Raw genomic sequence first — 56811 nt, 5'->3', positions numbered from 1 at the left:
CCCGCCAGAGCAACCGCCCATAGGCCGTCCGCTGTCTCATGTCCTGTGTCCACTGCCAGAACCATGCCCGCTCAGGCCTCGTCCGACCGCTTCAGGCGCAGGCGAGACCGCCGGCGCAGCCGGGGCTGAAAATAGACGCATTCGCCAAAAGTTCCCGGCTCATAGGCGTTTTCGTTGTCCGGCATGTCCGCCACATTGCGTTGGCTGGGGTACTTCTCGATTTCTTCTTCGACCAGTTCCACGCCAAGACCCGGTGCATCCGGCACCGGCAAGGCGCCATTCTCAGCCTTGAGCACCGGTGTTACAACCTCGTAGCGGCCCTGCCAATCGATCTCGACCCGTTCCAGCATCAGCACATTCGGGATCGTCGCCATGACATGCAGCGCGGCAAACTCTGCCACGGGACCAAGCGAACCGGAGTGCGGCGCCATCGTGATGTAATGGGACTCGGCCATTGCCGCCATCTTGCGCATCTGGGTTAAACCCCCGGCCCGGCCGGTGTCGGGTTGGATGACGTCCACAAGGTCGCGTTCGACATAAGGACGGATGCCCCAGATCGTGCTGACACGTTCGCCCGCAGCTAGTGGGATGTCTACAGCATCGCGCACCCTCTCCAGCGCGTCGAGGTTTTCCGGCGCAACTGGGTCCTCGTAGAAAAGCAGGTCCAGTTTTTCCAGTTCGCGCCCGACCGCTATCGCGTCGGCGGGGGTCATCCAGGACGGCCCGTGCGCGTCGACCATCACGTCGGCCTCCGAACCCACCGTCTCGCGGATCGCCGCCACGAGATCGAGATCCACGCCGCCGGTGAAACCGACCTTCACCGCGCTGTAGCCGCGCTCCATCAGCTCGCGCGCGCGCTCGGGCGACTTCGCGTGGCCGTAGACAGGGATCGTGTCGCGGAACTTGCCACCCAGAAGGTTCCAGACGGGCTGGCCCAGCACCTTGCCCTTGATGTCCCAAAGCGCCATCTCGATGCCCGTCAGGGCGCCGCCGCCGACGGTTCCGGTAATGCCGTGGCCCATCGTCCCGACATAGAGACGGTGCCACAACCGGTCGATGTCACGCGGATCCTCACCGATCAGGATGGAGGCAAGATCCTGCACCGCCCGCTCGATGACCCTTGGCCACCCCGAGCATTCGCCAATGCCGTAGACGCCCTCGTCGGTTTCAACCTTTAGGAAGAGCCAGTTTCGCGAACCGCGGAATGAACCGGCCCCGGCCGGCATGCCCGGCCGCGAGCCGACCTGCATCAGAAAGGTCTTGATGTCTGTTATCTTCATGAAAGGAACCTCAGATGGCTTCGCGGTAACGAACACGCTGCTTCTGTCCGCGCGCCCGCGGATCCGCCACCGGGACGGCCGAAAGCAAGGACTGGGTGTATTCGTGCTGTGGAGTGTTGCAAACCGTCTCGGTATCGCCGGTTTCGACGATCCGGCCGCGATACATGACCGCGATGCGGTCGCAGAAATAGCGGATGACGGCGATGTCGTGGCTGATCAGGATGAAGCTCAGATCCAGCCGCTCCTGAAGATCCAGTAGCAGGTCGAGGATCTGCGTCCGCAAGCTGACATCCAGCGCCGAGGTCGCCTCGTCCGCGATAATGATGCGCGGGTTGGGCGCGATCGCACGGGCGATGGAGACACGCTGACGCTGGCCGCCCGAGAAAGCGTGCGGATAGCGCATATATGCCGACACCGGAAGCCCCACCAGTTCGAGCAACTCGTAGACTCGTTCACGGATCTGCGGGCCGGTCAACTTGCCTTCGACGACAAGCGGCTCGGCGATGATCTGGCCTATCGTCATGCGCGGATTGAGCGACGAGAACGGGTCCTGAAACACGGTGCGAATGTCGCGCCAAGGTTGCTCCAGCTGGTTTTCCGTGAGCGGCGCGAGATCGCGCTCCAGTCCGGAGCTGTCGGTGTAGAGGATCCTCCCGGCAGTGACATCGTGCACGCGCTGCAGACAGCGTCCAAGCGTGGTCTTGCCCGAACCGCTTTCGCCGACGATGCCCAGGTTCTCGCCAGAACGAAGCTCGAGCTCAGCGTCGTTGACGGCGACCAGGCCTTCGACCTCCGTTCCGAACCAACTCTTGCTACCACCGAACACCTTGCGGACGTTGTCCGACACCAAACATGGCGCGCCCACCGGACGTTCCTTGCGCATGGCAAGCCGCCGTTCCGACGGGTGATCGAGTTCGCGAACTGAATTAAGTAGGCGTTGCGTGTAGTAGTGCTGAGGTCTCTCGAAAATGTCGTAGACATCACCGGTCTCGACCACCTTGCCGAACCGCATGACCGCGATCTCGTCCGCGATTTCCGCCACCACGCCCATGTCGTGCGTGATGAACAGGACCGCCATGTCGCTGTCGTCCTGGATCGAGCGGATCAGGTCGAGGATCTCGGCCTGGATGGTCACGTCAAGCGCCGTCGTCGGTTCGTCCGCGATGAGCACCGTGGGATTGCAGGCCAGCGCCATGGCGATCATCGCCCGTTGCCGCATGCCCCCCGAAAACTCGAAAGGGAACTGGTCGATAGCCTTGCCCGGGTTCGGGATCTCGACCTTGCGCAGCAACTCGAACGTCCTTTCGCGCGCGTCCTTCTTCGAGACCGGCTCGTGCAGACGGATCGCCTCGCCGACCTGATCGCCGATCCGGTGGACCGGTGACAAGGAACTCATCGGCTCCTGGAAGATCATGGCGACGTCGCGCCCACGCAGGCTGCGGATCGCCCTGGACTTTGGGTTGAGTTTCAGCAGGTCGACAGTCTCTTCCCCTGCACCGGCACGCGCAGTGCGGTGCCGGTGCAGGAGCGCCTGCCCCCCGGCCACCCGGCCCGGCGGATCGACGATCTGCAGAATCGAACGCGACATCACGCTCTTGCCAGAGCCGCTTTCACCGACGACGCACAGGGTCTTGCCGGCGTGAAGTTCAAGCGAGACGTCATCAACCGCGCGGAAGGCTCCGCGCTTGGTCACGAATTCGGTCGTTAGGTTCTTGAGTTCCAGAACCGGCGTGTTCCACTCGGAAGTCATTGTTTCACCATCCATCAGTGACTGTCCTGCACATAGGGGTCGGCCGCGTCACGCAGACCATCGCCTAGGAAATTCAGAGCCAGCACCGCAAGGCAGACTGCGCCACCGGGTGCGAAAAGCCAGGGGGCCTGGGCGATAGAGCGGATGTTCTGCGCCTCCTTCAGCAGCACGCCCCAAGAGATGATCGGCGGCGTCAGCCCGAGCCCGAGAAACGACAGCGACGTCTCGGCAATGATCATCACGGGGATCGCCAGCGTAACCGAGGCGATGATGTGGCTCACCATCGAGGGCATCATGTGCCGGAAGATCACCCTGCCACGCTTGCAGCCATCAAGCCGGGCCGCGGTCACGAAGTCCTCGGTCCTCAGAGCCAGGAACCTACCACGGACGACACGGGCGAGTTCAGTCCAGGCCACCAGTGACAGGATGATGGTGATCGCGAAGTATCGCGCCAGAGGAGACCAGTCCTGCGGCAGTGCCGCGCTCAGGCCCAGCCAGATCGGAATCGTCGGCAACGAGATCACCAGCTCGACGATACGCTGGATGAACATGTCGACCTTGCCACCGTAGTAGCCGGAGACCCCGCCAAGGATCAGCCCCAGCAGCAGGCTGAGCCCCACGCCGATCAGGCCGATGGACATGGAGACCCTGGTTCCGTAGATCGTCCGGCTGAGCATGTCACGCCCCAGGCGATCGGCGCCCAGGAGGAAGAACCTCTCATCGGAGTTCTCGGTCGTGAGGAAATGGCGCTCCATCGGGATGAGGCCCCAGAGCTTGTAGGGCTCTCCCTTGCCGAAGAAGTCGAGGTAGATCTTATCCTCTGGGTTCTCGGTATAGGTGGTCTTGAGCGTAAACTTGTCCCGCTCCATCGTCATCCCGATCACGTGCGGGCTAAAGGACCAGCCGCCGTCGGCGTCGTGGTCGATGAAACGAACCATCTGCGGCGGGTGGTAGATGTTTGCCGACGAACTCTCGTTCGGGTCGAATGGAGCGAGGATTTCGGCAAAGGCACCCACGAGGTAAAACATCAGTACGATGATCGCGCCAGTCATGGCCAGCCGATGCCTGCGGAAGGCGATCCAGATCAAGCGCCACTGAGACGCGAAATCTTCCGGTTTCTGTTCAAGGGCTCGGGGGTCGGTTTCGGTATTGGCAGTCATGTGTGTCACCGGAAGCGAATGCGCGGGTCGATCACCGCGAGCAGGATGTCGGAAACGAGCATCCCGACGATGGAAAGACAGCAGAGCAGAAGGATGAAGGCGCCCGCGAGATACATGTCCTGTGCCAGAAGCGCCTGCAGCATGAGCGGTCCCGATGTCGGCAGCGAGAGCACGAAGGCCGTGATGACGGCGCCCGAGATCAGTTGCGGAAAGGCCCAGCCGATCGTCGAGATGAACGGATTGATCGCGATGCGCACGGGATATTTCATGATGAGCCGGAACTCGGACAGACCCTTGGCCCGTGCGGTCGTCACGTACGGGCGGTACAGCTCATCCAGAAGGTTGGCGCGCATGATGCGCACGAGGCTTGCGGTCGCGCTGGTGCCGAGGATGATGACGGGAATCCAGATGTGCGACAGGAGGTCGCCGACCTTCGCCAGGGACCACGGTGCGTCCTGATACTCGGAGGAAAAGAGGCCGGAGACGTCCGAACCGAAGTGGACCACAGCGACGTACATGAGGACGAGCGCAAAGAGAAAGTTCGGGGTGGCGAGGCCGATGAACCCGATCGTCGTGAAAAAGTAATCGCCGATCGAGTACTTGCGTACAGCCGAGTAGATCCCGATGGGCAGGGCGACGGCCCAGGTAAACATCAGGGTCGCCAGCGCCAGGGTGACCGACAGCGCCATGCGCTCCCAGATCAGTTGCCCTACCGGCTGCTGCCATTCAAAGGAAATTCCGAAATCACCCTGAAGAACGCCGCCGATCCAGCGGAGGTACTGGACGATGAACGGCTGGTCGAAGCCATAGCGTTCACGCAGCGCATCAAGCCTTGCCTCATCCACCACGTCGCCAGATTGCGCCAGCGTCGCGGCGAAGGTCGTAAGATAATCCCCGGGCGGTGCGGAGATCAGCGCGAAGGCAATGAGCGACACCGCGAACATGAACGGGATGGCCCAAAGGACGCGGCGTCCGATGTAGAAAAGTAGCATCAGAAAGCCCCAGTGTGCTGTTTGCTTCGTCCGGAGCAGGCCCGCCTTGCTCTATTGTCTGCCGAACAAGGGAGCGCATGGTCCACGCATGAACTGTCCGGGGCGAGTCCGGGCTGGAGTTGTTTCGTCATCGGTCCATTCTTTCGGAAAGCTGTCTTAGGAGCGGTGACACGAGCGTGTTGCCACACGCGGCGGGTCTAGCTCGGGGTGGCTGCGCCGCCCTGCGGGTGGCGCAGCCTGGAGAGGTTCACTCGTCCTGCCAGAACCAGGTCTGCGGCAGGGTCGGCGACGGCGTCGGATAGTACCAGGAACTCGGCATGCTATCCGGCACGTTCTTCAGGTCGTTCTTGACGATGCCGTAGGTCGGGACCGCTGTGGAAACGCCGATCACCTCGAACTCTTCCGCCGCGATGTCGGCGATCTTGTGGAAGGTCTCGATGCGTTCCTGCGGATCGGTCAGACCGCGCGCCTTTTCGTAGAGTTCCAGCCGCGTCTTGATGGTCTCAGGCGGCTCTTCGCCTTCGGCACCACCGCTCAGATACCAGTCCCGCCATGCGATGCCGTAGCGGCTGTCATGGTGCACCGGGACGAGCATCTGCGGGATCTGGCCGGGAACCCAGCTTTGCGTCGCCCGCCAGACTGCGGCGTCATGGTCATTGCTGTTGGAGGTCCGCTCGTAGAAGAACGTGCGCTCCATCGGGTTGATCTCCATGTCGACGCCCAGTTCGGCCCACTGCTGCTCGATCAGTTGCAGCGAGTCGACCCAGGTGGGATCAAAGGTTGGGATCACATCGACCTGGAAGGTGACCGGCTCGCCGTTGTCCATACGCCGGATGCCGTCTTCGCCCCGCTCCAGTCCGAGACCATCCAGCAGTTCGTTCGCCCTTTCCGGATCGTGCTCGAGATACTGCGTGGCAATCTGCTCATGGTAATAGGGATGATCCTCGAACGGCCCTTGTTGCCACGGCTCACCCTCGCCCAGCATCACCGTATCGATGATCTCCTGGCGATCCATGCCGAGCGAGAGCGCGACGCGGAAGTCCTCCTCGTTGAACAGTTCACGCAGATCGGGATCCTTGTGCGTCAGGTTTAGGCTGATCGACATGTCCGTGCCGCCGGTCGACTTGGCCTCGAAGAAGCGGTAATCGCCTTTCTCCCGATTTTCGGCCAGAACCGGCCGGTTCGACGGCGGGTCGATGTGGCGCAGACCGAAATCGACATTGCCGCCGATGACCGACAGGATCAGGCTTTCGACGTCCTGATCCACCGGCGCGACAACCTGGTCAATGTAGGGAAGCTGTTTGCCCTCGGTGTCGATCTGCCAGAAGTACGGGTTGCGCTCGAGGACGACGCGTGTCGTACCGCCGACGTAGGGCTCCTTGATGACCCAGGGGTCCAGCGTCGGCCGCTCGGGATTGCCCCAGCGGGCAGGGATCTCGAGGTCGCCGCACTTCTGCAGGAACAGATTCTGCCAATCCGAGGCATCGTTCGCTTCGATCAGCTTATCCAGACTGTCGTTGTAGCTTGGCAGAAACTGCGAGCAGTAGTGCTTGGCGTAGAGAACCGGGTGCTGACCCAGAGGGCTGGCAAGCTCTGCGAGAAAGTCGCCATAAGGCTCCTTGAAGGTGAAGCGCACCGTGTAGTCGTCGACCTTCTCGACCTTCATGGGCTCGCCACCGGACATGTAGCGCGGCGGGGTCGGCGCGAAGTCCTCGTTCATGACGAGGTCCTCGATGTTGAACATGATGTCGTCTGCCGTGAACGGCTCGCCGTCCGACCACTTCATCCCGTCCCGGAGATGGAACGTGAACACGCGACCGCCTTCGGTGACCTCGAAGCTCTCGGCCACGTTGGGAACGATCTCGGTGTAATCGGGATCCCAGCGCACGAGCCCCTGGGGGCCGACGACACGCAAGATATGATTGTGGTCGGAACTTCCCCGCAGGTAGATCCGAAGATCGCCGCCGTAGTCGCCGACGGCATTCAGAGGCTCCACGACCTCTGGCTCGTCGCTGACGCGCTCGACCACCGGCGGCAGCTCCCCGGCCTCGACCATCTGCGCCAGCCCGGGCGCCTGTCCCGTCGCGGTCTGCGCGACTGCTGGAATCGCGAGCATCGGAAGTACCGCAGCGCTCAGCATCAGGTGAGCCATCGAGCGCCTCGCGGGCCCGGATGCGCCCGAAGCAATATCTCGTTTCATTTCCATCCTCCCTTTTCGGGCGCGCTCACCTCCGGCCCTGGTCTCCATCCCTGACCGACGGTAGCGCGCAACAATGTTGGTAATGCACCAATTTACACTAATCAACCTTTATTATACATTATTTATGGCGTAGAATGCAGTTGAGGATCTGATCCGCTCTGCCTCCGTCCGCCAGGAGGCGGTAAATGACCGTAAAATAGAGAGGAAACGCATGCCACCAGCCCATGGACAGCAGTAGAAGTGAACTTAAAATTGTACATTCTCTTGACCACAGCGCCGAAAGCACGGCATCTCTGCAAGCGGTCCGGGGCGTTTTCCGCCTGGCCTCGCAAACTGAAAAGAACAGTCCCATCGCCTGCGCTGCGTGAGCCATACGAGCGCTTTCGCAACCGTGCGGGGATCGTCCCGCCCGGGCCTGAACACACGCTGCACCGGCGACTTCCCGAGGGCATCTGACACATGTCGAACAACACCCAATCGACCACCGATCGAAGGCTGCACACCCCAGAGTCGCCCCTGCGCCACTCGACCAGCCGCATCGCCCTGACCGGCGGAGCCGGCCGTGTCGGCACGGCGCTTCGTCGCGCCCTTGCGGGCAGAACTGGGGGAATCAAGATCGTCGATACTGCCGATCCCGGCCCCCTCGCAGCGGATGAGACCTGGGACCGGGTCGACATATCCGACGGCGAGGCCCTGACGGCATGCGTTGCAGATACAGACGCCGTGGTGCACCTTGCCGGGTACCCTAACGAGCGCGGCATCGAAGAGATCCTTCACATCAACGTCCTGGGAACGCACAACGTGCTCGAGGCGGCGCGCCGCAACGGGATCGAGCGCGTGGTCTTCGGCTCCTCGAACCACGCGGTTGGCTTCTACCCGCGCGAGACCCTGGTCTCCAACACGGACCCGATGCGTCCCGATACCCTCTACGGGCTGAGCAAATGCTGGGGCGAGCTCGAAGCGGGCCTCTACTTCGACAAGTTCGGGATCCGGACGCTGAACATCCGAATCGGCAATGCCGGCGACCGCCCTACCGATGCGCGGGCGCTCAACATGTGGGTCAGCGCGCGCGATCTCGCGCAGCTTGTCCTGATAGGGCTGGAGCACCCCGACATCACCTGCACGACGGTGTTCGGCGTCTCCCGCGTGCCTTCCGGCTGGTGGGACAACAGCGCCGCGACACGGCTCGGCTACGTGCCGGCGGATACCTCCGAAGCGCTGGCCGGCCCGGAGACGCGCCACGAGCGGCCGTCGCCCCTGCCACAAGTCGCCGGGTATTTCCAAGGCGGGCGATTCTGCGTCATCGACCATGATGGCGAGATCCGTCAGCGGCTGCCATGACCGCGCCCGGGACATTCTTGGCGCGGGAGCGCGAGACCTACGACATTCGCAACGCCCGCCTCGCGGCGCGCTTCGCGCCCTCGGCCGGCGGGCGAATACTGTCGCTGACCCACGTCGAGCACGGCGATATCCTGGTGCCGTTGCGGGACACATCTTTCGACCCGGCGAACTGGCCTAAAGCGGGGGCTTTTCCGCTGTTCCCGTTCCACAACCGGTTGCGCGATGCCGCCTTCCGCCTCGCAGGACAGCAGGTCAGGCTGCGCCCCAACACGGCAAACGGCAAGGACGTCATGCACGGCCCGGCCCACCGCCGCCCTTGGCGCCTGGCCCTGCGAGAGGCAGACCTTCTCGAGATGGTTCTGGATTATCGCTCCGACGAGGACTGGCCATTCGACTTCACAGCCAGGCAGCGTTTCGAGCTGAAGGAGGACGGCCTTGCCATCCGGCTGGAGCTGACGAACACGGGCCGGTTCGATATGCCCGGCGGCATCGGCTGGCACCCGTATTTCATGCACTCCGGGGAAATCCGCGTCAGGGTCACTGCGGCGCGGCAATGGACCCCCTTCGGCCCAGCGGGACTGTCCGCATCGGTCGCATGGAACAACGCCGCCTCGTGCGACCCCGGGCCGGCAACGGGCGTGACCCGGCACTACTCGGGCTGGAGGACCGCGACGGCCCAGGTCGACGATGGCATCGCTATCAGCCTGTCGGGCGACGCCGCGCTCTCGCATCTCGCAGTACTGCAAAAAACCGACTACCTCTGCATTGAACCCGCTTCGCATGTCGCCGGCGCGCTCGAAACTCTGCCGAACGCTTGTGCCGAGACCGGCTTGCGACTCCTCCGTCCAGGGGAGCGCCTGTCCGGCACTACCCTGTTGCGCGTCAACTGAACTGCCCATGGTGGGGGCGCCCGGTCGGACAAGAGGCGCCACCCAGCCCCGATCATCGCCTGTTGAGGCTGACCATGCGCCAAGCCAGCGGCGTGACGCAGGTGGCGAGGCACAGTTTCAGAACGTCCCCGACGAGGAATGGCTCTACGCCCCACGCGAGGAGAGGCCTGTCCCAACCAAAGAGAACGCCCAGCCATGCAAGCCCCGGCAGATAGATGACGACATTGCCCGCCAGTAATGATAGGGCCATCCGCGGGACAGACCGATCCCACCCGGCCCGCGCCGCCAACCCGATAACCAAAACCGCGAAAACGTAGCCTGCCAAGTAGCCGCCGGTAGGGCCCACCATGTAGGCAAGTCCGGTTTCGGAAGACGCCGTTCCGGAGAAGACATCCAGGCCGAGCGCTCCGCAGGCGAGGTAGGCCATCACGGTGATCAGCCCAAGACGCGGCCCGTAGACCGCGCCCAGGGTCAGCACGGCGAAAGTGCCCATGGTCATCGGCACCGGCCACATCGGCACCACCGTTTTGGCAGCCAGCGTCAGCGCGAAGACGCCCACCAGCACCAAGCCGAACGGACGAAACCCCGTCCATGCCGCCCGACCGGGCATCACCATTTCGACCAAAACGGCCTGTCTGTGTACTGTCAGCATCGCTAATCTCCTCAAGCTCTCTGCCGCCACGACGGGGTTTTCTTGGCAAAGAAGGCAGCGATGCCTTCCTGCGCTTCCTCTGTCTCCCAGCGATCGGCCAGGGCGTTGGCGGTCATGTCTCCCGCCTCCATCGGCTCCGGCCCAGACAGGTCGCGGCACAAGGACTTGGCCGCCGAGACCGCGCCGGGCGCGCAGTCGAGCACGGCGGAGACTTCGTCCTCCACGGCCTCGGCAAGTCCGTCGGCCGGGCAGATACGGGCCACCATTCCCGCACGCATGAGGAAGGCCGCGTCGAAGGGACGCGCGGTGAAAAAGACCTGCCGGGCAAAGGCCTCGCCCATGCGCGAAACGACGAAGGGCCCGATGGTTGCCGGGATCAGGCCCAGGCGTGTCTCGGTAAGCGCAAAGCGGGTGTTTTCTTCGGCAACGACGATATCGCAGACCGCGATCAGCCCGATCCCGCCGCCATATGCCGCGCCGTGGACCTGCCCGATCACCGGCTTCGGCATGCGGTTCCAGAGGCCCAGCATCCGCGCCAAGCCCTGCGCCTCCTGTACCTTGCCCGCACGGTCCTTTTCGGCTTGCGCGCGCATCCAGCCCAGGTCGCCCCCGGCGCAGAAACTCCGTCCTCGGCGGTAAGGATCACGGCCCGGACGCTGTCGTCGGCGGCAAGTGCGTTCCGCGGCCTCGCTGAGCTCGGCGATCATCGCGGCGTTCATGGCGTTGTGTTTTTCCGGCCGCGCAAGCGTTACGGTGGCAAGCCCTCGCGCGTCGCGGGTCACGCGAATGGAATCGTGGCTCATTGTTCGATCTCCTTTTCCTGAGCGAGCTCCGCGACCAGCCGTTCGGCCTCGGTCAGCCGGGAACGGTTGAGGCCGGTGGCGAAACCGCGATCTTCCAGCATCGAGACAAGCGCGGTCGTGGACAGGTTGCCCTTGGCACCCGGCGCATACGGACACCCTCCCAGGCCACCTATGGCGCTGTCGAAAACTCGCAGCCCCATCTCCAGCGCTACCTCGACATTCGCCAGCGCCTGCCCTGAGGTGTCGTGAAAATGTCCGGCCAGACGCGCGGCAGGGATTACGCCCAGAACGGCCGCGAGCATTGCCCGTGTCGCCTCAGGCGGAGCGCGGCCGATGGTGTCAGCGAGGGAGATCTCGTAGCAGCCCATCTCTTGAAGAGCGCCTGCCACGTCACGAACCGCACTCGGATAGACCGCCCCGGAATAGGGGCATTCCAGCGCGCAAGAGACGTAGCCCCGCACAGGGATACCAGCCCGCCGTGCCGCGGCCATGAGCGGGTTGAAACGGGCCAGGCTCTCCTCGACCGAGCAATTTATGTTTTTCAAGCTGAAGGCCTCGGACGCCGAGGCAAAGACGGCGACTTCGTCCGCCCCCGCGGCGAGCGCACGTTCAAAGCCTTTCAGGTTGGGTGTCAACACGGCGTAGCCGACGCTTGGAACGCGGGTGATCCCGGCCATGACCTCGGCCGCGTCGGCCAGTTGCGGCACCCATCTCGGCGACACGAAACTTGTTGCCTCGATCCGGTCGAACCCCGCCACAGAAAGAAGGTCGATCAGGGCGATCTTGTCCCGCGTCGCAATATGCGCCTTCTCGTTTTGCAAACCGTCGCGCGGGCCGACCTCGAATATCCGGACAGGATCGGCCATCACGACGCCTCCGCTTCGAGATTGACCAGGATCGCTCCACCTTCGACGGCATCTCCCGCGGCGCAGAGAACCTCGGACACGGTGCCGATGCGCGGCGAGACTAGGGCGGTTTCCATCTTCATGGCTTCCATTACGCCCAGACGCGAGCCTTCCTGGACCTGATCGCCGACGACGACATCCAGCGCGACGATTACGCCCGTCATGGGCGCCACCACGCTGTCGCTCGCATCGACCAGCGCAGCGCTGCCCGCCCTGGCGTCGGGAAGGAGAAGTGTCCGCGCGATTCCCCCCGTCAGCACCGAGATCAGAAGTCCGGTGTCCCGCCGCGCAGTACGAACGGTCGCTTCGATCTTCTCATTCGTGCTACCAGTCCGCGCATGGACCGTGGCTTCGTTGATAGACAGCCCCGTGAGGGCGAGAGCCTCGGCCCCTTCACGATAGAGGCACACATGGCCACCGGATTGTAACGCCAGTCGGCAAGAGAACGGCGCACCGTCTATCACGAAGGTAAGATCGTGCACGGCATCGCCCCAGAGCCGCCAGCCCAGGCGCGGGGTTCCGGGGTCGACCCCCAGCGCGGCAAGCGCCGCGATCGCCACGTGAACGTCGCTTGGCGGCGTTTCGGCGATCAAGCTCTCGAGATCGCGCCCGATCAGCCCGGTGTCGAAAGTACCGCCGGCGAAGCCGGGGTGATCGGCCAGCGCGGCCAGGAATTCGGCATTCGTCGCAGTGCCCACCACGTGTGTCTCGCGCAGGGCGCGCAGCAGCGCACGGCGTGCGCTCTCCCGGTCAGGCGCGTGGCTGATAATCTTGGCAATCATTGGATCGTAGAAGGGGCTGATCGCATCGCCGCTACGCACGCCGGTGTCGTTCCGGGCCGCGTCGCTGAACGACAGGTGCTCCAGCGTGCCGGTGGCGGGCAGGAAACCGTTGACCGGGTCCTCTGCGTAAAGCCGTGCCTCAAAGGCGTGGCCGGTGATGGCGAGCTGGTCCTGCGCCAGCGGAAGCCGCAGACCCGCTGCCACCCGGATCTGCCATTCGACAAGATCGACGCCGGTGACGGCCTCCGTCACAGGATGTTCGACCTGCAGGCGGGTATTCATCTCCATGAACCAGAACCCGTCCTCTCGCAGCGGGCCGGATCCGTCGGCGATAAACTCGATGGTGCCGGCTCCGGAGTAGTCGATGGCCTCCGCCGCTTTAACCGCAGCCTCTGTCATCACGCGGCGCACCGCGTCGGTCATGCCCGGAGCGGGCGCTTCCTCGATCACTTTCTGGTGGCGGCGTTGCAGCGAACAATCGCGTTCGAACAGGTGCACGACCTGGCCGTGATTGTCGCCAAAGACCTGCACCTCGATATGGCGCGGTGCAGTGACATATTTCTCGATAAGTACATGCGGATCACCAAAAGACGCCTGCCCTTCCCGCCGGGCCGATTCCAAGGCCTCGGCGAATTCCTGCGGCGCGTCCACCTTGCGCATCCCCTTGCCGCCGCCCCCGGCACGGGCCTTGATGAGGACCGGGTAGCCGATGCGCTGCGCCTCCGCAGCCAGGAAATCCGGGTCCTGGCTTTCGCCCTGGTATCCGGGCACGATCGGAACGCCGGCCCGCGCCATCAGGTCCTTAGCTGCATCCTTGAGGCCCATAGCCCGGATTGCGCCCGACGAGGGACCGATGAATGTCAGGCCCGCCGCCTCGACCGCATCAACGAAGTCCGGGTTCTCGGACAGGAAGCCGTACCCGGGATGGATCGCCTGCGCCCCAGTCGCACGCGCCGCGTCGATGATGCGCTCTACCATCAGGTAGCTTTCGGAGGCCGGAGACGGGCCGATATGCACCGCCTCGTCGGCCAATGCCACATGCAGCGCCTGGGCATCGGCATCCGAATACACGGCCACAGTGGCAATTCCCATGCGATGTGCGGTACGTATCACACGGGCCGCGATCTCGCCCCGGTTGGCGATCAGTATCTTGGAGAAGGTCTGGGTCATTGTCACATCCTGAACAGGCCGAATTTCGTATCCTCGACGGGAGCGTTTAGCGCCGCGCGCAGCGACAGAGCCACCACGTCACGCGTCTTGCGCGGATCGATGATCCCATCGTCCCACAGCCGCGCCGAACCATAGATCGGCTTGGACTGGTGCTCGAACATGTCCAGCGTGGGCTGCTTGAAGTCGGTCTCATCCTCGGCCGACCAGGTGCCGCCCTTCGCCTCGATCGCGGCGCGGCGTACATCCGCGAGTACGCCCGCGGCCTGCGCCCCGCCCATCACCGCGATCCGCGCATTCGGCCACATCCAGACGAAGCGTGGCCCAAAGGCGCGCCCGCACATGCCGTAGTTGCCCGCCCCATAGGAGCCGCCAACGATCACCGTGACTTTGGGCACCGAGGCCGTCGACACCGCCGTCACCAACTTGGCGCCGTCCTTGGCGATACCGCCCGCCTCATATTTCGAGCCCACCATGAAACCGGTGATGTTCTGCAGGAACAGCAGCGGAATCTTGCGCTGACAGCACAGCTCGATGAAATGCGCCCCCTTCGCTGAGCTTTCCGAGAAAAGCACGCCGTTGTTGGCAATGATTCCCACTGGCACTCCGTCGATATGCGCGAAACCGGTGACAAGAGAGGTGCCGTAACGCGGCTTGAACTCGGCAAAGTCCGACCCGTCCACCAGCCGCGCGATCAGCTCACGCGCGTCGTAGGGTGTTTTCTCGCTGGCAGGCACGATGCCCATGATGTCGTCGGCGGGATGAAGTGGCTCCCTAGGTTCCTTGAAGTCGACATCGGGCCGGGGTGCGGGACCCAGGTGGCTGACGATCTCGCGCGCTAGCGCCAGCGCGTGCCGGTCGTCGTCGGCAAGATAGTCGGCCACGCCCGACAGCCGCGTGTGCGTGTCGCCGCCTCCAAGAGTCTCGGCGTCGACGATCTCGCCCGTCGCCACCTTCACCAGCGGGGGGCCAGCCAGGAAGATGGTCCCCTGCTCACGGACGATGATGGTCTGATCGCTCATCGCCGGCACATATGCGCCGCCAGCGGTACAGGACCCCATCACCACCGCGATCTGGGCAATCCCCTTGGCCGACATCCGCGCCTGGTTGAAGAAGATCCGCCCGAAATGGTCGCGGTCGGGAAAAACCTCGTCCTGATTGTTCAGGTTCGCGCCGCCACTGTCCACGAGGTAGATGCAGGGCAAATGGTTTTCCTCTGCGATTTCCTGCGCGCGCAGGTGCTTCTTCACCGTCATCGGGAAATAGGTGCCGCCTTTGACCGTCGCGTCATTGCACAGGATCATGCAGTCCCGGCCTTCGACACGGCCGATTCCGGCGATGGCCCCGGCCGAGGGCACCTCGTCGCCGTACATACCCGAGGCGGCGAACAACCCGACCTCGAGAAACGACGACCCCGCGTCCAGAAGGCCGGAGATCCGGTCACGCGGAAGGAGCTTGCCACGCGAGACATGCCGCTCACGCGACGCTTCGGAGCCGCCCCGCATGATGTGCGCCGCCTTTTCTCCAACCTCGGCGTATTGCGATTCCATCGCCGCGGCGTTCTCGGCGAAACTCGGGGAATTGGGGCCAAGGCTGCTCTGCAATATGCTCATTCGTTTTCGGTCTCCGTATGTTTGGCGCACAGTTCTCCTGTCCCCTCGCGAGAGGGCAGTCGTCTGGCGCAATGCGGGGTGGTGCGGCCGGGCCGGCGTTAGCGCGTCATGAGGTCCGGCAGGAAAAGCGTGATCTCCGGGAAGGACAGCAGCAGGATCAACACAACGATCTCCATACCCAGGAAGGGCAGGATCCCGCGGAAGATCGTGCCCAGGGGAACGCGGGTCTGGGCGGCCGCCACATAGGCATTCAGGCCCAGGGGCGGCGTCAGCAACCCGATCTCGACCGTCTTAGTCACGACAATTCCGAACCAGACCGCATCGTAGTCGAGCGCCATCGCCGTCGGGAAAGCCAATGGCATGGCAAGCGACAGGATCGCGAGCTGGTCCATGAACATGCCCATCACGAGAAGCACGAGAATGATGATGCCCATTATGACCTCGCGCGGCATTTCCGTCGTCGCAACGAATTCCAACATGGCATGGGTGATGCGCGTGAAGGCCAGGTAATTCGAGAAGATCGCCGAACAGGCCACGATGGCCACGATCATCACCGTCGCACGGATCGCTCCACTGACCGATTTGTTGAACTGCACGAAGCTCAGCGTGCGTTGCGCCAGCACGATCACCAGCGAGCCCATGACCCCCAGTGCCGCCGCCTCGGAGGGAGAGGCGATGCCGCCGTAGATCGCCCCGATCACGGCCACCATCAGCAGCACCATTGGAACGACGTGACGGCTTTCGCTTACGGCTTTCTTCAGGACGAAAGGCTCTCCCTTGGGAGCCTGATCCGTGGTTTGGGCAATGATCTTGATGACTACGGCCAAACCGGTGGCCGTCAACAGCCCGGGGATGATGCCCGCGATGAAGAGCTTGCCGATCGAGGTTTCCGTCAGCACGCCGTAAACGACCAGCACGATCGAGGGCGGCACCACCACGGCAAGCGTTCCGCCGACGCTGACCACCGCTGCGGAAAGCCGGTCAGAGTACCGGTGCGCGCGCATTTCAGGAAAGGCCGAAGCCGACATCGCCGCAGTCGAGGCGGTCGAGCTTCCGACCAGGGCCGCAAGGATCACCGAGGCGGCGACCGTCGCCATGGCAAGCCCGCCTTTGACATGGCCGATCCAGGACTGACACGCGATGATCGCGCGGCGCGTCACGTCACCCGCGGTCAGCAGTTCCGCCATCAGAATGAACAGCGGAATGGCCACGAGAATGAAAGAGGCGGAGGTATCGAAGAATGTCCGCTCAAGAACCGCCAGCGATGGGCGTACGCCGAGTTGCGCCGCAAGGCCCAAGGTCCCCGCGATCCCCATGGCGAATGCGATGGGCACCCTGAATGCCATCAGGACGGCCAACAGAACGAGTATGGCAAGAAAGGTCAGCATCTTTGGCCCGCGCGCGTTATGTGAGCAAGACAGCCGCCCGTCGCGGCGGCTGTCTCGGATGAAGTGTTCATGGCAGTCTTATTGGCTGATTGCCGCGCGATAGGCCTCGAGCACCGCCTGGGCCTGGTCATTGTCGATCCGCTCCGCCCAGTCGAGGCCGACGGCCTTCAGTTCCTCGCTTACAGTTGCCAGCTCCTCGTCGGTGAAGCTGTAGGTGTCGATGCCCTGAGCCTGCCATTCCTCGATCAGCCCCTCGACGGACTCGTCTTGGGCCCGTGCCACGTGCAGCGCGGTCTCGTCGCCAAGGCGAAGCAGCTCGGCCCGGACTTCCTCCGACAGGCCGTCGAACAGGTCGCTGCGGATCACCATGACAAAGCTGTACCCGCCGAAGGAGCCATTGGTCGAGATGTGACTGACCACCTCGTTCAGCTTGTAGCCAGGCACCGAGGCCAACGGGAACAGCACCGCGTCAAGACGTCCGCGCTCAACTGCAGTATAGACTTCTGGGCCGGGGATCGAGATGCCGACACCGCCCAGGGCGCGCGCCGTCATGGCCTGGGTGGAACCGGAGGTGCGGATGTCCATTGCATCCCAGTCGGCCGGACCTCCCAGCCGCTTCTTGGCAAGCACCTGATAGGGCGGCAGCACGAAACCGAAGATCGGGGTGACGCCCGTCGCCAAGATCTCCTCCCGCAGCGGGCCCTCCTTCAGCATGCCCTGCAGCGCCTTTGTCCCCTGCTCGGCCGAGCTGTAGAAACCCGGCAGGGCGACCACCGAGTTCAGCGGCAGAACGTCGGCGTGATAGGGCGTGCCCAGAAGCGCCGCATCGAGGATACCGTTGTTCACCGCGTCCAGCTGGGCCTTGGACTTGGCGGCCTGTTGTGAGGGAAAGTGCTGGAACGAGATCTCTCCGTCGGTGGCTTCCTCAACGGCGTCCATCCATTTGGTGGTGCCCTCGGCGGACACGATATGGCTGGTCGACTGGAAATCGCCGAGACGCAGAGTCTCAGCCTGGACCACGGACGGTCCGAACGTCAGTACAGCGGCTAGGGCTGCAAGGCATGTGCTCTTGGTATTCATCGTTTGTCTCCTCCCATTCGACAAAGTTTTTAGGTCTCTGACGCGCCGCCATTCAAAAAGGCGTCGTGCAGAAGCCGCAGGACCAGCACGCCGCACCCTAGGGGAATGACGGCATAGGCCCATCCGAGCGGCCAATCGATCACCCCGTATTCCACATCCCCGTGGGAAATGGCTTCGAAGGCGAATTTGCCGGACATCGCCGTCACGGCGACAAAGAATGCCGCCGGCAGCAGAAGGCGCAGCTTGACGATCACCGCTCCGAACACGCCCGGCAGGCGTTCGGGTGTGAATTCCAGCGCCAGGTGGCCGCCGTCGCGGAAAACCCGCGACAACGACAGGGTGGCCAAGGCCGGCATCAGATACAGCTCCGTCAGTTCGAACTGGATCTGCACCGGCCGGCTTGCGAACAATCTCAGTAGAATGTCCGCGTTGACCAGTAGGGCCACTGCGAGAAGGCAGAGACAGCCCGCCAAGTGAAGGGCGTCCTCAACCTTGCTCAGGACCTTTTCAAGCATCGGCATTGCCTCCCTTGCCGTTGCGTTTCCCGGTCTTAGCGCTTCGGCAGCTCGACGATGGCCGAACCCATGGCCGACAGTTCGCCGTCTTGCTGCTCAGCGCGCTGCTGGATTTCCAGAAGATAACGGCCGCCCTCCTCGAATTTCCGGACCACCGTTCCGTGGATCAGGATGATGTCGCCTTCGGGATTGTGCCGGCGGACCTGACACTTGGCCTGGCGCAGGAAGCCGTCATCGCCCATCCAGTTGGTGATCTGGTGCGTCAGCCACGAGGTGCGCTCGGGACCATAGTCATAGGCGCCCGGCGCGCCGACCTCGAGTGCGAATTCTTCTTCCCAGTGCACACGCTCGGGGCAATCCGGGATCCCATAGCGGTTCTTGGGACCGGCACTTGGGTGCTTCTGCTGCAGCTGCCAAGCCAGCTTGTTGGCGCGGATATAGAGACCGCCCCAGCCCTGCGCGTAGGCGATGAAGCCAGTCGCGGTCATCGGGCCCTTGACCATGGTGGGCAGTTCTTCTCCTTCAACGACATCGTCCCAGTAGCGGGGCTTGGCGCCGCGGATCTCTTCCTGTTCGTAGTATTTGTAGTATTCCTGCAGCTCCTCTTCCGTCCAGACGCGACGGCCCTTCTCCTTGGCATCGGTGTACTTGGTGCCGTTTTCACGCGCCTGGTCCCGGTCAGTCCGGAAGCACCAACTGTCGGCATCGGCCACGAGGTCACCCGTCATATTGTCATAGAAGTCCACGTGGTAGATCTGCTGCACCGCACGACCAGCAAAGCGCGTGTCGTGCTCGACCAAGTCCTTGAGGTATGCCTCGGTGCGGAATTCCATGTTGCGGGTGATCGTCTTGTGCCAGTTCCAGTTGGCACCTGACCACATGGCGTGGACGCCCGGAAGGCCACCGACATAGCCCGAGATGATCCGGTTCGTCGCGAACAGGAAGCTGGGCAGCGCGATGACGTCACCGTATTTCGTAGTCTGCGCGTAGGCAGGATCGCACCACAGCGGATTGTCGTCACCGATGCCGTGTGCATAGTGGCGAATGTTGTCGCGGGTGGCCTCATAGCACCAGGGCTCAACCGTCTTCTCGATCTTCACGCCGATCCGAGCACGTAGGTCGTCGAGTCCCTCCTGGGTAATCTTCGGGAATTTTCTTTGCGTCATCTCGTTCATAGTCTTCTCCTCGGAACGGTATGTTGGTGCGCGGATCACTCCGCGACGGAAAATTTCTCGGCTTCGCGGTCGCGCAGGATCTTGCGGTTGACCTTACCGGCGGGTGTTTTCGGAAGCTCGGTGACGAATTCGATCTGGCGTGGGTATTCGTGCCGCGCGAGGCGGGCACGCACATGATCCTGGATGGCTTCTACCAGACCCTCGGTCTCGGGCTGCTTGAGAATGACGAAGGCCTTGACGACAAGGCCGCGCACCGAGTCAGGCGCACCGATCACACCGCATTCCGCGACCGCCGGATGGCTGAGCACGGCGTCTTCCACCTCGACCGCGCCGATGGTCCAGCCGGCCGAGATGATGACGTCATCCGCGCGACCGCCGTGGTAGAAATACCCGTCCTCGTCAACGCGCCCCAGATCCTTGGTCGGGAACCATTCGCCCCGTTTTTTCACCATCAGCTCGCCCGTCTCGCCGGGGTCGGCGGGGCTGCCGTCGGGACGCTGAACCTCGACCTCGACGCCCGGAACCGCCTTGCCCATCGCGCCGTCGCGCACTTCGAGGTCGTTGGCGCCGGGATAGTTCGCGATGATCACGCCGATCTCGGTCGTGCCATACATCGAGCGGACCTTGGTACCGAAAATCCGTTCAACATAGGCGGCGGTCTCGGAATCGATCGGCTCTCCGGTAAAGGACAGCTTGTTGAAGCAGTAGGTGAAACGCTCGGCTTCGCCCGAATTCCGCATCATCCGGTAATGCGTGGCCGCAGCGGTAAGATTGGTAATCCGGAAGTCCTGCAAAGCCTTCAGCAACCGGACCGGGTCGAACTTGCCACTGAAGGTGCCGGTCGAGACACCCATCGCCAGCGGGGCAAACGTGCCATGCCACAGCCCGTGACCCCAGGCCGGCGAGGACGGACAGAAGAACCTGTCACCCGGACGGATACCGGTGGCGTACAGCGCCGCCACCATCAGCGTCACGATCGACTGGTGGCTGTGCTGCACCGCGGCCGGCAAGGCCCGGGTCGTGCCGGAGGTATATTGCAGAACCGCCAGATCCCGGCCCGTGGTCTCCCAATCGAATGTTTCAGGAAGATCATCCAACCCGTCCAGGAAATCCCGATCGACTACGATGACGTCCTTTGCACCGCCCTCGATGGCCTCCGGCGCCTTGTCGGAATTCGTGAAAAAGACTTCGGGCTTGCAGTCGTCTACACGCAGCCGGATGCCATCGGGACCGAAGAGCGAGAACATCGGCACCGCCACGGCGCCGGCCTTGATGACTCCGAAAAGCGCACAGTAAAAGGCCAGCGATGGGTCGATCATGACCGCGACACGGTCACCCTTGCCGACCCCCCTGCCCTTCAGGAAATGCGCGATCTGCGATGATCGACGCGAGAGCTCCGCAAAGGAGACAACCTCGTCGGAACCATCCGAATGCGCGATCCGCAACGCAACGTTGTCGCCCTCCACGTGCCGATCGATGCATTCATGGGCGATGTTGAACCGCTCCCGTGTTCCATCGAAGAGCGCCCAAAGACCCTCTTTCGAATAATGCTTCTGAGCATCTGCATAGGACGTGAAATCCGTCAGGCGGGTCATTCCGGTCTGTCTCCCAAGTCTCGTCTCCGGTGCACCGCAAGCGGGTCATCCGGCTCGTTGACAACCGTACGGATCACAGCCAATTATTGTCAATACGCTATCTTCATTGTATATACGCAATGCATGACCATCCAGCCAAGGCCGAAAGATGACAGAAAACCAGATCAACCCTTCGACCAAACGACAGGTGCCCGCTGTCTCCAGGGCCTTGGCAATATTGAGGTTTCTTGCTCGTTCACCCGAACCTGTCGGCGTCAACCCGATGGCGCGCGAGTTGGATCTGGTGCCAAGCACCTGCCTCCACATTCTCCGCGTTCTACAGGACGAGGGCCTCGTGGATTTCGATTCGAACACCAAGCGCTATATGATCGGAATCGGAATCCTGCCGCTGGCCAGATCGGCACTTCAGCGCAACGCCTTCTCGTCCCTCATACAGCCGCGACTCTCGAAACTGTCGGAAACCTTCGGCGTCACCAGCATTGCCACGCAATTGGCCGAACCCAACCAGATGATCGTCGTAGCCCTTTCACAATCCAATCTCCCCTTCCGCCTTCAGGTCGATCTCGGCAGCCGCTTCCCGACACTCATCAGCGCCACCGGCCGCCTGTTCGCAGCCTTCAACGTCAGCGACGAGACCACGCTGAGACAGAGGTTCGACAAGCTGGTCTGGGATCACCCGCCCGCCTTCGAGACATGGCTCGACGAAGTGCGGGAAGCGCGTGAACGCGGCTATTCTGTCGACCAGGGGACCTACATTTCGGGCGTAACGGTCGTGGCGGTACCAGTCTTCGGCATAGGCGGCATGATGTCGCGATCGATCGTCGCCATCGGCATTTCAGAGCGCCTGCAAGACACGGAAATTCCGAAACTCGCGAAAGCCATGCAATCGGTCCGGGATGAGATCCAGGACCTTCAGATCGAAACAGGAGGCTGAGACGTGACTAGCCAAGGAACAGTATCGGACGAGTGGAAAGCTGTCCGAATCGATGGATTCATGGAGACGATAGGACCGTTGCTTCGATCCACCGAAAGCGAAGACGGGCAGAAGTACGGCTTGCAGACCACTGACCGTCACAGGAACCATATTGGCCTTGTGCACGGCGGGGTTCTCACCAGCCTCATGGATCAAGTGGTGGCCCTCGTCGCCTGGAACGCAGCGGATCGCCAGCCCGTCGTCACCATCCAAATGGAAACGCGTTTTCTGGGTGCCGCCAAGGTGGGCGACTTCCTGGAAGTGCGCGCCTCGATCCGCCAATCCACACGCTCGCTGATCTTCCTGGACAGCGATGTCACCTGCTCAACCGGGCAGGTCGCAAGCGCGACGGCCATCATGAAAATCTCAGCCAAGGCAGTGCAAACGAAATGAACGACACCGTGACGCCCAAAGAAGCAGCCCCGCTGGCCGGAGTGAAAGTGCTGGATTTCTCGCGGATTCTGTCAGGTCCCTACGCGAGCATGGTCCTCGCCGACCTCGGCGCTGAGGTCATCAAGGTGGAACCGATCGAAAGAGGTGACGAGACTAGGAATTTTCCACCGTTTCAAGGCAAACTCAGCCACTATTACATCGCGCTCAATCGCAGTAAGAAAAGCATCTCGTTGAATCTGAAATCGCCCGAAGGCCTTCAGGTCGCAAAGGACCTCGCCCGGCAGAGTGACATCGTGCTGGAGAACTTCCGCCCAGGGGTCATGGAGCGCCTCGGACTGGACTACGAGACGCTACTGCAAGAGAACAGACGGTTGATCTACGGGTCGATCACCGGATTCGGACAGGACAGCCCACTTGGCGACAAACCCGCTTTCGACATAGTGGCACAAGCTCTCTCCGGCGTGATGAGCGTGAATTGCGAGCCTGGCATGGCCCCGAACAAGCTGGGGATACCCATGGGCGACATGGCCGGCAGCATCTTTTCGGTATTCGGCCTTCTGGCTGCTTTGCACCAACGCAATGCCACCGGGGAAGGGCAGCATGTCGAGGTCGCCATGCTGGACAGCTTGATCGCCCTGCAAGGTTACCTTTCGCAGATTTATTTCGTGAGCAAGAAAAGCCCTCAGCCGGTCGGAACGGAGCACCCGAGTATCGTCCCATACGGCTCGTACCCGACATCCGACGGTCATGTGATCGTGGCATGCCTGACAGAACAGTTCTGGCAAAATTTCGCTCGCTGCCTCGGCTGTGAAGATTTGATCCATGATCCGCGTTTCGCAGCCTACGAGCAGAGACTGCAAAACCGTGACGCCCTGCAGGATATTGTCCGCGATCGAATGATAAAGGACTCGACAGCCTATTGGCTCGATCGCCTGAGCGAATTCGATGTCCCCAACGCCCCTATTCTTTCAATTGGAGACGCGTTGGAGCAGCCGCATGTCCGCGCACGCGGGCTCGTGGAAACGGCCGAACACCCAAGTGAGGGCAAGCTGCGGCTGGTCCGCGGACCGATCCGTTTCGATGGAAAAGGTCCTTCGGCCGCCAGGGCACCAAGCCTGCTTGGTGAGGACACTGGTGGCGTCCTGAAAGACTTGCTTGGCTATGGCGATGAAGAAATCGACCATCTGGCGGCAAGCGGCGTAATCCCAATCAAAGAGTGAGCATGGCACTACGCCCGTGAACTGGCCTCACCTTCGACCGGACACCTTGGCCTGAACCAGGAGCCTCAGCAGGCAGGCCAAGACGTCGAGCTATGGCAGAATTTGGGTGAGCGGCCGGAGAAGCCAGCGTATCGTGGCGGGTGTCCCGGCAGCGCCCCAACACGGCAGGGACGTCATGCCGGGCCCACCGCCGGCCTTGGCGCCCGGCACTGCCAGAGACAGATCTTCTCGAAATGATTCTTGACTGTCTGCATCGATCACATGGAACGATGCCGCTTCAGTTGACCTCGAGCCGGCAACAGGCGTGATCCGGTACTATTCGGGATCGGTCGCCGCGCCCGCGAGAGCGGCGACCGATCCCGGCGCCTGATGATGATCAGCGGACCAATGCCGGGGATCATCATCAGGCGCCGGGCAACCACATTCTCTCTGGCACCCCGGTCGATCTCCGCATCTAGGATCTCGATATGTCGAACGAGCTGCGCGAGCGTCGCAGTCAAGACCTGCAATGAGACTCGTGCCGGTTTCGGCAGGCCCACCTCTTCGTCGGCGACTGCCGCGACCAACCGCCGGACATTCGTCGCTCCCTGCGGCACTACCCATCCGTATTCGCTCAAGTGCCCGCGGAGGGCATTGATCGTCTGGCTGCGCTGCCGGATCAGCAGTTCCCGGACACGGAAGTTGCTGGCAGTGCCTTGCGTTTCTTCGCTTTCCACCGGGACGAAGCGCATGTTTAACCGAAGGGCTGCCTTGCAGATTGCTTCCGCGTCAGCCGCATCATTTTTTTCCGCTTCACGAAAGGCTTCACGTAGGCGGGCGGGATGATCCTAATCTCGTGGCCCAGCTTTGCCAGTTCCCGTCCCCAGAAATGCGCGCCGCCGCAGGCCTCCATCGCCAACAGGCAGGGCGGCAGCTCGGCGAAAAACTCCGGCACCTCGGCCCTTCGGAGCTTCTTGCGAAGGACTACCGCGCCACTGTCATCCGCGCCATGGACATGAAACACGTTCTTCGCCAGGTTGAGCCCGACCGTGATAATCTCCGACATGACCACCTCCGTATTTGGATTCTCGCGATCCTACCTCGGCACATCAATGCCGTCTGGCGCGGCTACATCATCATCATCGCCGGTTGGTGTCACTGCTCCTTCAGGAAGTTTTCCGCCAGGCGTCGGGCCGATCGAAAGAAAAGGTCGTTTCGCCCGCGTCCGCGCGCCATCTAATTTTGAAGAAGCGCAGACAGCCCCGAATCGAAATCCGGACCTCTATCGATCCACGCAGTGCCAGCTGCCACGACGCAGGCCGTGCCGTCAGGACGGAGCATGAGTATGGTCCAGTTTCCGTTTTCCGCGGAACGCCATATTTCAAAAAGTCGTGTCGGGGTCTCGAGACCCTGGCCGATCACACTTTCCTGGTAAGCTTCGAGCCGCTCGGATATCACCGTGTGCGGTCCGCAAAGTGTTTGCGCAAGCGCGGGTGGCGCGGTGCTTGCAAGCCCGAAAGTCAGTGTCATTGCTATAAGTCGCTTCCACATCGGTATCTCCTTTCCGTTTCGCGGGGTCGGCAACGTTCAAGACACCGCCCCTTGCTGCAAGAGGTACGTATAGCCAATATATGGGGATTTCCGGGACCGATTGCTCGGATTGTTACGCAGGTTTGAAAGCCTTTGACAGGCGCTCCCGCGCTCGCCATCAGCTGCCGGCGTTCCGAAAACCCTCACGAGCGCCAGTCTTGCGCGCGTCGGAAAGGATCCGCGCCACCATATGATCAGCGACTTCGTGGCACGGAACAGCGTGCCGCCGCGCCTCTGACGGCAATGACAAGAAAGTCATCTCGGCTTCGTCCAATTCACGGTGTGTCCAGGCCCGGTCAAAGATCGGTAACGCTTCGCGCGCGGCGCTGATCCCCCGCCCGAATTCACCATGTAATCCGGACAATATGTGATGCCGCGGCCATGCGATTACCAAACTATTTTCCGGACGCTACCTCAGGGCGCTATAAGCTGGTCCCGGGACAGTTCTTTACACAGTTCAACATACGGCCCGCTCCCGCAAAGGGAGTCTTGACCTGCCACATTCGTCAACGATCCAACAATATTTCAAGGAACGTCTGATCTACCGCTTCGGCTGCGCCGATTACCGGGCCCTCGCGTTTTGAAAGCGGCAGATGCGCTGCGGACCGGGCTTGTTGCACCTGATCTGTGGATCTCGAGCGCCCAATACCGCGTCTGAGGACAGACTCCGCCTCACGCCATCAACCTCCGTCGCACGAGAAAGAGGTTGCCGAGGGCGAACAGCGTGAAGAGCTGCGCGCGGTTCTTCGCGAGGCCACGGTAGCGGGTCTTCAGATACCCGAATTGGCGCTTGAGCACGCGGAATGGATGCTCCACCCGCGCCCGCACCATCGCGATAATCCGATTGATGTGCTCGTCGATGGGGTCCAGCGCAGCGCCCTTCGGCGCCTTCCGCATGACGCCCCAGAACTTGTCCGGGCCGGAGAAATGGGCCTCGCGCGCAGCGCTGACATAGCCCTTGTCCGCCCACACCGACGTCTCCTCGCCATGGAGGAGCTCATCCCAGACCTGGCTGTCATGCACCTTCGCCGTGGTGGTCTCGAGGCTATGCACGATGCCGCTCTCGGCATCGACGCCAACGTGCGCCTTCATCCCGAAGAACCAGTCATTGCCCTTCTTCGTTGACGACATCTCCGGATCGCGCGCCCCGGCTTCGTTCTTGGTCGAGGACGGCGCGTCGATGATCGTCGCATCGACCAGTGTGCCCGAGCGCAGCGTGATGCCCTGATCGGCCAGATGTTTGTTCACTTCAACGAACAAACGCTCCGTCAGCGCGTGCTTCTCCAGCAGGTGTCTGAAGTTCAGGATCGTCGTCTCATCCGGGACACGATCATCACCGAGTTCGATGCCTGCGAACCGGCGCATGGACTCGCTGTCGTAGAGCATCTCCTCAGCCATGGGATCGCTCAGCGCATACCATTGCTGCAGGAAATACACCCGCAGCATCGTCTCCAGTGGCATCGGCGGCCGACCACCCTTCGGCCCAACCTTCGGATAATGCGGCTCAATCAGCGCCAGAAGGCGCGTCCAGGGCACCACCGAGTCCATCTCCGCGAGAAACTTCTCACGCCGGGTCTGCTTCTTCTTCATCGCGTGGCGGAGACCGGGAAACGCAGGTTGCTTGGGCATTGGTGGGCATCCTTCTTCGTCTCGCCCAGTTTATCTCAACCCGGCCAAAGCGCGAGGTTTTTCAGACTCTCCTCAAGCAAATCAACATACGCCTCTCTCACGCATAGGTTGCCTTGACCTGCCACATGCGCCTAGGGTTGAAGTAACCTGTTATTGGTCAAAGGATTCTGCTCGATGGCGCCTTTCACGCCCGCTTTCTCCCGCTCGGCTTTTGCCCTGTCACTCGCCATGGGCACACTTTCCACCGGCGCCTCGCTCGCTCAGGAATCCGCGGCGGATCTTGCCTTTCGAGATGCGGTCAATACGCCCCCAGTCGACTACAGCGGGCCGGTGTTCGAGCTAAGCCACGACTACCCTAAACAGGACCCCGGAGAATGCGGCAAGCAGGAGTGTCCGTGGCTGTTCATCGACGTGGATTTCTCCTCGGAAGCTCCGCTCGATTGGCAAAGCGGCCCTTGGAAAGACTACATCGCTGCGATCATGGAAGTCGTGCTGCGCGGCCAGGACCCGAACCTGTCCAATGAGCTGGGCTTCCAGACGAACGTGAACGGCGAGACAGCTTGGTTTCACATGCCCTGGATGGCCTATGATCCAACGATGGGCCGCGAGTTCGCTCATGGAACCACCAATGAGCGCACCGCGCATCTATCCGATTTCCTTGGAAGCCCGATGCCCAACGCGACCCCGATCTCGGGGATGACCGAGGCCTGCCAGGCCCGCTTTGCCCATGGTTTCGAAAGCTGGGCGGTCGGAGTCTACAACAAATGGGGCGCCTATGCCCTGGGTCAGGCCTTCCCGGAGGACGGCGCACCGGCGCTAGTCGAGCAAAACGGGAAAACGGTTCCCGCCGGCCTCCCCTTTTCCGAAGGCACGCTGGTCGCCAAGTTCCTGACTACGAACGCGACGCCGGACTGTGTGCCCTATCTCGCGGACTCCGCAGTCTGGCAGGTGAACCGCCACCAAGTATCCTCGGACGAGGAATATACCTGCCAGCGCGGCCTGCAGACCACGCGCCTCACCCAGGTCGATGTGGCCGTCGTCGATCATCGCTCCCCGACCCGCTGGGTATACGGCACCTTCGGCTATTCCGCCAATGCGCCGGGCGACACCGTGCTCGAGCGGCTGGTGCCGCTGGGGCTGCAATGGGGATCTGATCCGGACACCTTTCCGGCCGTGCCCCGTGCCGACAGCGTCCCGGCGTCGCAAAGCGTGCTCAATACCAAGATCGACACCTACGAGCATTGGGGCTGCGCGGGCCGCCTGGCCGGCCCCGTAGACAACCCCAAGTCGTCCTGCGTGTCGTGCCACACCGCTGCCTTCGCCGCCGCCGACCAGACCAGCGCGGACACCGGTCAGGACATCCCCCCGGTCTTCGGCTTTCCGGGCATCTGCGCCGATGGCGGCAGCCCGCAGAACGCCGCCTATTTCTCCAACTACCAGTTCCCGGACCTCTACCCCAGCGGCGCATTTCCCGGAGCGATCCCGCTGGATTCCTCGCTTCAGATGGCCGTGGCCTTCGAACAGCATTCGGTTTTCGCTAACAAGGGCACCCCGAACGCCTGTACCGATCCCAACCAGTTCTGAACCGCCAGGAGCAGCTTCATGGTGAAAGTGACACGCCGGGGTTTTCTATCCCGTTCTGGCGGCGTGCTGGCCGCGGCCGGTATGCCGGTCCAGGCCGGCAGTCAGACCGCGCCGCCTTCGTCGCCGAAGACCGGTCCGCAGCGCAACTACCAACTGACGGCACAATGGCTGAGTAAGACGTTGGACGGCACGCCGGTCAAACTGCGTTCTTGGAATGGCACGGTTCCCGGCCCCCTGCTGGAGGCCCGCCCGGGCGAGACCTTGAATGTCGATATCGTCAACGACCTCACGGCCTATGATTCCTCCGAATGGGACGGCAACCACAATGTCCCCCACGATCTGAATTCCACCAACCTGCATATGCACGGGCTGGAAATCGCGCCGCATATCTTCGAGCCGCTCGGCACCTCCGACCCTCTGGCACCCATGATTTCGGTTCCGCCCGAAGGCGGGCAGAAATCCTACAGTGTCATCATCCCCGAGGACCAGCCTCCCGGCCTGTTCTGGTACCACCCGCACAAGCACGGCTCGACGGCGGTGCAGGCGGTCAGCGGCATGGCCGGCGCTATCCTGATCCGCGGCGATCTCGACGAGGTGCCGGAACTCAAGGCCGCGCAGGAGCATATCCTCGTGGTGCAGGACATCGGCCTGTTTCCGACCGACAACCCGGACAAGGATGGCGCGGGCACCTATATCTACGAGCCCCGCCAAAACGCGATCTGGCAGACCTTCGGCAGCAACGTCACCATTCATGGCGAGGTACAACCGGACCTCAAGGGTGGCTTCACCACGGGGGACTACCGGCTGCGGTATTTCCTGCTCAATGGTGAGCCGATTTTCAAGGAGGTGCACAACCCCAACGATCCGGCGCACCCGCATGGCACGCAGATCGATACCGGCATTCCGACCTATACCCTGGCGCAGGGCGAGGTTGCGCGGTTCCGCATGCTCAATGCCAATTCAGACGATGTCATGCCGATCTATCTGCAGGGCCATGATCTGCACCTGATCGGCATGGACGGGGTCAACCTGCCCCGGCTGCGCCGCCTGCCAGCCCTGCCACCCGGGGCCCCCGCGACCGACAGCCAGTTGCTTCTTGCGCCCGCGAACCGCGGCGAGTTCCTGGTCAAGGCCGCTGCGAAGCCGGGCATCTACGAACTGCGCCAAGCGCCGCAATCGCTGCAATTCCTCAAAAGTGACGGGCGGCTTCTGGCCCGCATCGTGGTGACCGAGGATCGCAAGGACATGGCACTGCCCGCCAAGCTTCCGGTGCAGACGCGTCATTTCCCCCTGCCCTCGGATTCGCAGGTCTCCAAGACTCGTTATATTACCTTCGGCATGCAGTTTCCCGCGAAGGCAAACCCGGTTGTCGGCATTGATTTCTTTATCAACAACCAGCAATACGAGGAGCTCAGCGTCTCTCAGGTGGTCATGCTGGACACGGTGGAGGACTGGATCATCGGCTCTCCGGGACACCCCCAAATGACCCGACAAAAATGCCTCGCCCGGCCATCAGAACAATTCCGAAGGACACCCCTTCCACATCCACGCCAATTCCTTTGCTGTGATCGGCATTGCAGATCTGGCCCCCGACGGGACGGTCACGAACGAGATCCGCTACGACGATGACGAGATCCTCATTCAGGACACGGTTTGGGTGCCGATGGGCAAGCAGGTGACAATCCGCCAGACCTATCGGCAATGGACCGGGAAAATCGTCTATCACTGTCATATCCTGCCGCATGAGGACACCGGCATGATGCAAAACATGCTGATCCTGGATCCGGCCCAGGCGCGTGGCCATGGCACACACGAAAAGGGCTGATCGAGGCTGCCCGGCTGGCGCCCGAAGCACGCGGCGCTTCGGGATCATGACGAAAGGAACATCCACATGAATCACGCTCCTGCCGCCAATACGCCGTCCCTGACGCGCCGAAAATTTCTCTCTACCATGACGGCAGTTTCCGCGCTGTCGGCCCTGCAGTTTCCGGCAGGAGCCTTTGCCGCCGGGATGGAGCCCCCCGACTTCCTCGCGTTTTCGGAGAAGCTGACCAGGCAGGAGGGGCTTGATCAGGATATTGCCTCAGTCATGCTCAAGGCCTTTTCCGGCCTCGGGCGTGGCGATGACATCGCCGCCATGGTCGCTGGCGATACAGATGACGATGACCTGGCCAATGCTATCGTATCGGCCTGGTATACCGGAGAATCCCCCGATCCCGAAGATCTGGACGTGTTGACCTATACGGATGCTCTGGTGTGGCAGGCGGTGGATTTCAGCAAGCCAATGGCATCCTGCGGGGGCGGCATGGGGTATTGGTCGGACCCGCCAGAAGGCTGACGTCCTGATCGGCGCCCCATCTCCCACCCTCTTCCAGCAAGGACGGCTTGCCATGGCTTCTGATATCACCGCAGACATTCTCATCATCGGCACCGGGGTCGCTGGCGCCCTGGCCGGCGCCAAACTGGCGCAAAAGGGCCTGACGGTCGCATTTCTGGAAAGCGGAAAGAAGATCGACCGCTTCGATGCCGTCGATAGATTCTGGAAAGCCAAAATCAAGGTGCCGGAATCGCCCTATCCGAACGACGATACCGCCCCGCATCCGCTAAGCCACAAGATCGAGGAGTATTATCAGCAGGCCGGCCCAGAGAATTTCAAATCCACCTATGTGAAAGTGGTCGGCGGCACGACCTGGCACTGGCTGGGAACGACCCTTCGCAACCTGCCCACCGATTTCAACTTGAAGTCGACCTACGGCCATGCGGTGGACTGGCCCTTTGACTATGATGCGCTTGAGCCTTTCTACCTGGCCGCCGAACAGGAAATCGGCGTCGCCGGGGACAGCACAGAGGATCTGGGATCGCCCCGGTCGGGCGACTTCCCGATGCCGGGGATTCCGATGACCTATTCGGATAAGCAGATGTTCAATGCGCTGGAGGGCACAAAATACAAAGTGCGCTCAACCCCGCAGGGACGCAACTCGGAGTTTCATGCGGAGCGGCCAGAATGTTGCGGCAACGGATCGTGCATCCCGATCTGCCCGATCCAGGCCAAATACGATGCCACCGTGCACGTCGCCCAGGCCGAAGCCAACGGCGCGACCGTTCACGATCAGACCACCGCCACGCGCCTCAACCTCGGGCCTGACGGCAAGATCTCCTCGGTCGATTTCCGCCGCGCCGATGGCAGCACCGGCACCGCCACCGGCAAGGTCGTCGTCCTCGCGGCCCATGGCATCGAGACCCCGCGGCTGTTGCTCAACTCCGCCCAGGAGGGGGCCGAGGCCGGCATCTCCAACAGTTCCGACCAGGTCGGGCGCAACCTGATGGACCATCCCTCCAAGCTTAGCTGGGCCATGGCACCAGATCCGGTCTGGCCCTTCCGGGGCCCGCTCTCCACCTCGGGAATCGAAAGCCTACGCGACGGCGCATTTCGAAAGGACCGCGCGGCCTTTCGGATCGAGATCGGCAACGACGGCCACAACTGGCCCACCGGTGCGCCCCTCTCGACCGCTGCCACGCTGGCGAAGACCGGATTACGCGGGACCGAGCTAGACGCCGCAATCAAGGATGCGACCTCGCGCCAGATCCGCCTGACCTCATTGGTCGAGCAATCGCCGGACCCGGAAAACCGGGTGACGCTGGACCCCGACAAGCGCGACGCCAACGGCATGCCCCTGCCCCGCATCCATTATGCCTATTCCGACTATACGCGCGCCGGGCTGCAGGCCGCCCAAGACGCCCATGCCGAGATCTTCGCCGCCCTGGGTGCCACCGACATCAACCATGCCCCGGACGCCAAGGGCGCCGGCCATATCATCGGCACGGTGCGCATGGGCTCTGACGCGGCAAACGCAGTGGTCGATGGCGACCTGCGCAGCTTCGATCACCGCAACTTGTTCCTGCTGGGCTCGGGCACCTTTCCAACATCGGCCACGGCGAACCCAACGCTCACCATCGCAGCCCTGTCTCTGCGCGCCGTGGATACCATTGCCGCCAGCGCCGCGGACAATTGACGAAGCGGGGGATCGGGGCCCGTCGCCCATGATATCGGCGACGGGATGCATTCACATGGGCGCAACTGACCCTAGGTATTCTGGACGCCCAACCAGACCAACGCATGACACCCGCTCCCACACCCACCGCACCGCAGCCCACGACGCGCAGACGGATCATCCACATCGACATGGATGCCTTCTTCGCTTCGGTCGAACAGCGAGATCGCCCCGAGTTGCGCGGCGTCCCGGTGGCCGTGGGCCGTGCGAAGGCGCGTGGCGTCGTGGCAGCCGCCAGCTACGAGGCCCGGACATTCGGCGTGAAGTCGGCCATGCCCTCCACGAGCGCCGCCCGGGCGTGCCCGGACCTTGTGTTCGTGGCCCCGAGGTTCGATGTGTACCGGGCCGTCTCCGCGCAAATTCACGAGATCTTCCTTCGCTACACGGACCTCATCGAACCACTCTCTCTCGACGAGGCCTACCTGGACGTCACCGAGGCGTGCGATGCTGGCGCAACGGCCACCGACATCGCCACGGAAATCCGTGCGGCAATCCGAGCCGAAACCGAGCTGACTGCGTCCGCCGGCGTCAGCTTCAACAAGTTTCTCGCTAAGCTCGCGTCCGACCAGGACAAGCCCGATGGCCTCACGGTCATCCGCCCATCGCGCGCGCTGGACTTCGTGGCCGCCCTGCCCGTCGGCCGTTTCCACGGGATCGGGCCGGTCACCGAGGAGAAGATGCATGGACTTGGGATCGAGACCGGTGCCGATCTCAGGAACCGTGATATCACGTTCCTGCTCGAGCACTTCGGCTCCTCGGCCGAGCACTACCACGCCATCTCGCGTGGCATCGACGACCGCCCGGTGCAACCCCATCGCGAACGCAAGTCCGTCGGCGCCGAAGAGACCTTCGAGACCGACCTGACGGATCTCGAGCCTGCCGTCCACGAGCTCGGCAACATCGCGCAGAAGGTCGAAACCCGCGCCCGTGAAAAAGGCGTCGTCGGACGGACGGTCACCGTGAAGGTGAAGTACGTGGACTTCGAGCAGATCACGCGGCAACGCACGCTGAGCACGTCAGTCCGTGATGCCCCGGATGTCTCACGGATCGCCGCCTCGATCCTTGGCGAAGTGCATCCCTTCGAGAAGCCGATCCGTCTCCTGGGAGTGAGCTTGTCGTCACTGGAGGACGACACCGTGTCCGCGGCTCAGCCGTCGTTTTTCGATCTTCTGGATGCCAGGTGACCTCATCCGAAGCCGGATAGGCACCCTCCCCGATTGCCCGAGGTTGCCTTACCTGGCAACATGAAGTATCCTTGACAACACACCATGAATAATGAACAAATCATCTTCTATGGAGACCCGCACGGCCGCTGGGACCCGCTGTTCGAAGCGCTGAAAACGCAGCCGCGCGCCGTGATCGTCCTGGGCGATCTTGCCGAGGGGAAACTGGACCCGAACGGCACGGAAAAGGCCCGCCGTGCCTTCGATGCAGTCCTGGAGCGTGGCATCGGCCTGCACTTCATCACCGGCAACCACGACAACTCCTGCGACAGTCTTTGGGAACTCGTGGAGGAGTACGATGCCCACCGCATCGACGGCCGAGTCATCGAAATCGACGGCATTCGGATCGGCGGTCTCGGAGGTGTCATTCGCGGAAAACTCTGGCGTGGAGATGGCGAGGCCCGGTTCGACACCGAGGAAGAGCTCATCGCGAGGACGCCGCGGCAGGAGAGATGGAAAGGCACCCTGCCCCGAAAACACCTGACGACGATCATGCCGTGGACCGTCGAGGATCTCCGGCAGCACCAGGTGGATGTCCTCGTGACTCACGAGGCGCCTTCGAACCATGATTTCGGGTCGAGTTCCTGGACCGCCTGGCAGCAGATATGCAGGCGCGCCTGGTCGTCCACGGACATCATCACCGAACCTACACGGGCGAGATCGCCGGTGGAATCCGCGTCCAGGGCGTGGGCCTCGCGAAGGTCTGGGATCTATGTGCGGATTTCAGGTCAGTGACGGCTTGAGCCTCCAAGTGCGCCGATGTTGCGTCGGCACACACCTCGAGCAGGTCCACTAGATCTTCTGCCACTTTGTATCAGCTGGCAGACCTCCAAGAGCGCGGTATTCTTCCTCGGTTTGAGCACCCTCCATGGGGGCGCCGTGGACATTCCAGAAAACCCGCATGTCCTCTGCACCAACCTATCCGCATCTGGAGCATCTTGCCCGAGGCAGAATCTCGGTGCGCAATGTCGTGTTCTCCATCGACCATGGCACGGTGCTTTGGTTCCCGCACCGGCACAGGATCCAGAGATAGCGCTGCCCTTCGCTCATGTCGCCCTCGCCAAGCCGCGGCCGTGTCGAGCGGCGCCCTCCTCAGCTATGCGCCTCCACGGTCCCCGACAAGGAACAAGTCACTTCCGCAGGCGCCGCCGCTTGAACGCCCGGATGCGTTGCCCGCCCCACCTGCGCGCTCGAATGAAGCTTCCGGACATGGGCTTGCGCAGGATCGGCACATCGAAGGCCAGGAACAGCAAGCCCAAGGGCAGCATCCAGATCCCGAGAACCGGAAGGAACGACAACAGCCCGCCGACGATCATCAAGGCAGAGAACGGCAGACGCACGGCTCCCCAGCCCCGGCGCATCAACGCCTGTGACGGCCGTTTCAGGATCGGCATCTTTCGACCGAGCGCATCGATCTGCCGTGTCAGTCTGCGATGTTCCTTGTCGTGCATGTTCGTATCCACCCGAGCACTGGCAGTATGTGCCGCTCACATGTGAATTTGACCCTGCGTCCGGATTAACGTCGTTTAGAAGACGGTTTCTTTCCCAGTCGATAGCAAGTCTATGTGATGGAGAGGAATTAATCGCTTTGCCGACACCCATTCCGCGGCCATGACCACGGCGCGGCGCGGACTGGGTGTCGGCGCTCGTCCCAACGTCACCTTTACCATCAGGCGCCGCCTACGCCTCAACCCGCAGCCTTGCCTGCCGAACGCGTCCAACGCTGCCGAGAATAGCCACGTAAAAGACCGGCACCAGGAATATCCCGATGAACGCCGCGGCGGTCATGCCGCCTAGAACGCCGATGCCGATCGACTGCTGTGCGGCGGCGCCAGCTCCCGAAGCGATCGCCAGGGGCAGCACGCCGAACATGAACGCTAGCGTCGTCATCAGGATCGGACGAAGGCGCATCCGGCAGGAAGTGATCGCAGCCTCCACGAGGCCCTTGCCTTCGCGCCGCTGCTCCTCGGCGAATTCCACGATCAGGATCGCGTTCCTTGCGGCCAGGCCGATCGTCGTCAGAAGTCCGACCTTGAAGTACACGTCGTTCAGCTGGCCGAAGAACAGCGCCGCGCCGATGGCTCCGAAAATGCCGACAGGGACCGTCATCATCACCGCCAGCGGCAGGGCCCAGCTTTCGTAGAGCGCGGCGAGGGCGAGGAAGACGACGAGCGCGGACAACGCGTAAAGGAGCGGCGCCTGATTGCCCGACAGGCGCTCCTGATACGACAGTCCGGTCCATTCGACGCCGAAACCTTCGCCGAGGTCGGAGACGAACTCCTCCATCAGCAGCATCGCGTCGCCGGAGGATACGCCCTCGGCGGCGGTGCCGGTCAGCTCGATCCCCCGAGTGGCAGCGAAGCGGTTGATGGATTGAGGCTGCTCGTCCCAGACAAGCGAGGTGAAGGCATCGAGCGAGACCATCTCGCCAGAGTCGTTGCGGGCATACCAGCGCCCGATATCCTCGGGCTGCGAGCGGGCCTCGGCCTGTCCTTGCACGATCACCGGGCGCAGGTCGTCGGCCATCGGGAAATCGCCCACCTCGCGCCCGCTGAAGATCACCGAGAGCATCGCATTGACCTCACTGACGGACAGGCCGAGGGCGGCCGCCTTCTGCTGGTCGATATCGATGCGGAGCGAGGACTGGATCGGGTTGTCGTTGCCGCGCAGGTTGGTCACGCGCCCGTCTTGCTGCGCTGTCGCCACGACCTCGTCGGCCGCCTGCGCCGTGCGCTCCGCGCCTTGGCCGCCCCGGTCAACGAGGTACATCGAAAAGCCCGAGGCTGCCCCCATGCCCTGGATCGCCGGCGGCTGCAAAGCGTAGACGGTGCCCGCCCGACTGTTGAGGTAGAAGTGCTGGTTGATCCGCCCGGAAATATCAGCGGCGCTCGTGCCCTTGCGCTCTTCGTAGTCGGCCAGCTTGACAAACAGCATGGCCGCCGTTTGCCCCGAGCCGCTGAAGCTGAAGCCCATCACGCCGAAGACAGATTCGACCGCCTCGCCCTGCGTATTCAGAAGATAGTCCTCGACCTCTGCGACGCGCGCTTCGGTCTTGGGGGTCGTGGACCCGTCGGGAGTCGAGACCATGACGAGCAGGACGCCCTGATCCTCCTGCGGGATGAACGAACTGGGCAGGCGGTCGTAGAAGTAAAGCGCACCCCCGGTGATCGCGGCCAGCACCACCAGCATGGCAAAGGGCCGCCGGATCAGATCGCCGACCGCGCGGCCATAGCCGGACGTGGTGCGCTCGAGGGAGGTGTTGAACCAGCGCGCCGGCGCAAAGCCGGATCGGCGGATACTCTGCTTGAGCAAGGTTGCGCACATGGCCGGTGTCAGGATGACCGCGACACCCAGCGACAGGACCATGGCGGTGATGATCGTGATCGAGAACTGGCGGTAGATCGCCCCGGTGGAGCCTGTCATGAAGGCCATCGGCAGGAAGACCGCACAGAGGACGAGGACAATCCCGATCAGCGCCGAGGTGATCTCCCTCATGCTCTTTTCGGTCGCCGCGACGGGGCCCAGCCCTTCCTCGTCCATAACCCGTTCGACATTCTCGACGACCACGATGGCGTCGTCGACCAGAAGGCCGATGGCGAGAACCAGCGCGAACATCGTCAGGGTGTTGATCGTGTAGCCGAAGAGCAGCAGCACGCCGAAGGTCCCGAGAAGCACCACGGGCACAGCGACCATGGGGATCAACGTCGCCCGCCAGCTTTGCAGGAAAACGAAGATCACGAGGAAGACGAGGACCACCGCTTCGATCAGTGTGTGGTAGACTTGGGTGATGGATTCCTCGATGAAGGGCGAGGTGTCGTAGGGGTAGACGACCTCGACGCCCTCGGGCAGCGCCGCCCCCAGGGTGGCTAGCGTCTCGCGGACGAGATCGGCGGTGGCGACGGCGTTCGCGCCCGGTGCCAGCGACACCGAAAAGCCTGCCGCGGGCTGGCCGTTGTAGCGCCCGCCGGTGCCGTAGGATTCCTGCCCGATGGCAATGTCGGCGACGTCGCCGAGGAAGACAGTCGATCCGTCCCGAGAGGTCTTGAGCAGGATGCGTTCGAACTCTTCGGCGGTGCTGAGCTGCGACTGCACCGACAGGGCCACCGTGATCTGCTGGCCCTTGGCGATGGGCTCGCTGCCGAGTTCGCCCACCGTGACGTTGGAATTCTGATCGGAGATCGCGGCGGTCACGTCGGCGGGGGTCACGCCGTACTGGTTCATCCGCAACGGGTCCATCCAGATCCGCATGGCGTAGCCGGTTCCGAAAAGCCGGGCCGAACCGACGCCGTCGAGGCGCTGCACCGGGCCCACGATCCGGCCCGTCACCAGATCACCCAGCTCCAGCGAGGTGCTGTTGCCGGCGCGGTCGACCAATGCGGCGACCAGCAGCGTCGAGCTGGTCGAGCGCCGCACGGAAACGCCGTTCTGCTGCACGATCGACGGAAGCTGTGCCGTGACGCGCTGCATCGCGTTCTGCACCTGCACCTGCGCGATGTCCGGATCGACACCGTCCTCGAAGGTCAGAACGACGCTGCCACTCCCCGCCGAGGATGACGAGGTCATGTAGATCACGCCCTCGATCCCGGTCAGCGCATCCTCGATCACCGTGGTGACCGAGTTGGCGACGACCTCGGCGTTGGCGCCGCCGTAATTGGCGCTGATGTTGATCGTCGTCGGGGCGATCTGCGGATACTGCTCGATCGGCAAGCGCCACAGGCTGATCGCCCCCATGAGCATCACGAGAACGGCGATGACCCATGCGAAGACGGGCCGGTGGATGAAGAACTGAGCCATGATGTACCGTTATTCCGCTTCGGCGTCGTTGGACGCGTTGGGGCCCTCGAGATCGCGGACCACGCCGTCCTCGTCCAGCATCGCCGGAACGGTCCGGACCTCGGCGCCAGGTGTGAGGTTCGCCAGTCCGTCGATGGCCAGAAGCTCTCCGGCCGCGACGCCATCGGTCACGATCCAGCCGTGTTCATGCGTGCCGATTTCCTGCAGACTGCGCTGCTCGGCCGTTTCGTCCACGACGACCCAGGCTGTCAGCTCTCCGGTTGGCGCGCGCTCGGTGGCCGATTGCGGCACGAGGATCGCCCGCGTCGATCCCAGCATGACTTCCGACCGAACGAACATGCCGGGGAGAAGCACATGGCGGGGATTCTCGAAGCGGAAGCGGGTCGCGCGGGAGCCGGTCGTCTCGGATACGTTCTGACCGGTCGCGACCATCTGCCCGTCCGCATCGAAGGCGCGGCCCGTCTCGAGCGTCAGCGTTGCCGTGATCGACTCCGCGATCTCCACCCGGTCGCTCGACACATCCTCGATCAGTGACAGGATCCGTGCCGAGGGGGCCCAGATCTCCACGTCGATCGGGTCGAGTTGCGTGACGGTCGCAAGGGCATCCGCCTGGTTGGCCGAGACCAGATCGCCAACCGAAACGGTCGCGAAACCAGCAACCCCCGTGATGGGGCTCGTGACTGTCGTGCGGTCCAGGTCCGTCCGCGCCAGGTCGCGGGTCACGGTTGCCGATTGCAGCGTCGCCCTTGCCTGTTCGAGCGTGCTGCGGGCTGTATCGACCTGCGCCTGCGACGTCCCGGTCCCGAGCAATTGCTCCGACCGATGCAGGGCCGCCTCGGCTTCCGCTACCGACGCCTGTGCCGCGGCGAGGTCGGCTTCTGCCGCACGCAAATCGGCCTCGTATGTCGAAGGATCAATCTGGAAGAGCACATCGCCAGCCTCGACCGGCCGCCCGGCTTGGTAGACAATCTCCATTATGGTGCCTTCGACGCGCGGGCGGATATCCACCTCGGCCGAAGCAATCGCGCGCCCGGGCTCGACAATGGTGCGCGGAATAGCTTGGGTTTCGAGTTCTATCACACCAACGGTCGACGGCGGCATCTGGGCATTCGCGGCGCTTGCAAGAAAAACGACGGCGAGTAGGTGCGTTAAGCGAAAGGTCATTTGTATTCCTCGTGCGGGCCGGTGCAGCGCGCCCGGCTTTGCCAACTCACTTCCACAAAATTGCACTCTGTGCAATAATCTGAACCAAACGTGATGGAGTGTCGCGATGGGCGCCCAAAAAACACCGGCCACTTCCAGAAAGCGGACAAAGACAGCGCGCGCGATCCAACGCGCGACCCTGCAGCTTGCGGTGGACCATGGATACAAGGCCGTAACCATCGACATGATCGCTGAGCATGCCGGGATTAGCCGGCGCACATTCTTCAACCATTACAAAAACAAGCAGGACGCCATCGTCGGGCCGAAAACCGAACGGTTTGGTCATGCCTACGACTGGCTCGAGATCTCGGAAAAGCCGCTCCTGCAGGATCTGCAATGCCTGGTAAGACAGGTCGCTACCGATGCGGCGCCTGACCGCTCCGTCATCCGGAACATCGGCAAGATCTTAGGTGAATCGCCCGACCTTCAGCCAGTATTCAGTGCCATTATCACGAACTTCACTCGGGAGCTGACTCCTCTCCTGTCGCGGCGCTTGGGGCGCGGACAGGAACCCGCGGCGCACTTAATCTCTCACCTCGTCTCGCAAGCGATCGCGCTTTCTTTCAAGGACTGGACTGCAGGAAACGACATCGCCCTCGACCAGATCGTCGATCAGGCCAACAGAAGTATCGCCTCCGTGGTGCAGGCACTCGACCCCAAGTAGGCGGCGCCTGACTTCTAATGACGCTGCCACCCGTTTTCGGAGCCGCTGGACAGATCTCGAGACCTTCCAGTTCTGTGGTCTTCGGGATCAGCCGGAAGGCGTTCACCTCGGCTCCCTCGCCCAGGCCAGGATGCGCGCCGGCCGCGGCAGCGTTCTCGAGGTCACTGTCCACGGCGAGCGTTTCGATCTTCCCGAGGTGAAGCGTGTCAAAGACCGGTCCGGCTCCTGGAAGAGCACTAACCAACGAGCCCGCCGCGCAGGCGCATCCGCCCTCGTCTATCTGAACCGCTACGAAGGCGTCACCACCACGGCCCTGGAACGGATCCTGGAAATCGGCAGTGACAAGGTGGACCGCATGAGCGACGCGAAGCTCAGGAAACTCGTTCCCGAGCTGGAAGACAGCTGGGTCATCCTCGATCCGGCGGTGATTACGATTGAGCGGGTACTGACACCCGATGATCCATCACCGGAATGCCCTGACGCGCGCCAGCTGCCCAAGCCGCCAGGGATGTGAGGCACCGTCACGCCTGGTGCGGCAGAACCATCGCCTCGTCGCGAGCCCGTGCAAGAGACGCATAGGCCGCTCTCGTTCCCTCCAGCGTGTACAGGGTACCGAAACGGGTTTCGGTCGTCCGGATCCGGTACCCGTTCACCGTGTCGACCACGCAGGCCTCTTCATGCGCACGCAGGAGTGCCCCGAATTTTTCCGGGCCGACCTCCTCGATCAGTGAGAGCCTGGCTTTTGGATCGCTCCAGTCCATGCCGCTTCCTTTCCGTCCTGGCCACAGGGTGCCGTCTTCGCAGGTGGTTCCGCAAGTCTTCCAAACATCTGCGATCCTGAAAATTGCACGGGATCGCGCAGATCACGATCATGAGCACACCGAATTTCAACGACGCGCTGGGCGTTCGTGATCTCAATCTCGCGCAACACGGGCGCAAGATTCACAAGGGTCGGATGATCGATTAGCGGCATGCGCTGGTGGTCTTCCCGGGCCAGCGGCAATCCTCGGTCCACCTCTGGGATACGATCACGGCCAGCTCCGTCGAGTCGCGGGCCCTGCCCTTCACCCTGAAGGACCCGTTCTTCATCGACGACAAGGAAGCTGCGGTGATCATCGACGCCTTCCGCGAGCTGGCACCCCGCCTCTCGTTCGAACTCAACGAAGGCGAGCCTGCGGCGGACGCGCGGACAACGATCTATGTTCCCGACCTGTCGCCGATGCCATCTTTCGCTCCCTCGGACATCCGACCTGACGAAGACGAAACCTCCAGGCTCGGCTACGCCAACCCAGTCAAGGCACTCCAGGTGACGAAGGCCTGCGAGGCACAGCTCCCGGGCAAAGGTCTGACCGGTCGCGTCCTCCAGGCCAGGGTCGCCGGCGTCTTCTTTGACGCGACCGATGTCGATGACCTGGACGCCATTGAGGACGAACTTGCGGCCGAGGGGTTCGTCGGCGCGACTTACGAGGTCGATGCCGCTCGTCACTGCCTTGTCTTCGACGCTGCGGATCTCGACTACGCCGGGCACGTGCCCGAAACGGTCTGCCATGCCCGCAACAAGAAGACAGGGTACCTGGGACGGTTCGAGAACACGGCCCAGGTGACAAGCGAACGCCCGACGACGGCGCCGGCGGGACCATGACAAGGTGTGCCTCTGTTAGGCACCGACCCCGAGTTTGCCCCTAATCGGCGCGCGGCGCGCTCGACAGTACCCGAAGCTGCCGTTCATGCGGTGCGCAGCGAACTTCCGCTCCGAGCCTATTTTGTTGAAAAACTCGCGCTTGATCGAGGGGCATCTTGCTGATTCAATTCCGCCAACGGGCGGGAGGAATGGCGATGATGGGATCCAAGCAGGAGGCGCAGCCAGCGCTGTTCTACGAGTTCTCGCTGGAAGATCACGTCCCCCGGGATCATCTGCTTCGATCCATTGATCGGTTCGTCGATCTCAGCAGCATCCGCGCCTACCTTGCCGATTTCTACAGTCACACAGGGCGCCCCTCCGTCGATCCCGAATTGCTGATCCGCATGCTCCTGGTCGGATACTGCTTTGGTATCCGGTCCGAGCGGCGGCTCTGCGAGGAGGTCCATCTGAACCTGGCGTATCGCTGGTTTTGCCGCTTGGACCTCAGCGATCGGGTTCCGGACCATTCCACCTTCTCGAAGAACCGCCATGGTCGTTTCCGCGAGAGCGAACTGCTCCGCCACCTGTTTGAGACGACCGTCGCGCGGTGCATCGAAGAGGGCCTGGTCAGCGGACAGCGCATGGCCATCGACGCGAGCCTGATCGAAGCCGATGCCAACAAGCAGAACTCGACTCCGAAGGAGGAGTGGGATCCGGCGCAGGTCGATCCTGCTGATGCCCCGCGGGCCGTTCGCGAGTATCTTGAGACTCTGGACGAGGCAGCGTTCGGTGCTGCCAGCGAGGTGCAGCCGAAGTTCACGTCGCATTCCGACCCGGCCAGCCAGTGGACGGCCGCACGTAAGGGTCCGGCTTTCTTCAGCTATTCTGACAACTACCTGATCGACACCGACCATGGCGTAATCGTAGATGTCGAAGCCACCAGGTCCATTCGGCAGGCCGAGGTCGGTGCGACCAAGACCATGCTGGAGCGTGTGAAGACCAAGTTCGCCCTCCATCCCGAACGCCTGATCGCGGACACGGCCTATGGCAGCGGGCCGATGCTGGGCTGGTTGGTCGAGCGCAAGATTGCCCCGCATATCCCCGTTTTCGACAAATCCGGACGATCCGATGGGACTTGGACACGCGTCGACTTTGAATGGGATGCGGAGAACGACCAATACATCTGCCCCGAGGGGCATGAGCTGAAGCAGTTCCGCCGGAACTATTCCGATCCGAACCGCGGGCCAACCGGCAAGGGCACAGCCCGCTATCGGGCGCTGAAAGAGGTCTGTCAGGCATGCCCATCAAAAGCGAAGTGCTGCCCGAATGCGGATGCCCGCAAGATCACTCGCGAAGAACATGAAGATGCCCGGGAGGTCGCTCGCGAGATCGCCAAAACCGAGCAGTATGTGATCTCGATGAAGCTGAGGAAGAAGGTCGAGATGCTCTTTGCCCACCTCAAACGGATCCTTGGCCTGAACAGGCTGCGATTACGTGGTCCACGCGGCGCAAATGACGAATTCCTTCTTGCCGCAACCGCCCAAAACCTCCGCAAACTGGCCAAGATCCTTCCTGCACCGCAGCAACCGCGAAAAGCCTGACAGGAAAGGCGCACGCCCCGTGTTCTGCAATCGATATTCTGCGCTTGCGAACGGGTGTTTTTCCACAGAATCAGCCCTTCCTCCTCATTCGATTAGGTGGCGGGCTCGGACAGTTCCGGCATTGGACCCCGTTCGAGGTAGGTGCCGAGGACGACGTAGCTGTGGGTCGAACGCACCCCGTCGATGCACTGTATTCGCAAGAGGAGTCGTTCCAGGCCCGCCGGGCCGCTGCATCGAAGTTTCAGGATCAGGCAGGCGTCCCCGGCAACGGTGTGTATCTCTTCCACATCCGCCAGGTCGCGCAGCGCTTCGGTCGGTGCCGTCATGCCCCAGCCCTCGGTCATGACATGAACGAAGGCGAGGAGCGGGCATCCGATCTTTTCGCCATCGAGCTGTGCGACCGTTTGGCGGATGACGCCATCGCGACGCATACGTTTGACGCGTTCGTGGACCGCGGGCGGAGACAGATGAACAGCCTCGGCAAGATCAGCATAAGAGCGATCTGCGCGCTCGGCGAGAAGCCTTAACAGTATTCGGTCGATCCGGTCGAGTCCGGACGGATGAGAGGGGGATCTTCGAATGCCGTTCGTTTCTGTCACTCCGTCCTCCTTTCACTCTTGAACTTATCGGGTTCGTCGCGTGATCAGGGCTTATGACATACAGTAGTAACGCAAAAAAGCAGAACAATATTCTCCTTGCCTTGCGCGTCCCGGCTCTCTTGATGGGGGTGATGATGGTGGGCGCCAACTCGTTCGTTCTCAGCCCGATCCTTTCCAACGTCGCGGCGGATCTCGGCGCGTATCCCGCGCAGGTGGCATGGGCGATCTCGGTCTTCGGTGCGGCCACTGCCCTCTCCGCGCTCGGCTTCGCCACGATGATCGACCGATGGTCCGCCGGCCGTGTCCTGGGTGGCGGCGCCCTCCTTCTGGCCCTGGCCCAGGCTTTGAGCGGCATGAGTCCGGGGTGGGTCTGGCTCTGCGCGTCACAGGCCGTTGCCGGGCTGGCAACCGGCGTGCTGCTGCCCGGTGCCTACGCCACCACCGCCGCGACCGCGCCGGAAGGCCGGGCGCCCGCTCGACTTGGCGTCGTGCTTACGGGATGGGCGATCTCTCTGGTGGTGGCAGTGCCCTTGGCGGCGTTCGTCGCAGAGCAATCGGGGTGGCGCATGGTCTACGCTCTGCTGTCGGGGGTATCCCTGCTGACGGCCGGGTGTCTGTTCATGACCTTGCCCCGCGTGCGCAATGCGGTTTCCGGCCCCGCCGGCCCCTGGCGGGCGGCCAAACTCCCGGGGGTGCCGACCTTGCTGGTGATCATGTTCGCCTACATGACGGCATTCTACGGCAGCTTCGCATTCTACGGCGAGGGCTTGCGCCACGCCTTCAGCGTCGATGCCCAGGGAGCCGGCCTGTTCGTGCTGGCCTACGGGATCGGTTTCGGGGTGGCCGGCATCGGGTTGGGCATACTGGCACCACGTATCTCTCGAGCCTATATGCTGTCGATCTTCGTTTGTCTCGTGTTGAGCTATGGGGGATGGCGCTTCGCGCTGATGTCCCCGGCTTTGGCCTTCGCAGCTGCCGTTATCTGGGGCGGATTGAACCAGCTGGGTCTGAATGCCCTCGTGGTCTCCCTGAACCGGCAGGCGGAAGCCGCGCGCGGTGCAGTGATGGGGCTCAACAGCGCTGTCACCTACTCGGCCGTTTTCGCCGGCCCTGCAATCATGGGGCCGCTCTTTACCTCTTTTGGTTTTGCGGGCGTAACCAGCGTGGCTGCTGTCTCCGTGACAGTCGGCGCTCTCCTCACTTGGAGAAACCTCTGATTGGTAACGTCAGCTTCGTCCCCGGAGCCGACGTCGCGGACGCCTGGCGGGCAGCAGTCGAGGACGATGTGGCGGGCAGCCGTAGAGAGGCCATTGGAGATCGGTAAAATCGGGACCTTCAATCCGGCGTTGCTCCGAATGGCCGCGACAGGATCCTTAGCAACCTGGTCGCCACAAAGATCCGGTTGCGCGCGTAGCCTGTCTTTTCCTCGACCACGCCAAGGACTTCCAGTCGCGACAGCCCGTCGGAGGCCGCCTTGAAACTGACGCCCAGCCGATCAGCAAGAGTCCGGGCGCGCAACACCGGGTATGCCTTCAAGAGATGAAGAGCACGCTCGGCGGTGGAGTTCCTGCGCAGTCGAAACCTTGTTCGCCACTCCTCCTCGACCGCATCCACGGCGGCCACGGTTGCATTGAACTCCTGCTCGGTGCCAATGACCGCGCGCGCAAGAAGATCAATGATCGGTCCGTGATCCAGCCTCTGCTGGGCGCTCTTCAGGGCTTCGTAGTAGTCAGTCTTGTGGGCCTCGATCCACGGTGAGAGATAGAGGGGCGCATGGCCGTCCGCCGCGAAGGCGAGCGGAAGCATCAGGCGCCCGATCCGGCCGTTGCCGTCCTGAAACGGGTGAACAGCCTCGAAATGGGCGTGCGCCACGGCGGCACGGACGATCACCGCGATCTGCGAGATGTCCTCGGGCTCGGCACGCATGTACGCCATGTTGTCTTCGATGCAGGCCGGCACGTCATCGGGCGGGGGCGGGTTCCAGGTCGACGTCGATGGATCCCTTCCATGCCCGCCAATCCAGACAACCTCGGTCCGAAGAACGCCAGGCGTTCCACGGAAACCAGCCATGTCCGCGGCCAGGCGCCGGTGGAGCTCCAGAACCATCGGCACCTCGAACGCGTCGTGCCGTCTATCGCGGATCTCTGCCAATCCATGATCGAGCGCCAATGTGACACCCCGTGTTTCCTTGGCGTCCTCGTCGCCGTCACCGTCCTCCTCGAGCTCGAGAAGCGCATCGAGCGTGCTGTTCGTCCCTTCGATGGACGAGCTGCTCACGGCTTCCTGACGCTCCAGGATCCGCGTCAGGGCAAAGGCACTGCCGGCTCGCGTCTGCGTTGAGAGCCGGGCAAGCGCACGGTCCGCCTCTGCAACGCGCTGCCCTGTTTCCGGGCCGCCGATGCGCACGGCGCCACGCGTTGGCGGAGCGGGCACGACGCCGAAATGAGCGGCGTGCGGCGCGGGGTAGTGTTTCAGACGGGCGCGGACCGCCGCAGAGAGGCCATTCTGGTTCACCGAAAACCTACAACATGGTGACGAGTATATCCGCCACATTATATTTTAAGGCCATAACATTCAATATAGGCCATGAAGCGGCGCCATGTTGTAGGTTGGGAACAGACCGGCACGGCGCCCAAGCCCCGTCTTTCGCCGTTCCGCAAGCGATGATACCGCCGCCCAGGAAACCAAGGGACGGGTGCAAAATGGATCTTCCGACGCTCCAGTGGATGTGCGCACTATCTGGAATTGTGCTCCTGGCGGCGTCTTTCGCCATCGAGGCCTTCACCAGGCTCAAGCACGGAGAACCGACGGCGTCATCCGGCACCATACCCGGGGTCGCGATCCAGCTGCAGTACCTCGCCTACCTCAAGACCTCGTCCGGATCCGCCGCGATGGCCTTCCTGTCGCTCACGATGTGGTCGTTCACCATTCCGATCCTCGGCATTCCGATGATCATCCTCTCCGGAAGCCTGTTCATTGCCAGCGTCATCGTCCTGATCTCGCTCTCGTCGAGGCACCTCAAACTGGTGATGGGACACGAACGCCTGCTGACCATGCGGAAGGGGGATCTCGAGGTCCCAATAGTCCTGAAGGCCGGTTCCTACGCCGTTTTCGGGTTCCAGCTGACGGGAGGCGTCTATGGCGCCTACATCGTCTCCTTGCTGGTCTGAAACAACAAACCGGGGGTCAGGGCCCAGGTGCCGGATGGGCTGCGAGCTCGTGCTTCTCGATGTGCGTGATGGCGTCCATGTCCAGGAGCACGCTCATGTGGGAAGTGCCATCCGTCTCGACGATCTCGACGGCGCCATATCCCGCACCGACCATTTGGTCGCGAAGGTCATGAAAATAGGCCTGCGGATCTTGCCGTGCGTCGGCCTTGTCCGTGAGCGTGCTCCTGGACGGACATCCGGTAGCTTGGGACCGGCTTGCAGTGAACCTCCATGACAATGCCATGGTCTCCGGCGAAGCGCTCACCAAGCCAGTACTCATTTGCCATCCAGACGCCGAGCGCACCATTCGAGGCGCCGTCTGAGCGAGATCCACACCGGTCGAGATCGAACGCGTCGAAGTCAGTCTTGGTGCCATGGAAGAACGTGGCTCTGCGCGGAATGTCCGTCATCACACCGCCCCTTCTTGTTGGATGACACGAAGGAGGTCGGCACCGGCATGCTAGTCACACGACCGCCGGAAGTTACCGGACGGAGAGCTCGGAGAACGCGGTTCGGATTCCGGCGGGGGCCTCTCCGAGCGCATTGTCCATGGTCACCTCGAGGCGCTCCCGGAGCCAGTCAGACATCGCAGTGTGATCCTTCGCGTTGGCGGCAAAATCGACAATGGCATCGGCGATGGTCTTGAAGTCTTCCTTGATGCGGTAACCGGCGCCGCGGAGTGTCATCTCGGCCGCGCCCAGTGCGGTGCGCTTGTTGCCGTCGGCGAATGGGTGGTTCTTCATTATGCCGAAGGCGAGCTTCGCCGCCGCATCGACCTGGTCCATGGACGGATCGAAAGACATGGCGTTGACGACACTCCCGACAGCGGATTCCAGAAGGCCTTCGTCACGCAGCCCCGGCAGACCACCGGAGCGGCCCACCTCGATGTCGTGGAAGATCACGAGCGTATCGCAATTCGGAATTCCGAGCTCGTCCTCGACTGCCAGTGGATTGTCGTCAGCGGTTCTTGAGATCATCGTAAGTTGGTCCGTTCTCCTGCAAGCTCCGCATGCCGCCCTGGAGAAGCTTGCGCTGGGCAGGGCTGAGGAACCTTTGCCGCGCCGTCTTCTCTTCCTGGGTCGCGTCCTCGGTCTCGGACGTCTGGTCTTTGTTCTGATCGGTCATGTTGAAGCTCTTGGGTTTCGGCTGCCTTCCCGGAAAACTATCATCGGCGCCTGAAATCGACAAACCGCGCCGGTCACATAGCCGGCGCTGCTTCGCGTTCGGGCTCCAGGAAGTTCTCGACCTCGTAGCTGAAGCCGTAGGTGCGCTCGTGCAGGTCATCCATGAACTGCCACCAGAGCAGCTCGTCGTCCCCTGCCCCGAGCTCCTCGTAGCGGTCCTCGTGGACCATGTCGAAAGCCTTCTTGACGGTGTGTCCGTTGTTGCGTTCGCCACTCAGGACCGTTGCCAGGAACTCCGCACCGTCCGCCACGAACGGTTTCCGGCTGGCCTCGACCGCGGCCGCCAGCATGTAGGCCCGCTCCTGGTCGACAAGGCCACCTTCGTCTTCCGGGATGTGGTGATGGAACCCGATTCCGGCATCTGCCTCCTCACAGAACGAGACCACATATCCTTCCGACGGGCCCGCCTGCGTCCGCGGCACGCTGTCGAAGGTCTCGATGCGGGAAACCCAGATCTCCTGGCCTTGGTCTCGAAGCGAGCGAGTGCGACGGGTGAAGCCGGGTTTCTCGTCGGCCAGACCGAAGCCGCTGGCCTGGTAGATCAGGCCCGGCGTTACCTTCCCGTCGAGAGCGGGAATGGTTGCTCTGCGCTGCGCCGGGTCGCCGACGGCCACGCGCCGGCGTTCAGCCTCGAGATATTCCTGCAGCCGGTGGTATTGCTTGTGGGCCTTCGGATCGTCCGGCGGGAATGCCTTGTGCGCCACATCCGAGTAGGATCGGCCAAGACGCTTTTGGATGGTGCAGACCGCCTCGACAAGACTGTCTGCCGTGAAGGCTTCAAGGCAGGCGATCCGGTCGAGCATGTCAGTTGCCGGATCATCGGAATCCGCCATCAGAACGTCTTCGCGATGCTTCGGTCGCGCATTGCGACTGTCCTGGAGCCAGATATTCATTCCGGATGTGTTGGCCGGGAAGGTGCGCTCGGTCACGTATACCGCGATCTCCTCGTCACCGTTCAATTCTCGGTGGAAGAACTGCCCGTCCCAGGTTTTCATGCCCGCGGCGAAGCCTTCGGCCAGGAGAGCGTCAATCGGGGTCTGAAGATCGGACATGCGGCACCTCTGTTTTCCGGATCTCGGGTACAGGTGCGTGGTTTCTGGAAAGTTTCAGGCAAAATCGCACCACCGAGACGACTTTACCGTGCGGCACAGCGGACAGGTGCCGGCCCGTGCCATTTGCGGTCAGCAAGACGTTTCCCGCGATGGTTCGTAGCGTCTCGTGGTAGACTGGTGCCGTGAGTCTCGAGGGCCGTCCCGCATCGAGCCGGACAAGCCTGGCCCCGTCGCACACGCCAAGGGAGGAGAAGACATGAGACGATTTTCTGTTGTAGGTGCAATGATGCTCTCGTTGAGTTTTCCCGGAGCCGGGTGGGCCGAGGACGTGGATCTGGACGCGCTGAGAGCCGCCATGGAGAAATACAAGGACGTCGAGGTGGCGCTTGCCGACGGCTATATTCCTGATCCGTCAGGGCATTGCGTCTCGGCCGCGGCCGAGGGGTTGCCAGCAGAGCTTGGGGGCATGGGCATCCACTACCTTCAGCCAGCGCTGCTGGGGATCACCGGGGACAAGCCTCGCGTCAACGGCAACGGCATCCATACGGATTGGATGGCCCCGGCCATTCTGCTCTACGAACCGCAGGAGGACGGGTCACTCGAACTCGTGGGGATCGAGAACCTGGTCTGGCAAGCGGCCTGGGCTGAAACCGGACACGCTCATCCCGAGATCAACGGCCGGATGTGGGATGCCATGGCTGACGACCTGGCGACCGTGGCGGACGAGGCCCACGGCTTCGAGCCGCATTTCGATCAGCATGTGTGGCTCTTCAGGGAAAACCCGAACGGAGACCTGGAGCCGTTCAATCCAGCGGTGACTTGCGAGCATCACATGACGCACTGACGTCTGCCATTGGTCCAGCTGTGCGTCGCTCCCTCCTCCTGACCGACAGCTGGACCGTCTCCGTCAGGAGGAGGGAGCATGACGCGGAACGACTGTCCGACGTCGTATGCTCCCGCCTCGATTCACAACGCGCGAGCCGAAGAAGCTTTGCTCCGATGTACGCCAGCGGACCCTCGCCTGGTCGAACAGATTTGACCGGGAGCGGTTCCAGTGAGACCATCCCCTGGTATCGGCACGGTCGAAAGTGTGCGTCGCGCACTTCCCGTAACCGATGGGAGGACCAACTCATGTGTCAAGTCTTCGCGGGTCAGGACCCCGCACGCTACGCATCGACAACCAGACGCCTTCGCCTCAACGGGCAAAGCACCAGCATCCGGCTGGAAAACGCCTTCTGGGACACGCTCGACGAGATCGCGAGGAACCAGGGAATGTCGACACCCCATTTCCTGTCGACCCTGCATTCCGAAGTGCTCGAACTGCGCGGAGAGCCCGAGAATTTCACCTCGCTCCTGCGCACAACCTGCCTGATCCACCTCGGGCGCAGCGGCCAGACCGCCGCAGTCGCGGCCGAGTGAGTTACGACCAAAGGTGTATGCCGGTAGTAACGGTCTACTACCCCTAATCCGGCCCTACCTGCACATTCTGTGAGCATACTGCTGCACAGGAGGGACCATGGCGAAGGCCATACACAGCATGATCCGCGTCCTCGACGAGGCGCGCTCGGTCGCATTCTACCGTACCGCCTTCGGGCTCGAGGTGGCGGACCGGCTCGATTTCGACGACTTTACCCTCGTCTACATGTCGAATGCCGAATCCGAATTCGAGGTCGAGTTCACGGTCAACAAGGGCCGGACAGAACCCTATGACCTCGGCGACGGCTACGGCCATCTCGCCGTCTCGGTCGAGGACCTCGACGCCGAGCACGCGCGCTTCGAGCGTGAGGGCCTCGCCCCCCGCAAACTGGTGGAATTCGCGCCCGGTGGCACGCTCGTCGGCCGCTTCTTCTTCGTGGCCGACCCCGACGGCTACCAGATCGAGGTGCTCGAACGCAGCGGTCGGTTCAAATGACGTGAGGACGTCCCTGCCCCCGCGCGGAAGAGGAGTCGCAACGGGGCCGGAAAACCCAACACAGGGAGGAGAAAAAGAATGATCGAGACACGGTCTCTCAGGACGCTGACGCGTCGCCAGCTTCTGTCGCGCGGTGTCGCGGCGGGCGCGGGCCTCGTCGTCGGGTCCGGCTTCGTCGCGGGCAGCGACGCGGCCTGGGCGGCGGAAATGGATGCCATGAAGCCCGAAACCTTTGCCACGCTGGTCCAGATGGCGCGCGACATCTACCCCCACGACAAGGTCGGTGATCGCTTCTACGCGGCTGCGGTCAAGGGCTACGACGCGCCCCAGGAAGTCGAATTCGCCCAGGCCGGCACCGACATGCTGGACGACGCCGCCAGGCAGGCCGGCTTCGACGGCTACCGCGGCGCCGGCTGGGAGGCCGACCGCGTCGCCATCCTGCGCGGGATCGAGGACAGCGACTTCTTCCAGCGTGTACGCGGCGGCCTCGTGACCGGCCTCTACAACCAGAAAGAGGTCTGGCCGATCTTCGGCTACGAGGGCGAATCCTACTCGTTCGGCGGCTACATCGACCGCGGCTTCGACGACATCACGTGGATCTGAGGCGGGGAGGAAACTGACATGGCTGCACCTTTCGAAATGACCGACGACAACGTGGTCGTCATCATCGGCACCGGCGCGGGCGGCGGCGTCCTGGCCAACGAATTGGCCCAGAAGGGCGTGAGCGTCGTCGCGCTCGAGGCGGGCGGACGCTACCTGCCGCAGGACTACGTGAACGACGAGTGGGAAAGTTTCGGCCAGCTCGCCTGGACCGACACGCGCACCACCAGCGGCGACTGGCGAGTCGCCAAGGACTTTTCCAACCTGCCCGCCTGGATCGTGAAGGCGGTCGGTGGCACCACCACACATTGGGCCGGTGCCTCGATCCGGTTCCAGCCGCACGAGTGGAAAGCCCGCACCACCTATGGCGAGGTCGAGGGCGCGAACTTGCTCGACTGGCCCATCGATGCTGAGGAGATGGCCCCCTACTACGACCGCGCCGAGGACAAGCTGGGCGTCACCCGCACCAACGGCATCCCCGGGCTGCCCGGCAGCAACAACTTCAAGGTCTTCGAGGCCGGCGCGAAGAAGCTGGGCTACAAGGAGGTCCACACCGGCCGCATGGCGATCAACAGCGAGGAACGTGACGGCCGCATGGCCTGCCAGCAGACCGGCTTCTGCTTCCAGGGTTGCAAGTGGGGCGCCAAGTGGTCGGCAGCCTATACCGACATTCCGGCGGGCGAGGCGACCGGCAATCTCGAGGTGCGCGAAAAGGCCCACGTGGCGCGCATCCTGCACGATGAAAGCGGCAAGGTGACGGGGGTCGAATACTTCGACACTGACGGGAACCTGCAGATGCAGCGTGCCCGCGTGGTCTGCGTCGCAGGCAACTCCTTCGAGAGCCCGCGTCTGCTGCTCAACTCGGCGTCCTCGATGTTCCCCGATGGTCTGGCCAACAGCTCTGGCATGGTCGGCAGGAACTACATGCGGCACCTGACCGGCTCGGTTTACGGCATCTTCGAGAAACCGGTGCACATGTATCGCGGCACCACCATGGCCGGGATCGTGCAGGACGAGGCGCGCCATGACCCCTCCCGCGGCTTTGTCGGCGGCTACGAGCTCGAAACGCTGTCGTTGGGCCTGCCCTTCATGGCCGCCTTCCTCGATCCCGGCGCCTGGGGGCGTGAGTTCACAACCGCCCTCGACGCCTACGAGAACATGGCCGGCATGTGGATCGTCGGCGAGGACATGCCGCAGGAGAGCAATCGCGTCACCCTGTCGGACGTCGAGGACGACTTCGGCCTCAAGGTGGCCAACGTGCACTACAGCGATCACCCCAACGACAAGGCGATGCGCGAGCATGCCTATCGCCAAGGTGCAGCGATGTACGATGCGGTCGGCGCGACCAGAACGCTGCCGACGCCGCCCTACCCCTCGACGCACAACCTCGGTACCAACCGGATGTCCGAACGTCCCGAGGATGGCGTGGTGAACCGCAATGGGCGGGCGCACGACGTGCCCAACCTGTATATCTCAGACGGGTCACAGTTCACCACCGGCGCTGCCGAGAACCCGACGCTAACGATTGTCGCCCTGGCCATCCGGCAGGCTGAACACATCGCGGGAGAGATGAACCGCGGCTCACTCTAACCAATAGCGATCCGGGAATGGATGCATTGCGGTGTGCGCGAAGTATGCCATTCCCGGATTCCCTATCCTTGAGCTCAATGCCGCACGGCCGGTCGAACCTGATCGTCAGTGTCGAGGATGAGCGCCGAGCGCCACAACGGTGTCTTGAAACACATCCGGGACGATACTCCGCCACCATCGATTTCCTGCAGGGTCACGAGGCCCGCCCAAGCCAGTGGCCTAGTGACACATTGGGAGAACGCTACGATCTCCCGCCAACCGTCGTTGTCCCAGTTCGGACCGTCTCCATAGAACTGTTGGAAAAGATCACGCTCGGTAGCGCCGTCCTCGACCTCGACGTTCAGAACATTCAACCAGATGTCCCACGTTCCGACTGGGCGCCGACCGAAGCGTCCATAGGACGCATGATCCACTTCGAAGAGGAAGAACGGGACGATGCATGAAAACAGGTCGCCAGGGCTTTCGGCAAGCCCCCGCCCCTTGGCAGTCAACCTAAACTCGCCCTTGTAGTGTCGGCCAAGCCGGGTGTGCAGGAGCAGGAAATGAATAACCTGCAGCGGGACGAACTCGTACTCGTTCAGGACCTTCCTGAACTGGAAGGCTTGTTGCGGCCCGAACCCGGGCCATTCGAACGCCTCCACCGACCAGTGCACGAAATCACGCTTGAAGTTCTTCCTTGTCGTCAGACCGATAGACCCATAGTCGCAGGCGTACTCAAGTGTCCGCTGCGCAGCTCGCAGTAGCGGTGAGAATTCGAGAGCGGGATCGTCATCCGACAAGGGCTTCAGCTCGATCATCACCGCATACTGGCAGCGCTAGCTTCCTTTTGCCAGATGCGGGGAGCTCCCGAGCTGCCTTTCGGAAAACTTTCAGGTGCGGAGGACGACATAGCTGTGTTTTGAACGTACCCCTTCGATATCCTGTATCCGTAAGAGCAGGCCCTCAAGGCCAGCCGGGCCGTCGCATCGAAGCTTCCGGATCCAGACCAACCCGACGAAGCGTGACTCTCCGACCTCTTTGAAAGGCTGCGTCGCGAGACGTGGGCTGTGAAGCCGCACCCGTCGGTCGCGCACCCGTGATAAAGGGGTGCACCTACAACCGAGCGGATTTCTGGAAAAATCAGGAAGTCTGGCCCCTGGGCGAAAACTTCACTTAATCCGGGCGCAGCACCTCTCTGAAAAAGAGGTGTTTCATGACCAGCAGCTTCCGCGACTCCACCGATGCAATCTTCCAGGCCACCATGGACAAGCTCGACATGGATCCCGGTCTCTCAGAGAAAATCAGGGTCGCCAACTCGACCTACACGGTGCGCTTCGGCGTGAAGCTTCGCGGCCACATTCACACCTTCACCGGCTACCGCTCGGTACACTCCGAGCACTGTGAACCGGTCAAGGGCGGCATCCGCTACGCTCCCACCGTGAACCAGGAAGAGGTCGAAGCCCTGTCCGCGCTCATGACCCTCAAGTGCGCGCTCGTCGATGTGCCCTTCGGCGGCTCGAAGGGCGGCCTTTGCATCGACCCCTCGAAATGGACGGAAGACGAGCTCGAGAAGATCACCCGGCGGTTCGCCTACGAGCTCATCAAGCGCGATCTCATCCACCCCTCCCAGAACGTCCCCGCCCCGGACATGGGCACCGGTGAGCGCGAAATGGCCTGGATCGCGGACCAGTACTCCCGCATGAACACCACCGATATCGACGCGGCCGCCTGTGTCACCGGAAAGCCGGTCGGACAGAACGGAATCCGTGGACGCATCGAGGCCACCGGTCGCGGCGTCCAGTACGGCCTTCGGGAATTCTTCCGCCATCCCGACGACGTCTCCCGGGCCGGTCTGCAGGGAGGCCTGGCCGGCAAAAGGGTCATCGTCCAGGGCCTCGGAAACGTCGGCTATCACGCTGCGAAGTTCCTGTCCGAAGAAGACGGCTGCAAGATCACCGCGGTCATCGAGCGCGACGGGGCCGTGGTGGATCACGACGGCATCGATATCGAGCACCTGCAAACGTACATTCGCGAGCGCGGTGGCGTGACCCACTACCCGCACGGGACCGTCATCCGCCAGGGCGACGCCATCCATGTTCTCGAGGAGGACTGCGACATCCTGATCCCCGCCGCCGTCGAGGGCGTCATTCACGACGGGAACGCTTCCAGGATCCATGCAAAGGTCGTCATCGAGGCCGCCAACGGCCCCACGACGGCCAGGGCCGACAAGATCCTGAAGGACCGCGGCATCACCGTGATCCCGGATCTCTATGCCAACGCCGGCGGCGTCATCGTTTCCTACTTCGAGTGGGTGAAGAATCTCAGCCACATGCGCTTCGGCCGCATGCAGAGGCGTCTCGAAGAGTCCCGCAACATCATGCTGATCAACGAGATCGACCGTGTGATGTCACGCAACGGCATGGAAGGCATCGGCGAGAGCTTCAAGCGCACGTACCTGCATGGCCCACGCGAACTCGATCTCGTCCGCTCCGGCCTCGACGACACCATGCGCGAAGCCTACCAGGCGATGCGGGAGATCTGGCACGGCGACCGCAAGTTCGGGGACCTGAGGTCCGCCGCATACGCTCTCAGCATCAAGAAGATTGTCGCGGCCTACGACAGCAAGGGACTGTGAGCTCCAGGCGCGAGGGACGCTCTACAACCGAGCGGATTTTCGGGTGCCCAATGGCACCCGTTACATCGGCTTACATACGATAGGCAGCCTCGTAGGCGATATCATCGATGCTGACGCGTGGGATGCCGATGTCGGCAAGATCGCGGTCGGTCATCCCTGAAAGTTCCCGGCGAACGCGGTTGTACTCGGCGCGCTGGGCGCGGCGAACCTTCCAGGTCTCCAGAAGTGCCTGCACGC

53 protein-coding genes and 1 pseudogene (2 of these 54 running past the window's edge) are annotated in these 56811 nt (G+C 62.7%); 24 read left to right on the top strand and 30 right to left on the bottom strand.

The window, feature by feature from the left end; genetic code table 11:
* The 6 genes from SALMUC_RS28185 to SALMUC_RS08935 form a co-directional block, all read right to left on the bottom strand.
* Positions 1-65 carry the 5' end (the start) of a lactonase family protein gene (locus SALMUC_RS28185; RefSeq protein ID WP_084513957.1) on the bottom strand. The gene continues 961 nt to the left of window position 1, outside the view, so the window shows 65 of its 1026 coding nt (coding positions 1-65); the start codon lies at positions 63-65; its stop codon lies off the left edge, out of view.
* Between the two features lie 6 nt (positions 66-71).
* Positions 72-1280: a mandelate racemase/muconate lactonizing enzyme family protein gene (locus tag SALMUC_RS08955; protein ID WP_020040280.1), complete on the bottom strand. Its 1209-nt coding sequence runs from the start codon at positions 1278-1280 to the stop codon at positions 72-74.
* A 10-nt stretch (positions 1281-1290) separates the two neighbouring features.
* On the bottom strand, positions 1291-3045 hold the full coding sequence (locus SALMUC_RS08950) for a dipeptide ABC transporter ATP-binding protein (RefSeq protein ID WP_020040279.1): 1755 nt from the start codon (positions 3043-3045) through the stop codon (positions 1291-1293).
* Positions 3045-4190 (bottom strand): ABC transporter permease, encoded by a 1146-nt coding sequence (locus SALMUC_RS08945; protein WP_037371407.1) that lies wholly within the window; start codon positions 4188-4190, stop codon positions 3045-3047. Before SALMUC_RS08945 ends, SALMUC_RS08950 begins: the two co-directional genes overlap by 1 nt.
* Positions 4191-4195: 5 nt before the next feature.
* Entirely contained in the window at positions 4196-5182 is a 987-nt protein-coding gene (locus SALMUC_RS08940) for an ABC transporter permease (RefSeq protein WP_020040277.1), read from the bottom strand.
* 247 nt (positions 5183-5429) lie between these two features.
* On the bottom strand, positions 5430-7334 hold the full coding sequence (locus SALMUC_RS08935) for an ABC transporter substrate-binding protein (protein WP_020040276.1): 1905 nt from the start codon (positions 7332-7334) through the stop codon (positions 5430-5432).
* Positions 7335-7841: 507 nt separating this feature from the next.
* Between SALMUC_RS08935 and SALMUC_RS08930 the strand changes: the two genes are divergently transcribed.
* Positions 7842-8723: an NAD-dependent epimerase/dehydratase family protein gene (locus tag SALMUC_RS08930; RefSeq protein ID WP_020040275.1), complete on the top strand. Its 882-nt coding sequence runs from the start codon at positions 7842-7844 to the stop codon at positions 8721-8723.
* Complete coding sequence (locus SALMUC_RS08925) at positions 8720-9613, top strand: aldose epimerase family protein (protein WP_020040274.1); 894 nt, start codon at positions 8720-8722, stop codon at positions 9611-9613. The genes SALMUC_RS08930 and SALMUC_RS08925 overlap by 4 nt, the downstream gene beginning before the upstream one ends.
* Before the next feature lie 52 nt (positions 9614-9665).
* On the opposite strand, the gene SALMUC_RS08920 is transcribed toward SALMUC_RS08925, so the two are convergent.
* The 10 genes from SALMUC_RS08920 to SALMUC_RS08875 form a co-directional block, all read right to left on the bottom strand.
* The gene (locus SALMUC_RS08920) at positions 9666-10265 is read right to left on the bottom strand and encodes a biotin transporter BioY (protein ID WP_020040273.1); all 600 of its coding nucleotides are present in this window, start codon (positions 10263-10265) and stop codon (positions 9666-9668) included.
* A gap of 11 nt (positions 10266-10276) precedes the next feature.
* The gene (locus tag SALMUC_RS08915; protein WP_021120131.1) at positions 10277-11068 is read right to left on the bottom strand and encodes an enoyl-CoA hydratase-related protein; all 792 of its coding nucleotides are present in this window, start codon (positions 11066-11068) and stop codon (positions 10277-10279) included.
* Positions 11065-11934, bottom strand: a complete 870-nt coding sequence (locus SALMUC_RS08910) for a hydroxymethylglutaryl-CoA lyase (RefSeq protein ID WP_020040271.1) — start codon at positions 11932-11934, stop codon at positions 11065-11067. The genes SALMUC_RS08915 and SALMUC_RS08910 overlap by 4 nt, the downstream gene beginning before the upstream one ends.
* On the bottom strand, positions 11934-13925 hold the full coding sequence (locus SALMUC_RS08905) for an acetyl/propionyl/methylcrotonyl-CoA carboxylase subunit alpha (protein WP_020040270.1): 1992 nt from the start codon (positions 13923-13925) through the stop codon (positions 11934-11936). Before SALMUC_RS08905 ends, SALMUC_RS08910 begins: the two co-directional genes overlap by 1 nt.
* A 2-nt stretch (positions 13926-13927) precedes the next feature.
* Positions 13928-15535, bottom strand: coding sequence for a carboxyl transferase domain-containing protein (locus SALMUC_RS08900; protein ID WP_020040269.1), 1608 nt, complete (start codon positions 15533-15535; stop codon positions 13928-13930).
* A 98-nt stretch (positions 15536-15633) separates the two neighbouring features.
* On the bottom strand, positions 15634-16923 hold the full coding sequence (locus SALMUC_RS08895) for a TRAP transporter large permease (RefSeq protein ID WP_021120130.1): 1290 nt from the start codon (positions 16921-16923) through the stop codon (positions 15634-15636).
* Positions 16924-17001: 78 nt separating this feature from the next.
* On the bottom strand, positions 17002-18003 hold the full coding sequence (locus SALMUC_RS08890) for a TRAP transporter substrate-binding protein (RefSeq protein WP_037371402.1): 1002 nt from the start codon (positions 18001-18003) through the stop codon (positions 17002-17004).
* 29 nt (positions 18004-18032) lie between these two features.
* Positions 18033-18518 (bottom strand): TRAP transporter small permease, encoded by a 486-nt coding sequence (locus SALMUC_RS08885; protein ID WP_020040266.1) that lies wholly within the window; start codon positions 18516-18518, stop codon positions 18033-18035.
* 35 nt (positions 18519-18553) lie between these two features.
* Positions 18554-19693 (bottom strand): FAS1-like dehydratase domain-containing protein, encoded by a 1140-nt coding sequence (locus SALMUC_RS08880; RefSeq protein ID WP_020040265.1) that lies wholly within the window; start codon positions 19691-19693, stop codon positions 18554-18556.
* 35 nt (positions 19694-19728) lie between these two features.
* Positions 19729-21288: an acetate--CoA ligase gene (locus SALMUC_RS08875; protein ID WP_020040264.1), complete on the bottom strand. Its 1560-nt coding sequence runs from the start codon at positions 21286-21288 to the stop codon at positions 19729-19731.
* 148 nt (positions 21289-21436) lie between these two features.
* Between SALMUC_RS08875 and SALMUC_RS08870 the strand changes: the two genes are divergently transcribed.
* Genes SALMUC_RS08870 through SALMUC_RS08860 form a run of 3 tightly spaced genes read left to right on the top strand, consistent with a single transcriptional unit; the run spans position 21437 to position 23874 of the window.
* The gene (locus SALMUC_RS08870; protein WP_021120128.1) at positions 21437-22222 is read left to right on the top strand and encodes an IclR family transcriptional regulator; all 786 of its coding nucleotides are present in this window, start codon (positions 21437-21439) and stop codon (positions 22220-22222) included.
* Between the two features lie 3 nt (positions 22223-22225).
* Complete coding sequence (locus SALMUC_RS08865; RefSeq protein WP_037371400.1) at positions 22226-22654, top strand: PaaI family thioesterase; 429 nt, start codon at positions 22226-22228, stop codon at positions 22652-22654.
* On the top strand, positions 22651-23874 hold the full coding sequence (locus SALMUC_RS08860) for a CaiB/BaiF CoA transferase family protein (RefSeq protein ID WP_020040261.1): 1224 nt from the start codon (positions 22651-22653) through the stop codon (positions 23872-23874). Before SALMUC_RS08865 ends, SALMUC_RS08860 begins: the two co-directional genes overlap by 4 nt.
* A 374-nt stretch (positions 23875-24248) precedes the next feature.
* Here SALMUC_RS08860 and SALMUC_RS08855 read toward each other — a convergent pair.
* Together SALMUC_RS08855 and SALMUC_RS08850 are read right to left on the bottom strand one after the other, a co-directional pair.
* Positions 24249-24919 (bottom strand): annotated as a pseudogene (locus SALMUC_RS08855) (IS110 family RNA-guided transposase); the annotation flags it as partial.
* A 1196-nt stretch (positions 24920-26115) separates the two neighbouring features.
* Entirely contained in the window at positions 26116-27072 is a 957-nt protein-coding gene (locus SALMUC_RS08850) for an IS5 family transposase (protein ID WP_020042633.1), read from the bottom strand.
* 174 nt (positions 27073-27246) lie between these two features.
* Between SALMUC_RS08850 and SALMUC_RS08845 the strand changes: the two genes are divergently transcribed.
* From SALMUC_RS08845 to SALMUC_RS08815, 7 genes are all read left to right on the top strand, one after another.
* Positions 27247-28656 carry a hypothetical protein gene (locus tag SALMUC_RS08845; RefSeq protein WP_020043440.1) on the top strand — a complete coding sequence of 470 codons (1410 nt, stop codon included), beginning with the start codon at positions 27247-27249 and terminating at the stop codon, positions 28654-28656.
* 18 nt (positions 28657-28674) lie between these two features.
* Complete coding sequence (locus tag SALMUC_RS08840; protein WP_037371397.1) at positions 28675-30285, top strand: multicopper oxidase family protein; 1611 nt, start codon at positions 28675-28677, stop codon at positions 30283-30285.
* Entirely contained in the window at positions 30221-30481 is a 261-nt protein-coding gene (locus SALMUC_RS08835) for a multicopper oxidase domain-containing protein (RefSeq protein ID WP_037371394.1), read from the top strand. Before SALMUC_RS08840 ends, SALMUC_RS08835 begins: the two co-directional genes overlap by 65 nt.
* Before the next feature lie 66 nt (positions 30482-30547).
* Positions 30548-30994, top strand: a complete 447-nt coding sequence (locus tag SALMUC_RS08830; protein WP_020043438.1) for a sugar dehydrogenase complex small subunit — start codon at positions 30548-30550, stop codon at positions 30992-30994.
* A gap of 52 nt (positions 30995-31046) precedes the next feature.
* Entirely contained in the window at positions 31047-32669 is a 1623-nt protein-coding gene (locus SALMUC_RS08825; protein WP_020043437.1) for a GMC family oxidoreductase, read from the top strand.
* 104 nt (positions 32670-32773) lie between these two features.
* Positions 32774-33892, top strand: coding sequence for a DNA polymerase IV (gene dinB / locus SALMUC_RS08820; RefSeq protein WP_021120120.1), 1119 nt, complete (start codon positions 32774-32776; stop codon positions 33890-33892).
* Between the two features lie 84 nt (positions 33893-33976).
* Positions 33977-34666 (top strand): metallophosphoesterase family protein, encoded by a 690-nt coding sequence (locus SALMUC_RS08815; protein ID WP_021120119.1) that lies wholly within the window; start codon positions 33977-33979, stop codon positions 34664-34666.
* Positions 34667-35061: 395 nt separating this feature from the next.
* On the opposite strand, the gene SALMUC_RS08810 is transcribed toward SALMUC_RS08815, so the two are convergent.
* The 3 genes from SALMUC_RS08810 to SALMUC_RS08800 form a co-directional block, all read right to left on the bottom strand.
* Entirely contained in the window at positions 35062-35382 is a 321-nt protein-coding gene (locus SALMUC_RS08810; protein WP_020043435.1) for a hypothetical protein, read from the bottom strand.
* Positions 35383-35611: 229 nt separating this feature from the next.
* On the bottom strand, positions 35612-38725 hold the full coding sequence (locus SALMUC_RS08805; protein WP_020043434.1) for a multidrug efflux RND transporter permease subunit: 3114 nt from the start codon (positions 38723-38725) through the stop codon (positions 35612-35614).
* 9 nt (positions 38726-38734) lie between these two features.
* Entirely contained in the window at positions 38735-39889 is a 1155-nt protein-coding gene (locus tag SALMUC_RS08800; RefSeq protein ID WP_037371391.1) for an efflux RND transporter periplasmic adaptor subunit, read from the bottom strand.
* Positions 39890-39995: 106 nt separating this feature from the next.
* On the opposite strand from SALMUC_RS08800, the gene SALMUC_RS08795 reads away from it, so the two are divergent.
* Together SALMUC_RS08795 and SALMUC_RS08790 are read left to right on the top strand one after the other, a co-directional pair.
* Positions 39996-40592 (top strand): TetR/AcrR family transcriptional regulator, encoded by a 597-nt coding sequence (locus SALMUC_RS08795; RefSeq protein ID WP_020043432.1) that lies wholly within the window; start codon positions 39996-39998, stop codon positions 40590-40592.
* A gap of 130 nt (positions 40593-40722) precedes the next feature.
* On the top strand, positions 40723-41106 hold the full coding sequence (locus SALMUC_RS08790; RefSeq protein ID WP_020043431.1) for a hypothetical protein: 384 nt from the start codon (positions 40723-40725) through the stop codon (positions 41104-41106).
* A 7-nt stretch (positions 41107-41113) separates the two neighbouring features.
* On the opposite strand, the gene SALMUC_RS08785 is transcribed toward SALMUC_RS08790, so the two are convergent.
* On the bottom strand, positions 41114-41353 hold the full coding sequence (locus SALMUC_RS08785) for a hypothetical protein (RefSeq protein WP_020043430.1): 240 nt from the start codon (positions 41351-41353) through the stop codon (positions 41114-41116).
* Positions 41354-41571: 218 nt separating this feature from the next.
* On the opposite strand from SALMUC_RS08785, the gene SALMUC_RS08780 reads away from it, so the two are divergent.
* The gene (locus SALMUC_RS08780) at positions 41572-42234 is read left to right on the top strand and encodes a hypothetical protein (RefSeq protein WP_020043428.1); all 663 of its coding nucleotides are present in this window, start codon (positions 41572-41574) and stop codon (positions 42232-42234) included.
* A 194-nt stretch (positions 42235-42428) separates the two neighbouring features.
* Complete coding sequence (locus SALMUC_RS08775) at positions 42429-43814, top strand: IS1182 family transposase (RefSeq protein WP_020038357.1); 1386 nt, start codon at positions 42429-42431, stop codon at positions 43812-43814.
* A 92-nt stretch (positions 43815-43906) separates the two neighbouring features.
* Here the strand turns inward: SALMUC_RS08775 and SALMUC_RS08770 are convergent, their stop codons facing one another.
* Entirely contained in the window at positions 43907-44413 is a 507-nt protein-coding gene (locus tag SALMUC_RS08770; protein ID WP_037371388.1) for an Lrp/AsnC family transcriptional regulator, read from the bottom strand.
* Between the two features lie 53 nt (positions 44414-44466).
* Between SALMUC_RS08770 and SALMUC_RS08765 the strand changes: the two genes are divergently transcribed.
* The gene (locus tag SALMUC_RS08765) at positions 44467-45630 is read left to right on the top strand and encodes an MFS transporter (RefSeq protein ID WP_020038360.1); all 1164 of its coding nucleotides are present in this window, start codon (positions 44467-44469) and stop codon (positions 45628-45630) included.
* A 118-nt stretch (positions 45631-45748) separates the two neighbouring features.
* Here SALMUC_RS08765 and SALMUC_RS08760 read toward each other — a convergent pair whose 3' ends face one another.
* Positions 45749-46927, bottom strand: a complete 1179-nt coding sequence (locus SALMUC_RS08760; protein ID WP_037371386.1) for a Fic family protein — start codon at positions 46925-46927, stop codon at positions 45749-45751.
* A gap of 188 nt (positions 46928-47115) precedes the next feature.
* Between SALMUC_RS08760 and SALMUC_RS08755 the strand changes: the two genes are divergently transcribed.
* Positions 47116-47583 (top strand): hypothetical protein, encoded by a 468-nt coding sequence (locus SALMUC_RS08755; protein ID WP_020038362.1) that lies wholly within the window; start codon positions 47116-47118, stop codon positions 47581-47583.
* Between the two features lie 16 nt (positions 47584-47599).
* Here SALMUC_RS08755 and SALMUC_RS29695 read toward each other — a convergent pair whose 3' ends face one another.
* From SALMUC_RS29695 to SALMUC_RS08740, 4 genes are all read right to left on the bottom strand, one after another.
* Positions 47600-47737, bottom strand: coding sequence for a hypothetical protein (locus tag SALMUC_RS29695; protein WP_021120115.1), 138 nt, complete (start codon positions 47735-47737; stop codon positions 47600-47602).
* A 367-nt stretch (positions 47738-48104) separates the two neighbouring features.
* On the bottom strand, positions 48105-48599 hold the full coding sequence (locus SALMUC_RS28180) for a type II toxin-antitoxin system death-on-curing family toxin (protein WP_021120114.1): 495 nt from the start codon (positions 48597-48599) through the stop codon (positions 48105-48107).
* Positions 48580-48747, bottom strand: coding sequence for a hypothetical protein (locus SALMUC_RS29690; RefSeq protein ID WP_020038365.1), 168 nt, complete (start codon positions 48745-48747; stop codon positions 48580-48582). Before SALMUC_RS29690 ends, SALMUC_RS28180 begins: the two co-directional genes overlap by 20 nt.
* Before the next feature lie 73 nt (positions 48748-48820).
* On the bottom strand, positions 48821-49858 hold the full coding sequence (locus SALMUC_RS08740; RefSeq protein WP_020038366.1) for a hypothetical protein: 1038 nt from the start codon (positions 49856-49858) through the stop codon (positions 48821-48823).
* A gap of 256 nt (positions 49859-50114) precedes the next feature.
* Here SALMUC_RS08740 and SALMUC_RS08735 point away from each other — a divergent pair, with 256 nt between their 5' ends.
* The 5 genes from SALMUC_RS08735 (at position 50115) to SALMUC_RS08715 (ending at position 53960) form a co-directional block, all read left to right on the top strand.
* Entirely contained in the window at positions 50115-50702 is a 588-nt protein-coding gene (locus SALMUC_RS08735; protein WP_021120112.1) for a hypothetical protein, read from the top strand.
* Between the two features lie 287 nt (positions 50703-50989).
* The gene (locus SALMUC_RS08730; RefSeq protein WP_020038368.1) at positions 50990-51277 is read left to right on the top strand and encodes a ribbon-helix-helix domain-containing protein; all 288 of its coding nucleotides are present in this window, start codon (positions 50990-50992) and stop codon (positions 51275-51277) included.
* A gap of 97 nt (positions 51278-51374) precedes the next feature.
* Positions 51375-51770: a VOC family protein gene (locus SALMUC_RS08725; protein WP_020038369.1), complete on the top strand. Its 396-nt coding sequence runs from the start codon at positions 51375-51377 to the stop codon at positions 51768-51770.
* A 78-nt stretch (positions 51771-51848) separates the two neighbouring features.
* On the top strand, positions 51849-52373 hold the full coding sequence (locus SALMUC_RS08720; protein WP_020038370.1) for a hypothetical protein: 525 nt from the start codon (positions 51849-51851) through the stop codon (positions 52371-52373).
* A gap of 18 nt (positions 52374-52391) precedes the next feature.
* Positions 52392-53960 (top strand): GMC family oxidoreductase, encoded by a 1569-nt coding sequence (locus tag SALMUC_RS08715; RefSeq protein ID WP_020038371.1) that lies wholly within the window; start codon positions 52392-52394, stop codon positions 53958-53960.
* A 74-nt stretch (positions 53961-54034) separates the two neighbouring features.
* On the opposite strand, the gene SALMUC_RS08710 is transcribed toward SALMUC_RS08715, so the two are convergent.
* Positions 54035-54757 carry a hypothetical protein gene (locus SALMUC_RS08710; RefSeq protein ID WP_020038372.1) on the bottom strand — a complete coding sequence of 241 codons (723 nt, stop codon included), beginning with the start codon at positions 54755-54757 and terminating at the stop codon, positions 54035-54037.
* Positions 54758-55152: 395 nt separating this feature from the next.
* Between SALMUC_RS08710 and SALMUC_RS08705 the strand changes: the two genes are divergently transcribed.
* A complete protein-coding gene (locus tag SALMUC_RS08705) occupies positions 55153-56574 on the top strand; it encodes a Glu/Leu/Phe/Val family dehydrogenase (RefSeq protein ID WP_020038373.1) in 1422 nt (473 codons plus the stop codon).
* A 70-nt stretch (positions 56575-56644) separates the two neighbouring features.
* Here the strand turns inward: SALMUC_RS08705 and SALMUC_RS08700 are convergent, their stop codons facing one another.
* On the bottom strand, positions 56645-56811 hold the 3' portion of the coding sequence (locus SALMUC_RS08700) for a DUF1127 domain-containing protein (RefSeq protein WP_020038374.1). 49 nt of this gene lie beyond the right edge of the window; 167 of the gene's 216 nt are visible here — the last part of the coding sequence; its start codon lies off the right edge, out of view; its stop codon occupies positions 56645-56647.

It is taken from the genome of Salipiger mucosus DSM 16094 (assembly GCF_000442255.1).
GTDB classification, from domain to species: domain Bacteria; phylum Pseudomonadota; class Alphaproteobacteria; order Rhodobacterales; family Rhodobacteraceae; genus Salipiger; species Salipiger mucosus.
This window is presented reverse-complemented; position numbering and strand designations above follow the sequence as displayed.

What these genes read in the sequence shown, in the direction of transcription:
- SALMUC_RS08955 (WP_020040280.1), bottom strand. Translation starts at nt 1,280, where the DNA reads ATGAAGATAACAGACATCAAGACCTTTCTGATGCAGGTCGGCTCGCGG.
- SALMUC_RS08950 (WP_020040279.1), bottom strand. Translation starts at nt 3,045, where the DNA reads ATGGATGGTGAAACAATGACTTCCGAGTGGAACACGCCGGTTCTGGAA.
- SALMUC_RS08945 (WP_037371407.1), bottom strand. Translation starts at nt 4,190, where the DNA reads ATGACTGCCAATACCGAAACCGACCCCCGAGCCCTTGAACAGAAACCG.
- SALMUC_RS08940 (WP_020040277.1), bottom strand. Translation starts at nt 5,182, where the DNA reads ATGCTACTTTTCTACATCGGACGCCGCGTCCTTTGGGCCATCCCGTTC.
- SALMUC_RS08935 (WP_020040276.1), bottom strand. Translation starts at nt 7,334, where the DNA reads ATGGCTCACCTGATGCTGAGCGCTGCGGTACTTCCGATGCTCGCGATT.
- SALMUC_RS08930 (WP_020040275.1), top strand. Translation starts at nt 7,842, where the DNA reads ATGTCGAACAACACCCAATCGACCACCGATCGAAGGCTGCACACCCCA.
- SALMUC_RS08925 (WP_020040274.1), top strand. Translation starts at nt 8,720, where the DNA reads ATGACCGCGCCCGGGACATTCTTGGCGCGGGAGCGCGAGACCTACGAC.
- SALMUC_RS08920 (WP_020040273.1), bottom strand. Translation starts at nt 10,265, where the DNA reads ATGCTGACAGTACACAGACAGGCCGTTTTGGTCGAAATGGTGATGCCC.
- SALMUC_RS08915 (WP_021120131.1), bottom strand. Translation starts at nt 11,068, where the DNA reads ATGAGCCACGATTCCATTCGCGTGACCCGCGACGCGCGAGGGCTTGCC.
- SALMUC_RS08910 (WP_020040271.1), bottom strand. Translation starts at nt 11,934, where the DNA reads ATGGCCGATCCTGTCCGGATATTCGAGGTCGGCCCGCGCGACGGTTTG.
- SALMUC_RS08905 (WP_020040270.1), bottom strand. Translation starts at nt 13,925, where the DNA reads ATGACCCAGACCTTCTCCAAGATACTGATCGCCAACCGGGGCGAGATC.
- SALMUC_RS08900 (WP_020040269.1), bottom strand. Translation starts at nt 15,535, where the DNA reads ATGAGCATATTGCAGAGCAGCCTTGGCCCCAATTCCCCGAGTTTCGCC.
- SALMUC_RS08895 (WP_021120130.1), bottom strand. Translation starts at nt 16,923, where the DNA reads ATGCTGACCTTTCTTGCCATACTCGTTCTGTTGGCCGTCCTGATGGCA.
- SALMUC_RS08890 (WP_037371402.1), bottom strand. Translation starts at nt 18,003, where the DNA reads ATGAATACCAAGAGCACATGCCTTGCAGCCCTAGCCGCTGTACTGACG.
- SALMUC_RS08885 (WP_020040266.1), bottom strand. Translation starts at nt 18,518, where the DNA reads ATGCTTGAAAAGGTCCTGAGCAAGGTTGAGGACGCCCTTCACTTGGCG.
- SALMUC_RS08880 (WP_020040265.1), bottom strand. Translation starts at nt 19,693, where the DNA reads ATGAACGAGATGACGCAAAGAAAATTCCCGAAGATTACCCAGGAGGGA.
- SALMUC_RS08875 (WP_020040264.1), bottom strand. Translation starts at nt 21,288, where the DNA reads ATGACCCGCCTGACGGATTTCACGTCCTATGCAGATGCTCAGAAGCAT.
- SALMUC_RS08870 (WP_021120128.1), top strand. Translation starts at nt 21,437, where the DNA reads ATGACAGAAAACCAGATCAACCCTTCGACCAAACGACAGGTGCCCGCT.
- SALMUC_RS08860 (WP_020040261.1), top strand. Translation starts at nt 22,651, where the DNA reads ATGAACGACACCGTGACGCCCAAAGAAGCAGCCCCGCTGGCCGGAGTG.
- SALMUC_RS08850 (WP_020042633.1), bottom strand. Translation starts at nt 27,072, where the DNA reads ATGCCCAAGCAACCTGCGTTTCCCGGTCTCCGCCACGCGATGAAGAAG.
- SALMUC_RS08845 (WP_020043440.1), top strand. Translation starts at nt 27,247, where the DNA reads ATGGCGCCTTTCACGCCCGCTTTCTCCCGCTCGGCTTTTGCCCTGTCA.
- SALMUC_RS08840 (WP_037371397.1), top strand. Translation starts at nt 28,675, where the DNA reads ATGGTGAAAGTGACACGCCGGGGTTTTCTATCCCGTTCTGGCGGCGTG.
- SALMUC_RS08830 (WP_020043438.1), top strand. Translation starts at nt 30,548, where the DNA reads ATGAATCACGCTCCTGCCGCCAATACGCCGTCCCTGACGCGCCGAAAA.
- SALMUC_RS08825 (WP_020043437.1), top strand. Translation starts at nt 31,047, where the DNA reads ATGGCTTCTGATATCACCGCAGACATTCTCATCATCGGCACCGGGGTC.
- dinB (WP_021120120.1), top strand. Translation starts at nt 32,774, where the DNA reads ATGACACCCGCTCCCACACCCACCGCACCGCAGCCCACGACGCGCAGA.
- SALMUC_RS08815 (WP_021120119.1), top strand. Translation starts at nt 33,977, where the DNA reads ATGAATAATGAACAAATCATCTTCTATGGAGACCCGCACGGCCGCTGG.
- SALMUC_RS08810 (WP_020043435.1), bottom strand. Translation starts at nt 35,382, where the DNA reads ATGCACGACAAGGAACATCGCAGACTGACACGGCAGATCGATGCGCTC.
- SALMUC_RS08805 (WP_020043434.1), bottom strand. Translation starts at nt 38,725, where the DNA reads ATGGCTCAGTTCTTCATCCACCGGCCCGTCTTCGCATGGGTCATCGCC.
- SALMUC_RS08800 (WP_037371391.1), bottom strand. Translation starts at nt 39,889, where the DNA reads ATGACCTTTCGCTTAACGCACCTACTCGCCGTCGTTTTTCTTGCAAGC.
- SALMUC_RS08795 (WP_020043432.1), top strand. Translation starts at nt 39,996, where the DNA reads ATGGGCGCCCAAAAAACACCGGCCACTTCCAGAAAGCGGACAAAGACA.
- SALMUC_RS08790 (WP_020043431.1), top strand. Translation starts at nt 40,723, where the DNA reads ATGCGCGCCGGCCGCGGCAGCGTTCTCGAGGTCACTGTCCACGGCGAG.
- SALMUC_RS08785 (WP_020043430.1), bottom strand. Translation starts at nt 41,353, where the DNA reads ATGGACTGGAGCGATCCAAAAGCCAGGCTCTCACTGATCGAGGAGGTC.
- SALMUC_RS08775 (WP_020038357.1), top strand. Translation starts at nt 42,429, where the DNA reads ATGATGGGATCCAAGCAGGAGGCGCAGCCAGCGCTGTTCTACGAGTTC.
- SALMUC_RS08765 (WP_020038360.1), top strand. Translation starts at nt 44,467, where the DNA reads ATGACATACAGTAGTAACGCAAAAAAGCAGAACAATATTCTCCTTGCC.
- SALMUC_RS08755 (WP_020038362.1), top strand. Translation starts at nt 47,116, where the DNA reads ATGGATCTTCCGACGCTCCAGTGGATGTGCGCACTATCTGGAATTGTG.
- SALMUC_RS29695 (WP_021120115.1), bottom strand. Translation starts at nt 47,737, where the DNA reads ATGGTCGGTGCGGGATATGGCGCCGTCGAGATCGTCGAGACGGATGGC.
- SALMUC_RS28180 (WP_021120114.1), bottom strand. Translation starts at nt 48,599, where the DNA reads ATGATCTCAAGAACCGCTGACGACAATCCACTGGCAGTCGAGGACGAG.
- SALMUC_RS29690 (WP_020038365.1), bottom strand. Translation starts at nt 48,747, where the DNA reads ATGACCGATCAGAACAAAGACCAGACGTCCGAGACCGAGGACGCGACC.
- SALMUC_RS08740 (WP_020038366.1), bottom strand. Translation starts at nt 49,858, where the DNA reads ATGTCCGATCTTCAGACCCCGATTGACGCTCTCCTGGCCGAAGGCTTC.
- SALMUC_RS08735 (WP_021120112.1), top strand. Translation starts at nt 50,115, where the DNA reads ATGAGACGATTTTCTGTTGTAGGTGCAATGATGCTCTCGTTGAGTTTT.
- SALMUC_RS08730 (WP_020038368.1), top strand. Translation starts at nt 50,990, where the DNA reads ATGTGTCAAGTCTTCGCGGGTCAGGACCCCGCACGCTACGCATCGACA.
- SALMUC_RS08725 (WP_020038369.1), top strand. Translation starts at nt 51,375, where the DNA reads ATGGCGAAGGCCATACACAGCATGATCCGCGTCCTCGACGAGGCGCGC.
- SALMUC_RS08720 (WP_020038370.1), top strand. Translation starts at nt 51,849, where the DNA reads ATGATCGAGACACGGTCTCTCAGGACGCTGACGCGTCGCCAGCTTCTG.
- SALMUC_RS08715 (WP_020038371.1), top strand. Translation starts at nt 52,392, where the DNA reads ATGGCTGCACCTTTCGAAATGACCGACGACAACGTGGTCGTCATCATC.
- SALMUC_RS08710 (WP_020038372.1), bottom strand. Translation starts at nt 54,757, where the DNA reads ATGATCGAGCTGAAGCCCTTGTCGGATGACGATCCCGCTCTCGAATTC.
- SALMUC_RS08705 (WP_020038373.1), top strand. Translation starts at nt 55,153, where the DNA reads ATGACCAGCAGCTTCCGCGACTCCACCGATGCAATCTTCCAGGCCACC.